Origin of the sequence: Aeromonas sp. s5, assembly GCF_040907865.1 — a bacterium.
Classification (GTDB): domain Bacteria; phylum Pseudomonadota; class Gammaproteobacteria; order Enterobacterales; family Aeromonadaceae; genus Aeromonas; species Aeromonas dhakensis.
The window spans coordinates 1-53,716 of record NZ_JBFOCO010000027.1 but is presented as its reverse complement, the minus strand read 5'-3'; the positions used below and the strand labels follow the sequence as shown (position 1 = coordinate 53,716).

Below are 53,716 nucleotides of genomic sequence, written 5' to 3'. Positions count from 1 at the left end.
CGTCGCGGCACCATTGCGAAATTTGGTCTGAAAGCCGTACTGGCCGGCTCTCTGTCCAACCTGATGTCTGCGACCATCGCAGGCTTCTTCCTGGCGCTGTCCAGCATGTAATGTCAGCCTGACTGACAGCTATAACCACGAACGCCACGGCATCTGCCGTGGCGTTCGTGTATGGAGCGGTGACAACCGTTTTCCTTTCTAAACTAATAATAAAATGAGTCAAATCGGAGGTTATATGAATGAAGTGCTATTGGCGATGGCAGCCGGCTTTATCGTTGGCTTGTTGTTTTCTTTCCTCAAATTGCCGATCCCGGCCCCGCCCGTACTGTCCGGGGTGATGGGGATCGTTGGAGTCTACCTGGGGGGCCTGGCATACTCCTGGATACTTACCCGTTTCTTCTCTTAACGCACTTTCCAGTACCGGATTTGCCAGATGTGAGGTACCTCTGAAAATGGCAAATCCGGCTTGCAAACAAGGGGTATCTCGGCTGAAATAGGCATTGCCAGCAGGGTGCTGGCATTGACTAATGCCCGATGAAATCGGGTGTTGGCGGTCAAATGGAATTGATTGGGAAGTCGGGTCAGACCTTGTCTGCCTTTCTCAAGTCTTCATGGAACCAAGTCCGCACTTTTGTAAGAAAGTGACAGGGCTCTTGCCTTATTTGCAGCCTATTGCCCGTGCAGTTGCGCTGCAATTCCATTCCCGTTTTTCCGGGAGTCGCGTCTTGCCGGTTGCGTTGCGACAGGCAGCACCATGCCCTGGAATTCGGACTACATCGAGACTTTGGAGAACAGAATGACTGATCTGAAACTGGCCGCCCAGCGCGCCCTGAATCTGATGGACCTGACCACCCTGAACGATGACGACACCGATCAGAAGGTGATCGACCTGTGCCGCAAGGCCAAGTCTCCGGCCGGCCTGACTGCCGCCGTCTGCATCTACCCCCGTTTCATCCCCATCGCTCGCAAGACCCTGCGTGAGATCGGCGCTGCCGACGTGCGCATTGCGACCGTGACCAACTTCCCGCACGGCAACGACGACATCGAGATCGCCGTGGCCGAAACCCGCGCCGCCGTGGCCTACGGTGCCGACGAAGTGGACGTGGTGTTCCCGTATCGCGCCTTCATGGCCGGCAATGAACAGGTCGGCTTCGATCTGGTCAAAGCTTGTAAGGAAGCCTGTGGCGCCAACGTAATGCTGAAAGTGATCATCGAGACCGGCGAGCTGAAAGAGGAAGCGCTGATCCGTCGCGCCTCCGAAATCTCCATCGACGCCGGTGCCGACTTCATCAAGACCTCTACCGGCAAGGTGCCGGTCAATGCGACCCCGGAAGCGGCACGCATCATGATGGAAGTGATCAAGGCCAAGAACCCGAAAGTCGGCTTCAAGCCAGCCGGTGGCGTGAAAGACGCCGCCGTGGCGGGCCAGTACCTGGCCATGGCCGAAGAGATCCTGGGCAAGGACTGGGTATCCGCCCGCACCTTCCGCTTTGGTGCATCCAGCCTGCTGGCCAGCCTGCTGGCCACGCTGGGGCATGGCGACAAGCCGGCCAACACCAGCGGTTACTAATAGGTTGATGAGAGGGCGGACCGCTGTCCGCCCTGTTGCGCCCCACCCGTGTGGGGTGCGGGCAAGGATTCAGACTTGTGTAACGCCAGCAATGGCGGAGGGAATGAAAGATGTTTTTGCCTCAAGAAATCATTCGCAAGAAGCGCAACGGTGAAGCGCTCAGTACCCAAGAGATTCAATTCTTCGTTCAGGGCATTACCAACAACACCATCGGCGAGGGCCAGATTGCGGCACTGGCGATGGCGGTCTACTTCAAAGACATGACCATGGATGAGCGGGTTGCCCTGACCTGCGCCATGCGCGATTCCGGCATGGTGCTGACCTGGGACCACCTCAATCTGGGCGGCCCCATCGTCGACAAACACTCCACCGGCGGTGTGGGTGACGTCGTCTCCCTGATGCTTGGCCCCATGGTCGCTGCCTGTGGCGGTTTCGTGCCGATGATCTCCGGCCGTGGCCTGGGCCACACCGGCGGTACCCTGGACAAGCTGGATGCCATTCCCGGCTACCAGACCTCGGTCGACAACGACCGTTTCCTGAAAGTGGTGAAAGAGGCCGGTGTCGCCATCATCGGCCAGACCGGCGATCTCGCCCCGGCCGACAAGCGTATCTATGCAGTACGCGACATCACCGCTACCGTCGAATCCATCGCCATGATCACCGGCTCCATCCTCTCCAAGAAGCTCGCCTCCGGGCTGGAAGCGTTGGTGATGGACGTGAAAGTGGGCTCCGGTGCCTTCATGCCGACCTTTGAAGCATCCGAGGAGCTGGCCAAGAGCATAGTTGCGGTGGCCAACGGTGCCGGCTGCCGTACTTCAGCGCTCTTGACCGACATGAACCAGGTGCTGGCCTCCAGCGCCGGCAACGCGGTGGAAGTGCGCGAAGCGGTGCGCTACCTGACCGGTGAATACCGCAACCCGCGCATCCATGCCGTCACCATGGCGCTGTGCGCCGAGATGCTGATCTCCGCCGGTCTGGCCAGCGACGACAGCGATGCCCGCCGCAAACTGCAGGCGGTGCTGGACAACGGCAAGGCGGCCGAGATCTTCGGTCGCATGGTGACCGGCCTCGGTGGCCCGAGCGACTTCATGGAGCGCTACGATCATCACCTGCCCAAAGCCGCCATTGTGCGCCCCGTCTATGCCGCCAACAGCGGTTTCGTGACCGCCATGGACACCCGCGAACTGGGTCTGGCCGTGGTCGCCATGGGCGGTGGCCGTCGCGCTGCCGGTGACAAGCTTGATTATGCCGTCGGTCTGACCGACTTTATCCGCCTGGGTCAAAGCGTCGAGGCAGACAAGCCGCTCGCCCTGATCCACGCTCAAACTGAAGAGCAATTTGCTCAGGCCGCCAGCATGGTGCAGGCTGCCGTCAAGATCGGTGATACCCAACCGGAGGCGCTGCCCGAGGTTTACCGTCGCATCGGTCTGGCTGATTTGTAACAAGGGGAAGTCCCATGAAACGTACCTTTATTCTGATGATGGACTCTTTCGGCATTGGCGCAGCCGCCGACGCCGACAAGTTCGGCGATGTGGGCGCCAATACCCTTGGCCATATCGCCAAGGCCTGTGCCGCCGGCGAACTGGAGGGGCGTGGCGCCCTCAATCTGCCGAACCTCAGCAAGCTGGGTCTGGGCCACGCGGGTGAACTCGCCAGCGGCACCTTCCCGGCCGGCCTGAACAAGGACGTCGAGGTAGTCGGTGCCTACGGCTTTGCCCAGGAGCTCTCCTCCGGCAAGGACACCCCGTCCGGTCACTGGGAAATTGCCGGCGTGCCCGTGCTGTTCGAGTGGGGCTACTTCAAGGATCACCACAACAGTTTCCCGCAGGAGCTGCTGGATGCCATCGTCGAGAAGGCAGGTCTGCCCGGGTATCTGGGCAACTGCCACGCCTCCGGTACCCAGGTGCTGGATGATCTGGGCGAAGAGCACATGCGCACCGGCAAGCCGATCCTCTACACCTCCGCCGACTCCGTGTTCCAGATCGCCTGCCACGAAGAGACCTACGGCCTCGAGAAGCTCTATGAGCTGTGCCACATCGTGCGCGAGCTGCTGGAGCCCTACAACATCGGCCGCGTCATCGCGCGTCCGTTTGTGGGCAGCGGCAAGGGCAACTTCAAGCGCACCGGCAACCGCCACGACTACTCCGTGCTGCCGCCGGCACCGACCGTGCTGGACTACATGAAGGAAGCGGGCGGCCAGGTGGTTTCCATCGGCAAGATCGCCGACATCTATGCCCAGCAGGGCATCACCAAGCAGGTGAAGGGCACGGGTCTGACCGAGCTGTGGGACAGAACCCTGGAAGAGGTGAAAGCGGCCGGTGACCAGACCATCGTCTTCACCAACTTCGTCGACTTCGACTCCTCCTACGGTCACCGTCGCGACGTGAAGGGCTACGCCGATGCGCTGGAGTACTTCGACTCCCGCCTGCCGGAGCTGTTCGAGCTGATGCAGGATGGCGACGTGGTGGTGCTGACCGCCGACCACGGCTGTGACCCGACCTGGAGCGGCACCGACCACACCCGCGAGTACATCCCGGTGCTGTTCTACGGCAAGCCGGTCAAGGCCGGTTCCGTCGGTCGTCGCGAGACCTTTGCCGACATCGGCCAGAGCATCGCGGCGTACCACGGTCTGCCCAAACTGGCGTACGGTACCAGCTTCCTGTAAGTTACCCGCCCGTCGCCTCGGCGGCGGGCAACCAATAAAGACAATAAAACTCAACCTAGTGTGAAGGAATCAAGAGAATGGCAACTCCTCATATCAATGCGAAAGATGGCGCCTTTGCTGACACCGTGCTGATGCCGGGCGACCCCCTGCGCGCCAAGTACATCGCCGAAACCTTCCTGGAGAACGTCGAACAGGTGTGCGACGTGCGCAACATGTTCGGTTTCACCGGCACCTACAAGGGTCGTCGCATCTCCATCATGGGCCACGGCATGGGCATCCCGTCCTGCTCCATCTATGCAAAAGAGCTGATCACCGATTACGGCGTGAAGACCCTGATCCGCGTTGGCTCCTGCGGTGCCGTGCGTGAAGACGTGAAGCTGCGTGACGTGGTGATCGGCATGGGTGCCTGCACCGACTCCAAGGTGAACCGTCTGCGCTTCAAGGATCACGACTTCGCCGCCATCGCCGACTTCGATCTGGTTGCCAATGCCGTACAGGCCGCCAAGAACAAGGGCGTTGCCGTGCGCGTCGGTAACATCTTCTCCGCCGACCTGTTCTACACCCCGGACCCCTCCATGTTCGACGTCATGGAAAAATACGGCATCCTGGGTGTCGAGATGGAAGCCGCCGGCATCTACGGTGTGGCCGCAGAGTACGGTGCTCGCGCACTGACCATTTGCACCGTCTCCGACCATATCCGTACCGGTGAGCAGACCACCTCTGAAGAGCGTCAGCTGACCTTCAACGACATGATCGAAATCGCGCTGGATTCCGTCCTGCTGGGCGACAACTAATCCCCTTCGCGCATGAATAATGAAAACGGCGGCCCTCGGGCCGCCGTTTTGCATTTCAAGGATGACAGATCAGAGGTCGAGGGCGAAGCGCCCCTTGCCGGCCTGTTTGGCCCGGTACATGGCGCTGTCGGCCCGGTGCAGCAGGTCGTCGATGTGACAATACTGGCCCGAATGGCAGATGGCTCCGCCGATGCTGCCGGCGAGGGGCAGCTGGTGGCCGGCCACGTCGGCCGGTACCGCCATGGCCGCCAGCAGACGTTCGCACAGGGCGGGCAGCTCCAGCTCCGGCTGGCGCAGGGCCGGCAGTATGATGGTGAACTCGTCGCCGGCCAGGCGCGCCACCATGTCACCGGGGCGCACCTCGGCACTCAGCACGCCTGCGAAGCGCTGCAACAGGGCGTCGCCGACATGGTGGCCGAGCTGATCGTTGATCCGCTTGAAGCCATCGAGATCGAGAAACAGCAGACCCAGAGTCTCGGCATTCTGGCGCACCCGCTCCAGCTCACGGGAGAGGCGCAGGGTGAAGGCGCGCCGGTTGGGCAGGCCGGTGAGGGGGTCGTGGGCCGCCTCGTGCTCCAGCTGGTTCTGCAGCGCCTTGAACTCGGTGATGTCGCTGCCGAGGATGTAGACCCCTGGTTCGTCGCCCCGGCTCGGGATCATGGTGATCCTGAGATCCCGTGGGCCTATGGGCAGCTCAAAGCGGTTTTCGAAGCTCACCTGCTCGCCGGCGAGGGCCTGCTCCAGATGGGCGATGGCCCGGCCGTAGGCCGCCTCGCCGATCACCTCCCGCACGCTCATCTCCCGTATCCGCTCGGGATCCAGCCCGAAGTAGCGACAGTAGGCCTGGTTGGCAAACAGGTAGCGCCCCTCGGGCGAGACCATGCTGATGGTGACCGGCAGGCCGTCGGTGATGGCCCGCAACCGGGCCCGCCCGCGCTCGATTTCCGCCAGCACCTGGCGGCGGGCGCTGATGTCGTGCAGGAACAGGGCGAGGCGCACCTTGCCGTCGAACTGGTAGCGCTCGGCGCTCACCTCGACCGGGACCTGGCGACCGCTGCGGGTGCCGATGTCGCACTCCAGGCGGCGCTGTGCGCGCTCGGGATGGGTCAGCAGCGCCAGCAGAGGGTGAGCGCTGCCGAGCAGGGTGGGCAGGGGGCGTCCCAGCATCTCCTCGGGGTGCCAGCCGAGCAGGGTGGTGGAGGCCGGGTTCCAGCCGGTAATGACCAGCGCCTCGTCGAGCTCGAGGAAGGCGTTGCTGGTGTGCTCCAGCATGTGTTGCAGCCGGCGTTGCTCCTGCCACAGGCGTTGCTGCACGGCGCCGCGCTCCTGCATCTCGCGATGCAGTTGCTCCACCGTGCTCGACAGCTCGCGGGTGCGCTCACGCACCTGCTGCTCGAGCCCTTGCTGCAGTTGCAGCAGTTCGGCCTCGACCTGCTTGCGCTCGGTGAGGTCGGCAAATACGGCGATCATGTGGGGGGCCATGGTGCGGCTCTGGCACAGAGTCACGCTGAGCTGGACCCAACACAGGCTGCCGTCGGCGCGGATCATCCGCTTCTCCAGCCGGTAGTCCTGCCGCTGCCCCACGAGCAGGGCGGTGAACAGGGCCAGCTCGCGCGGCAGATCCTCGGGGTGGGTCATGGCGTGCCAGGTTCGCGTCAGCATCTCCTGTTCGCTGTAGCCGAGCAGTCGCTCCAGCCCCGGGTTGGCCCGCAGCCAGCGTCCTTCGACCGACGAGAGGGCCATGCCCACCGAGGACTGGTTGAAGGTGAGGGTGAACAGGTGTTCCTTGTCCTCCAGCACCTGGTTGAGGCTGCGCACCTGATGGCGCCTTTCCAGATCGTGCAGGGTGTTCTCCACCAGGCGGCCGAAGTCGTCGAGATCGCGACAGGCCTCCTGGTCGAGGTGGCGCGCTGCATGATCCACCAGACAGAGGGTGCCGAGCACCACGCCGTCCAGCGCCCGCAGTGGCCGGCCGGCATAGAAGACCACGTGGGGCTCGCCCGTCACCAGCGGGTTGTCGGCAAAGCGCGGGTCGAGTCTGGCATCCTGCACCTGCATGATGTCGGGGCGCAGGATGGCGTGGCCGCAAAAGGAGTGCTCCCGGCTGATCTCGCACAGGGTGACCCCGGTGCGGGCGAGAAACCACTGCCGGTTCACGTCGGTCAACGAGACCATGGCGATGGGCAGCGAGAAATGGCGGGTGATGAGCCGGGTCAGGCGATCCAGCTGGTCGATGGGCTCGCGGTCAAGCAAGCCCAGGATGCGGAGCCGTTCCAGTCGGCTCTCTTCATCCAGAGGAAGAGGGGGGGCAATCATACAGCGCTCCTGCTGGTGGCATTGCCTGGGTTGTATACAAGGCGATGAGGTCGCACCGTCTTATTGCGGTTCGACCGGTTTGCTTTTCTTCTTGTGCTTGCGCACCCGCATGTAGTTGCGGCGCACCCCGTAGGAGATGAGCAGCCCGGCCAGCAGGGCGACCAGCAGCATCAGCCGCTGTTTCTCCTGCACCACCTTGAGCCGGGTGTCCTTGTCCGCCAGCATCTGCTGCTCCTCCAGGGTAATGCGCAGATAGCCCAGCGTCTGCTCCCCATCCAGGATCTCCTGCACGAACTGGATGCGCCCCTTGCCCTGCTCGGGGACCGACTTGTTGTTGTCGCCGATGGGCAGCAGGCTGTCCAGCGGCACTGCATTGTCCGACTGGGCGAGGGGAATGCCGCGGGCATCGTAGAGGGTGACATCGAGGATCTCGGGTTCGGCGGCCAGATCCCGGGCCAGCCGCTCCAGCTCGCTGTTTTTCTCCTCCTTGATCCAGCGTTTCATGTCCCTGGCGGCATAGGCCACCAGTGCCTGGGCCCGGTTGCGCGCCTCGCTGTGCAGCGAGGCCTGGCTCTCGCCCTGCATATGAATGAGCACGGCGAGTACCCAGAGTCCGAGCAGGACACCGGCACCCAGACTGAGCACACGTTTGATGGGGAGATGACGCAAGCGTTGAGCCTTTTGCTGACAAGGAGTGGCGGGATCTTGGCGCTTGCCTGTACAAAAAGCAATACGCTACTCTGGGCCAGTTTTGTTAACCCCATGATCACCAAGGAAGGCGTTATCCCTATGTTGTTGTCCCAATTGCCCGCAGATATTTCAGAGTGGCCCGAGTGCCTGTCCGGCGCCCCCTGGTGGGAGGCGACGCCACAGGCGCTGCTGCCCGCCGCCAGTGCGCTGGATGGCGCCTGGCTGGTGCTGTTCGGTCGGGCCCTTGGCGGCCACCATCTCGGCAGGCTGGCCGGGCTGCTGGCGCGGCACGGGCTGCAGGCGCGGCTCTATCCGCCCGCCATGCAGGCCGGCGTACCCCTGCTGCTGCTGGGCACGGATCGCTTCTCACCCGCTCTGGTACAGACGCTCAAGGGGGAGGAGTGGGATATCGATCTGTGTCATCTGCCGGCCCTGCCCAGCCTGGCCGAGCCCGGTTTGCTGGTGATGGACATGGACTCCACCGCCATCCGCATCGAGTGCATCGACGAGATTGCCCGCTTGGCCGGGGTCGGCGAGCAGGTAGCGGCGGTCACGGCGGCCGCCATGCAGGGCAAGCTGGAGTTTTCCGACAGCCTGCGGGCCAGGGTCGCCCTGCTGGAGGGGGCGCCGGTCACCATTCTCGACGAGGTGGCGGCCAACATGCCCTGGATGCCGGGCCTGCAACTGATGGTCGACACTCTCAAGCTGGCTGGCTGGAAGGTGGCGATCGCCTCCGGTGGTTTCACCCGTTTTGCCGGCCAGTTGCAGCGGGAGCTGGGGCTGGACGCCATCTTCGCCAACGAGCTGGCGGTGGCGGGGCAGCAGCTGACCGGCAAGGTGAGCGGGCGCATCGTCGATGCCACCGTCAAGGCCGAGGTGCTGCAGCAGCTGGCCCGGGAGTACGGCATCGCCACTGGCCAGACCGTGGCTGTCGGCGATGGTGCCAACGATCTCAAGATGATGGGGGTGGCCGGGCTCGGCATCGCCATCCATGCTAAACCGCTGGTGCGGGCCCAGGCGGCGGCCACCCTCAACCACCACGATCTGGAAGGGGTGATCTGCCTGCTCGGTGCCCTTGCCTGCCGCCAGCAGCGCTGGGATAGGCGCTGAGCTCACTAGGGCTGGACTCAACCCCACGTCACGGAGGACGTAGTCTCAAAATGGAACTGCTACAGCAATCCCTGTTTATTCCCTGCGGCGAACATCGGCTGCACGTTCGCCACATTCAGCCGCGGGTCGCGGTACATGGCGAGCCGATCCTGATGGTGCACGGCGCCATCGAGAACGGGCGCATCTTCTATACCGAGTCGGGCAAGGGGCTGGCCTGTTTTCTGGCCCGCCACGGCTATCAGGTCTATGTGGCCGATCTGCGCGGGCGGGGGCTTAGCACGCCGGCCATTGCCGAGCAGGCCGGACATGGCCAGCATGAGCTCATCACCGAGGATCTGCCCGCCTTGCACCGCTGGATTGCCGCCCGTCATGCCGGCTTCAAGTTGCACTGGATGGCCCACTCCTGGGGCGGCGTCATCATGGCGTCGACCCTGGTGCGTTTTCCCGAGCTGGCGGAGCAGGTGGCCAGCCTGGTGTTCTTTGGCACCAAGCGCGGCGTGTCGGTACAAAATCCGGAGCGCTGGCTGAAGGTGGATCTGATCTGGAACCGGCTGGCCCCCTGGCTGGCCAGCCGCAACGGCTTTCTGGCTGCGCGCAGATTGAAGATAGGGGCGGATGACGAGCCGTTGCGCTACCTGCAGGAGACCATCCCCTGGGTCAAGTGTGGCCCCTGGCAGGATCCCTGCGACGGGTTCGCCTATGACGAGGCGGCCGCCCGGGTCAACTGGCCGCCGCTCTGGATGATCTCGGCCAAGGCGGACAAGGTGCTGGGTCACCCGACCGACGTGCGCCGCTTCAGCGCCGAGATGGGCTCGGCCGCACGCCATACCCGGCTCGGCCGGGACAACGGCAACCGGCTCGATTACGACCACATCAACATGCTGACTGCACCTCAGGCGCAGGAGGATCACTTCCCGCAGATCCTCGAATGGCTGCTCAACCCGCAGGCGGCCTGATGGGGGAACCCCCGGGGGGCTGGTAGCCACAAGAATGCGAAAAACAATGGCGGACCCTGGGTCCGCCATTGTTTGCTGCTTGGTGTAGCGCCGTTTCGAGTCGGCCCCCTCTTCTTTACTTGATGGGCGCCGTGATGCCGAGCCGGAACAGAGTTGCCTGGCTGGTATCGGTCAGCTCGCCAACCCCCACCACGCTCCACAGCTCCTCTTCCAGCTTCTTGGCCTTGTGAATGGCGAACTTGGCGATGTAGTCCAGCTCGTTGGCGATGAAGTTGGTATCGGGGCGACCGGTACGGGAGATGCCGACCAGCACCGAGTAGAACTCCCCCTGGCGCAGTGCCTGCTCGATGAAGCTGCGCTTCTCCGCCACGTTCTGGAAGCTGCTGGCGAGCCGGCTGGTGAAGATGGGCAGACCGGTCGCCGTCTGCAGACTGGCGATATAGACCTCCTCCTCCTGGGGCTGATCCTCGCGCTCGATGGCCCGCAGCGGGTTCATGATGAGCTGCTTGAGCAACTCCCCCTGGAACAGCGGGTAGAGGTTGTCCTGATCGCCCTGCTCGGCACAGGCCTTGAGCAGCCGCGACAGGCTGCGCGGCTGCGGCGCATGGCCGACCGAGGCCGGCTTGGGCGCCCCCTTGAGCTTATTGATGTAGACCGGGGTGCAGAAGACGTGGTGGGTATAGATGTTGCGCAGTGCCCGCGCCATACCGCGATAACGGCGCTGCTCCTGGGCCGCTTTGAGCTTGTTCTGGTTGCTCTCGATCAGCAGCTTGAAGAACTGGCGGCCGGTGTGGCGCTCGGGATCCCCCTCAATGCACAGATGCAGCACGGTGCGGGTCAGGTTGATGCTGACCAGCCGGTAGGGGAGGCGTTGCAGATCCATGCTCTTGGAGAGTTCCTGCAGGCGCGGCAGGGCGATGGTGACTATGTCGTCCTTCGCTCCCTCGAACGGCTCTTCCAGCTCGATTTGCATGCCGTGGGCCGAGATGTCGCGGGTCCAGCCGAGCCAGGCCCGGCCATTGTGCTTGATGGCGACGGCAGTCTTGTGGATGTAGCGAGCCTCCTTGCGCAGCTGGACATAGTGCAGCGTCTCGATCTCGAAGGGGGCGGCACTGCTGTCGTGACCGAAGCGTTGCAGCTCGTTGGCGTTGTGCTGGCTGGAAGCGTCGAACTGGAACTCTTCCCGCTGGCTGTCGAGGCCGACTTGCTGCAGCAGACCGACGTAGCTTATCTGCTTGAGCCGCTCCTGCAGCAGCATGTCCTGCAGCTGGGGGCTCTCCTTGCCCTGCTGACTGGCCAGATCGGCCTCGTGCAGGTCGCAGCGTTCCAGACTGAACTTGTAGACCCGCCAGCTGGGGCGACGGGTCCCGACCTGGAAGAAGAGCGACATCAGGCCGCTTTGCAGCAGCTCCTCTCGGGTGGCGGAGAAGAAGTAGAGGTGGCTGCGCACCGAGTGGGTAAAGCAGTAGATCAGGGTCTCTTTCAATTCTCCCTTCGCTGGCAACAGGGCCTGCATGCGGGTGGCCGAGAACAGGCTGGCGAGCATGTCGCGGTTCTTGGCGTCGCGCCAATACTCCAGGATATGCTGGTTGTTCTCGGTACGCAGGGCGATCTCGAGGCTGGGACTGTCGCCCGAGCCGAAGAACAGCGGCATGCCGGTCATGCGCGGCAGGTAGAACTGCTCATACCCCTTGATGATGGCGGCGGAGAGCAGGTAGTCGACGCTGACCCGGTAGCGGCTCTTGTTGCTCTCGATGAAATCGTTCAGAAACTGGTCGAAGGCCGGGTGTTCGCCGGTCTTGATCAGCCTGAGCCAGTATTTCCCCTCCTTGCTCTCTTCCCCGAGGATCTGGTAGCTGACCGAATGGTGCAGGACCGGGTTTGGGTGATCCCGCTCCAGCCCGGTGAAGAACACCTCGACCTGAGCGCCGGTCTGGTAGTTGGGCAGATAGGGCACCGAAACCCGGATCCCGCCCAGAGAGAGATCGGAACTCTTGGCGAACAGCTTGTCGCCATCGGCGAACTTGATCACCACGGGGGAGCTGAAGTGCATCCGCTCCTGGCGCCGGCCATAGTAGCTGGCAAAGGAGATGGGATTGACATCGTACTGGCGAAACGGGCTGACGGGGGGCTGGAGTTGGCCGTCGTTCTTGCCATGCTGGTATTTTTGCCAGTATTGCAGCGCTTCGTAGACCCCCAGGGTGTAGTCATCCTTGTAGAGGTAGCACTGGGACTGGAACAGGCCGATGGCCTCGGCCGGCATGAAATGGGTGATCCCTTCGAACTCGTGCACCAGGCACTCATCGCCCAGCTCGTCGCGCATGTCGATGACCCGGCGGCAGGGGGTGCATTTGCGTTTGAGCTCCATCTTGATCAGAAAACGGCTGTTGCTGTTCTCGTCCTGGGTCAGGCGATTGAAGATGTCATCGAAATCCTTTTCTCTGAGCAGAGGAATAAGTTGTTCAATCAGGTGCTGTTGTTGTTCTGATTCCATGTGTTCCTGCCACGGAAAGTCACTTTTCCGATTCTGGGTTTGATCTGTCGGTCGCAAACAAGTATATCAAGCAGGAATTCATCCTGTCCCCGAGTTATCCATGGCCAAAAACAAAACTGCCTATGTTTGTACCGAATGTGGCGCCGACTTCACACGCTGGCAGGGCCAGTGCAGTGAGTGCAAGGAGTGGAACACCATCAGCGAGGTGCGTCTCGGCTCGGTGACCCCGGGCAAGAGCGCCCGCTACAGCGGCTATGCCGGCGCCGTCGGCAGCCAGGTGCAGACGCTGGCGGAGATCGCCACCACCGAGATCCCCCGTTTCTCTTCCGGCTTCAAGGAGCTGGATCGGGTGCTTGGCGGCGGCGTGGTGCCGGGGTCGGCCATCCTGATCGGTGGCAACCCGGGGGCGGGCAAGTCGACCCTGTTGCTGCAGACCATGTGTGGCCTGGCCGAGCGGATGAAGACCCTGTACGTCACCGGTGAGGAGTCGTTGCAGCAGGTGGCGATGCGGGCATCGCGTCTCGGCCTGCCCACCGACAAGCTGCGCATGCTGTCGGAGACCTCGGTCGAGCAGATCTGCCTGATTGCCCAGCAGGAGCAGCCGCAGATCATGGTCATCGACTCCATTCAGGTGATGCATGTGGCGGATGTGCAGTCGGCGCCGGGGTCCGTCTCCCAAGTGCGGGAAGCGGCCGCCCTGCTGACCCGCTATGCCAAGCAGAATCATGTCGCCATCTTCATGGTGGGCCACGTGACCAAGGATGGCACCCTGGCCGGTCCCAAGGTGCTGGAGCACTGCATCGACTGTTCCGTGCTGCTCGACGGCAGCCACGACTCCCGCTTTCGCACCCTGCGCTCCCACAAGAACCGCTTCGGGGCGGTCAACGAGCTGGGGGTCTTCGCCATGACGGGGCAGGGGATGCGGGAAGTGAGCAACCCTTCCGCCATCTTCCTCAGCCGCGGTGAGGAGCAGGCGCCCGGCTCCATCGTGATGGTGATCTGGGAGGGCACGCGTCCGCTGCTGGTGGAGTTGCAGGCGCTGGTGGACTACTCCCAGCTCTCCAATCCGCGTCGGGTGGCGGTGGGGATGGATCACAACCGGCTCGCCATGCTGCTGGCAGTGCTGCATCGCCACGGCGGGCTGCAGATGGCGGATCAGGATGTCTTCATCAACGTGGTCGGCGGGGTCAAGGTAGAGGAGACCAGTGCGGATCTGGCCCTGTTGCTGGCCATGGTCTCCAGTTTTCGCGATCACTCCCTGCCCAAGGATCTGGTGGTGTTCGGCGAGGTGGGGTTGTCCGGCGAGATCCGGCCCGTGCCGTCCGGCCAGGAGCGGCTGCAGGAGGCGGCCAAGCATGGCTTCCGCCGTGCCATAGTGCCGCACGCCAATGCCCCCAAGCATCCCATCGAGGGCATGGAAGTGGTGCCGGTCAAGAAGCTGGCCGATGCCCTGGAGGCGCTGTAAGCAGAACAGGGTTCGCGGACGGGCAACAAAAAGGAGCGCAACGGGCGCTCCTTTTTATTGGGTGATGGGGGCAGTGATTCAGGGGTGGGGGTGTTCGAGATGCTCGCTCAGCAGCTGTTCCAGCTCCCGGTGCAGCAACTCTTCATCGCCGACGTTGAGTTCGATCATCCGCTTGAGATGGGTGGCGCTGTCGATATCGATATGGTGGCAGTAGAACCCAAGCTTCTTGCTGGCTTCATGGGTCAGCATGACCTGCATCTTGATCTCGATGTCACTGCCGCTCAGCACGAAGCTGAGTGAATACTCTTTGTCGTCATTGCTTTCCCAGTCATCGGGCCGGATCAGCAGGGCGCCTTGCAGGGAAATATCGACCAGCTGGGTCCGCCATTTTTTATCGCCCTGGACGAGATCGGCCATGGTCAAGTAAAGGATCCGTGAAAAACGGCGACGCTCGGACATTCTCATCTCCTGTCAGCAATAGGTACGGGTGCTAGAGGTCATGACATAGAGTGTAATGCACCTTGCACATCAGGATCTTGAACTGGCTCCGAAATTGGATATCAAACCTGCTGGGCGCTGAGTGACTCTACTACCTGCAGTGCCTTGATCAGCCGATCTTCCTGCTTGAAACGATCTTCCAGCACGGGGCCAAGCTGGTTCAAGTCTTCATCCAGCAGCAGCATCTGGGCCTCGTCCGCGTTGCTGTACTTGTCGTTGAACTCCAGCGCAAACTCGGTGCAGGCGCGGATATGGGGGTAGATGCGCTTGGCCAGCTCCAGCTTGTCGCCGCTGGCCTGTTCGAAAGCGGTTACCACATGGTGGTAGATCTCGAAGTGGCCGGCGCTGACGTAGTCGACCAGCTGTTCGCAGAAACTTTGCAGTTCCACATGGCCCGGGAGCGAGCGCTGCTTGCTGTTGCGGGTGGGTTTCAAGCCGGCGAGGCGCATGTACTCGACCAGCAGTGCCTGTCTGGCGTCCAGCCAGTCATCGATAGCTCTGTGCTTTCCTGCCAATGCGCGTTTGGTTTGTTCCAGTTCAGTTAACATACTCCCTCCGTGGGGCATAGGCATGGAGTGCTATCGTGACAGGCCTCCGGCCTTTTTATGGACTGACGACACCTTCCTATAACTAGGGAAAATCCGGTTGACCGTCAATAGGGGCATGGGGATATTGTTACACCGGGTGGTGTTTTGGTTACAAGGCACCATCATTTGCTCTCCTCTTCCCGTCAATTACGATCACGAAGGGGCGAGATATGTGACTATTTCCGCAGATCTTGATGAAAACCCCAGCATTCAAGCCAATCCGGCTGATAAAGCCTTTGCCTGAGTGTTTTTTTTTGAATAGAGTGGCCCGGTGCTAAATGCCCGATCATAAAGGAAATGTTATGAACAAAGCTCAACTTGTCGATGCAATTGCAGCCAAAGCAGATCTGAGCAAAGCTCAGGCCAAAGTTGCTCTGGAAGAGATCATCAATGGTATTACCCAGAGCCTGAAAGAAGGTGATGCTGTGCAGTTGGTGGGTTTTGGTACCTTCAAGGTGAACCATCGCGCTGGCCGTACCGGTCGCAATCCGCAAACTGGTAAAGAGATCCAGATTGCAGCCGCGAATGTGCCGTCCTTTGTGGCAGGCAAGGCGCTCAAAGACGCCGTCAAGTAATCCCCCAAAACCCGGCGCCAGCCGGGTTTTTTATTGCCATCGTCAGCGGAAATTGTTTCAGATACACTCAAGATATGGCGTGCGCTGTAGTGAGGTGGATGATGGAACAGAAAAATGCCATTCGGCAGGTTGCCGTACCTTGGGCTCCGTCCCGCCAACTCCCCCCGGGCCTGGTCGTGGCCGAACTTCATCAGGATATCTGGAGCGATTCCCTCACCATCATGCTGGGCAGGGCTCGCAGCATCGATCTGCCGCCGCAGATCCTGTGTCGGGTCTATTTCCGGCATATCTTCGCGGTGCGGGTCATGGAGGATTGCGATCTGGCCGAGGGCAAGGATAGTCATGCCATCGAGGAGCAGATCCAGCTCATCACCCCGTCCCGGTTTGCCAGCTGGTTCCATCAGGAGTCGGACGGCCTGCACCTGGATGAGGATCTGCAGCACTATCGCATCTCGACCTGGGATTACTGCGCCGATGTGCTGACCTCCAGGGCGCCCGAGCTGCAGTTCGTGGACAAAGGCGATTAGCGAGGCTGAAGAGACAATAAAAAAACCGGCAACACCCAGTGTTGCCGGTTTTTTTATTGGTCGACGTAGGGCGAACTCAGTCGAGCAGCTGGTCCCGATGCAACCCCAGCACGATGAGCAGGCCGATGAAGTAGAAGGCGCTGAGCTTGACGCCCAGGATGGCGAGCAGACCGGCGCAGAGCCGGACGATGGCCTTGTGCAGCCAGGAACCGGTGAAGCGGTACATGGTTACTCCGCCGCCTCGGTGGCGGCGAATTCTGGCACCTTGGCCATGGCATCCAGCACCACCTGGATATCTGCTCCGGGCTTGCAGGCATTTTCGCTCAGGTGACGGCGCCAGGCTCGAGCCCCCTGCATGTTCTGGAACAGCCCCAACATGTGGCGGGTCATGTGGGATAGATAGTTGCCTTTGGCCAGCTCCTGTTCGATATAGGGCAGCATCATCCGCACCACCTCGTGGCGACTCGGCACGGCCTTGTTCTGGCCGAATACTAGATTGTCCACCTGCGCCAGAATGTAGGGGTTCTGATAGGCCTCGCGCCCCATCATGACGCCATCCAGGTGTTGCAGGTGCTCGAGGGTCTGTTCAAGGGAAGTGACACCGCCGTTGATGGCGATGGTGAGATCCGGGTAATCCTGTTTGACCCGGTAGACGCGGGGATAGTCGAGCGGCGGGATCTCGCGGTTTTCCTTGGGGCTCAGACCGCTCAGCCAGGCCTTGCGGGCATGGACGATGAAGGTATCGCAACCGGCGTCGCGCACCTGTTCGATGAAGGCCTGCAGAAATTCGTAGGAGTCCTGATCGTCGATGCCGATGCGGGTCTTCACCGTTACCGGAATATCGACCAGATCGCGCATCGCCTTGACGCAGTCGGCCACCAGTGCGGGCTCACCCATCAGGCAGGCGCCGAAGCGGCCGTTCTGTACCCGATCGGAGGGGCAGCCAACGTTGATGTTTACCTCGTCATAGCCACGCTCCTCGGCCAGCTTGGCGCAGCGTGCAAGATCGGCCGGATTGCTGCCACCCAGTTGCAGGGAGATGGGATGTTCCTGCTCGCTGTATCCCAGGTAATCACCCTTGCCGTGGATGATGGCTCCGGTGGTCACCATCTCGGTATAGAGCAAGGTCTGGCGAGTCATCAGACGATGGAAATAACGGCAATGCCGATCGGTCCAGTCCAGCATGGGGGCGATGGAAAAACGCTGCGCCTGCATAAAAATCATCCGGGTTGGCTAAACAAAGGGGGCGGATTTTACCACAACGTGAGGCAGCCCCAGAAAATGAATTTTGTCACCGCGCCAAAGGGGGCCCTGTGATAGTATCCGGCTAATAAAAAGGGTAATTGCGTGATCATGAATCAAGACCAACTTTTACAACGAGCCGAACGACTCTGTGAACAACGCGGGATCCGCTTCACCCCTACTCGGCGTCAGGTGTTCAGGCTGCTGGCTGCCCATGGCAATGCCATCAGCGCCTATGATTTGTTGGCCCAGTTGCAACAGACAGAGGCCCACGCCAAGCCGCCGACCGTTTATCGGGCGCTCGATTTTCTGCTCGAACAGGGTTTTGCCCACAAGGTGGAGTCGCTCAACGCCTTCATATTCTGCTGTCACTTCGACCATGCCCACCCGATGCAGTTGCTCATCTGTGACCAGTGCGGCGAGGTGGTCGAGCTGCATGATCCGGCGATCGATGGCGCGTTTTCCGAGCAAGCCAAGTTGCATGGCTTTACTATTACCAATAAGACGATTGAGGCACATGGCCAATGTGCTCGCTGTACGCCCACTGTAGGAAGTCAACATGAAGGCTGATTTTGTAAACCCGTTCCTGCTCTCCCTGCTCAATGTGCTCTCCACCATGGCACAGCTTGAGCTCAAGCCGGGCAAACCCAAGCGCAAGATGGACGAGCTGGCGCGCGGTGATGTCTCCGGCCTCATCGGCATGGTCGGCCCGCAGACCCGGGGATCCCTCTCCATCAGTTTCGAGAAGGGGCTGGCACTGGAGATCATGCGCCGCATGCTGGGCGAGGCGCCGGCCACCATCAATGAAGAGGTGACCGACATGGTGGGCGAGATCACCAACATGGTGACCGGCGGTGCCAAGCGCATGCTGGGGGAGAAGGGGTATGAATTCGACATGGCGACTCCCATCATCGTCTCCGGTATCAACCACACCATCACCCATCGTGCCGACGGCACCAAGATCATGATGCCGTTTGAATCAGATTACGGTCGGGCAACCATCGAAATCTGCTTCGAGTAACCCTATGTGGAAAGCGCTGAAATGGTTCTTCATCGGCTGGGCCCTGCTGCTTATCCTCTCTGACATCGAGATCACCACCTCGCTCTACAAGTACGAAGACAACCGGGTGCTCGTGAATTTTCCGCGTTGGCAGGCAGCACAGCCCTGGGGAACCTTTGAGTGGCATGCCGGGCGAGTGGAGACCCACTGGTACGGACTGGCCGGCAAACCCAAACCGGATCCTCTGCTGTAACGGCAGACCCCGCCCAACGAAAGAGGCCAGCTGATACTGGCCTCTTTCGTTATTGGCTGACGGGTCAAGCGGCTTCTGCCGCCAGCGCCTCGCGGGGGCGTTGCAGCATGCCGAGGCCGCAGGTCAGCAAGGTCGGCAGCAACCAGGCTAGCCCCTTGTCGAACAGCGGCAGGAAGGCGAACGCATCCATCTGCATGCCGGCAGCGCCCAGCCCGTCCAGGCAGCTGAACAGAAAAGCCACCAGCAGCACGGCGCGAAACGCCAGCCGTGGTCGACCGAAACGGCCCTGAGCAAAGGTGACCAGCACCAGCGCGATGGCGACCGGATAGATGGCGACCAGGATCGGAATGGAGAGGCTGATGAGCTGGCTCAGCCCGACGTTGGCCACCAGGATGGAGACGCATCCCATCAGCAGTACCCACTTGCGGTATGTCCAGCCGGCCAGACCGTGGAAGTAGTCGGCGCTGGCGCAGAGCAGGCCGACCGCGCTGGTGAAGCAGGCCAGGGTAATGATGGCGGCCAGGATCAACTGACCGGAGTGGCCAAACAGGCTCAGCACATAGGCGTTGACGATGGCGCCGCCATTGTCGACGCTGGTCACCACGCCTGCTGCGCTGTTGCCGAGGTAGAACAGGGAGATGTAGACCGCCGAGAGACCAACCGCCGAGATGAGCCCTGCGATGGTCAGGTACTTGAACTGGCTCGGGTAGTCCTCGATCCCCCTGCGTTGCAGCAGGCCGATGATGAGGGCGCCAAACATCAGGGAGCCGAGGGTATCCATGGTGTTGTACCCCTCCAGCATGCCCTTGATGAGCGGCGTATCCGTATAGTCACCACTGGCCTCTGGCTGGGTGCCTTGCGGGTCAACCAGGACCCCGATCGCCAGGATCAGCAGCATCACCATCAAGACAGGGGTCATGTATTTGCCCACCGCATCCAGCAGCCTGCCTCGGTTCAGCGATACCAGGATCACCAGTGTGAAGAAGAGCAGGCTGTAGAGCAGCAGACCGTGCTGGCCGGCGTCACCCAGCCAGGGCTTGAGCCCCATTTCATAAGCCACCAGGCCGGTACGGGGGGTGGCGAAGGCCGGCCCCATGATGATGTAGATGGCAATGGCCAGCGCCGTGGCTGCCCAGGTCGGCAGATGGCGGGTCATCGCCGTCCAGCCACTGCTGCCCTGTCCGGCGCTGCCTCTGGCAACGGCGACCAGGGTCAGCAGGGGCAGGCCCACCGCCGTCAGCAGAAAACCGACCATGGCGGCCAGCAGATGCTCACCGGCCATGAAGCCGGCCAGCGGTGGAAAAATGATGTTGCCTGCCCCTAGATAGAACGCAAACGTCATAAAACCCAGTCCGAATATGTCGGACAACTTCAGTGATTTCGTCAAACCTGACCTCATCTGCCTTATCAGCTTGTTCTTGTTGATTGCACCCACTGCCTGGCAGATAACCGGATAACAATGCTTCCCTCTCCTGTGCCATCGGAAGATCGTCACAGGAGTACCATCTTGAGCATAAAGAAGAGATATTTGATCTCAATCACACATTAATATCTTGAAACAATTTAGTTGGCCAGAATAAATCACCGATAGAACTGCAGTTGGCGGAAGCGAGAGGGCGGAGCGGGAAAGGGGAGGTCAGCATGGCATAGCCGGCAGGAAACCATGCCGGGCGAGATGGCACACAAACAAAAGAGCCTGCACAAGGCAGGCTCTTTGACATGGGCGGGAGCGAAATCAGGCGGCTTCGGCAGCCAGTTTCTCGCCGGAACGTACCAGCATCCCGAGGCCACAGGCCAGCAGGGTCGGCAGCAACCAGGCCAGGCCCTTGTCGAACAGCGGCAGGAAGGCGAAGGCATCCATCTTCATGCCGGCGGCACCCAGGCCGTCCAGGCAGCCAAACAGGAAGGCAACCATCAACACGCCACGGAACACCAGGCGCGGACGACCGAAGTAACCCTTCAGGAAGGTGACCAGTACCAGCGCAACCGCAACCGGGTAGATGGCGACCAGCACCGGGATGGAGAGGCTGATGAGCTGGCTCAGACCCACGTTGGCCACCACGGCGCAGATGACGCCCAGCAAGACCACCAGCTTCTTGTAGCTCATGCCGGTGAGGTTGTGGAAGAAGTCGGAGCAGGCGGAGATCAGACCCACGGCGGTGGTGAAGCAGGCCAGGGTGATGATGGCGGCCAGGATGAACTGACCCGGCTGGCCGAACAGGCTCAGTACGTAGGCGTTGACGATGGCGCCGCCGTTGCTGACGTCGGTGGCGACGCCGGCAGCCGTATTGCCCAGCTGGAACAGGGAGACATAGACCACGGAGAGACCGATGGCGGAGATGATGCCGGCAATGGCCAGGTACTTGAACTGGCTACGGTAGTCCTGGATGCCTTTCTGGCGCAGCAGGTCGACGATCAGGGCGCCAAACATCAGGGACGCCAGGGTGTCCATGGTGTTGTAGCCTTCCAGGATCCCTTTCACGAAGGGGCCGTTCTGATAGTCGCCGGAAGAGACGGGCATGGAGCCTTGCGGCGCCACGAATACACCGATGGCCAGAGTCAGCAGCAACAGCATCAGCAGCGGAGTCAGGTATTTGCCGATGGCGTCCATCAGCTTGCCCTGATTCAGAGAGACCAGGATGGCCACCCCGAAGAACAGCACTGTGTAGGCAAACAGGCCGGCTTGGCCCATGTCGCCGATGAAGGGTTTGAGGCCCATCTCGTAGGCCACCAGACCGGTACGGGGGGCGGCGAAGGCCGGGCCGATGATGATGTAGATGGCGACGGCCAGTGCGGTGGCCACGCCGGCCGGCAGCAGCTTGGTCATGCCGGCCCAGCCGTTGCCGGCCTTGGCGACGGCAATGATGGTGATGAGGGGCAGACCCACGGCGGTCACCAGGAAGCCCAGCATGGCCAGAGAGAGGTGCTCACCCGCCATGTAGCCGGCCAGCGGCGGGAAGATGATGTTACCGGCGCCCAGATAGAACGCGAAGGTCATGAAGCCCAGTCCGAGCACGTCGGACAATGTGAGTGATTTCGTCAAGTTCAACCTCGTCTGTCTTGTAAACTATTGCTTGTTATAGTTTTTTATTGGTCGGTGACCGGCGTTGTTCAGGGGTAAAAAAAAGGAGCCCCGCTTGTTTTTTCATCGCAACCAGTGGTTTGAGCTGGTCTGGAGCGGGCGCTCGTTTAGGAGTCAGCATAATGGCGTGAAAAAATAGTTCAAGACGAAATTTACATCTTCAAATAGAAGGGCCTGGTCAGTTGGATATATCTGTCGGAATAGGTTCCCTCAGCAGAATGGATCACAATTTCACCCCTATCACACCTGTTTAATCCTCTGCCAAGTAGCAATAAAACACGATTTGCCTCTTTTCCCGCCCTGGTGATAACAGCTGTATAACAAACGGCATGCAGATCATAATCCGCCGAAATGAATAAAATTTCATCGGCCATGACCGTCGGCACGACCAGTGCGACCTGGCCATCGGGAGCCAGCAAGCGGTCGCAGGCGGCCAGCAGAGCATGGCTGTCGAGGGCGCCGGTATGGCGGGCCATCGCCCTGGCCGGATCGCGAAATGACTGGCCCGCCACGAAGTAGGGGGGGTTGGCGACGATGAGATCGTAAGGGTCGGCCTGATACCCCTGAATGGCACTCTCTATGATGGTGACCCGCCGCGGCCAGGGAGAGGCGGCCGCGTTCTCGCGGGCCTGCTGCGCCGCATGCTTATCCAGCTCCACCGCATCGATGCGGCAGTCGGCGTGGCCGCGTTGGGCCAGCATCAGGGCGATGAGGCCGCTGCCGGTGCCAATGTCGAGGATCCGGCGAGCCTTGCCGAGCGGTGCCCAGGCGCCCAGCAGAATGCCGTCGGTGCCCACCTTCATGGCGCAGCGATCGTGCTCGACGTGAAACTGTTTGAAGGTAAAACCGCTGTTTCGTGCCATCCGACTCCCGTCCTGTACCCGCCTCGCAGAAAATGGTCGGCGATTATAGCGGCTAAGGCACAGTCACCATAGGAGCCGACGACATAATCGCCTATAATCTGCCGTTTCCTTAATGACCGAGTATTGCCATGAGCCAGTCCTTTGATGATTTCGACCTGAATCCAGCCCTCAACCGGGCCTTGGCCGAGATGGGTTTCACCCGCCCCACCACCATCCAGCAGATGGTGCTGGAGCCAGCCCTGGACGGCCGCGATATTCTGGCATCCGCCCCGACCGGTACCGGCAAGACCGCCGCCTTCCTGTTGCCGGCCCTGCAGCATCTGCTGGACTTCCCGCGCCGCAAGCCGGGCCCCTGCCGCATGCTGGTGCTGACCCCGACCCGCGAGCTGGCGCTGCAGGTGACCGCTCACGCCAAGGCGCTGGCTGCCCACACCAATCTCAGCATCGAGACCATCATTGGCGGCGTCAGCCACGAAGAGCAGCTGCCGGCCCTGACCAAGACCACCGACATCGTGGTGGCCACCCCGGGTCGTCTGCTCGAGTACATCGAGAAAGAGGAGTTCGAGAGCCACGACATCGAGGTGCTGGTGCTGGATGAAGCGGATCGCATGCTGGACATGGGCTTCATCAAGGACGTGAACCGCATCGTGGAAGAGGCGCGCTATCGCAAGCACACCATGCTCTTCTCTGCCACCCTGGAAGGGGCAGGCCTCGAGAAGTTCGCCAGCGAGATCCTCAAGGAGCCGGTGGAGCTGCACGCCGAGCCGCCGCGCAGCGAGCGTCGCCCCATCACCCAGTGGGTTCACCTGGCCGACGACGCTGCCCACAAGCTGGCCCTGCTGGTGCACATCCTGAAGAACCCGGAAACCCAGAAAGCCATCATCTTCGTCAAGACCCGCGAGCGGCTGGCGGAGCTCTCCGGCCAGCTGCAGGCGGCGGGCGTGCCCTGCGCCTGGATCCGTGGCGAGATGGAGCAGGCCAAGCGCATCGAGTCGATCCGCAAGTTCCATGAAGGGGAGGTGCCCTTCCTTATCGCCACCGACGTGGCCGCCCGCGGCATCGACCTGCCCAATGTCAGCCATGTCATCAACTACGACATGCCTTACGGCGCCGATGTTTACGTTCACCGTATCGGCCGTACCGGCCGCGCCGGCAACCGCGGTTGCGCCATCAGCCTGGTGGAGGCCCACGACATGGCCATGGTGGCCAAGATCGAACGCTACACCGAAGAGCGCCTCAAGCGCCGGGTGATCGACGAGCTGCGTCCCAAGCACAAGGAGGCGCGAGTGCCGGTGAAGAAGAAAAAGCCGAAGGACGACAAGAAGAAGTCTGCCAAGAAGAAAAAGAAGTAAGCCTGCCCGCCACAACGGCCATCCCCGGATGGCCGTTGTGCTTTTTGGCGTTTGATAGGCCGGATGTCGGGCAGAAAAAAGCCGACGCATAAACGTCGGCCAATAAAAAGTGCTTACAACAGAGGATTCACCTATTCAGACTGGAGGATCCTGAAATTGGTTCCCTCGGGTCGTAATTAATTTTCAGCGCGTTTGAACATCAGGGTGTTGGCGTCGGACTCTTCCGGTACGAAGTAGTAGCCGTCGGCGTTGAACCCGGTCAGCTGCTCTACCTTGGTGAGTCTGTGCTTGATGATGTGGCGGGCCATCATGCCGCGCGCCTTCTTGGCGTAGAAGCTGATGATCTTGAACTGTCCGTTCTTCTCGTCCTTGAACACCGGCGTGATGATGCGCCCCTGCAGGGCCTTGGGGCGTACCGACTTGAAGTACTCGTCGGAGGCGAGATTGATCAGCACTTCGTCCCCCTGGGCGGCCAGCGCCTTGTTCAGGTGTTCGGTGATGATGTCGCCCCAGAACTGGTAGAGATCCTTGCCGCGCGCGTTGTCGAGGCGAATGCCCATCTCCAGCCGGTAGGGCATCATCAGATCGAGCGGACGCAGCACCCCGTAGAGACCGGAGAGCATGCGCAGGTGGGCCTGGGCGAAGTCGAGATCTGCCTCGCTGAAATCCTCCACCGCCAGACCCGTGTAGACATCCCCCTTGAAGGCCAGCAGTGCCTGACGGGCGTTGGCCGGGGTGAAATCAGGCTGCCAGTCGGCAAAACGGGCGGCGTTGAGGCCGGCCAGCTTGTCGCTGATCTTCATCAGGCTGGCGATCTGGTCTGGGCTCAACTGGCGGGCGCGGCCGATCAGCTCGGCGGAGTGGTCCAGCAGCTCGGGTTGGGTGAAACGGGAAGTCACCAGCGGCGACTCGTAGTCCAGCGTCTTGGCCGGGGAAACCACAATCAGCATAACGATCCTTTATAGCGGTGACGCACGCCCCTCATTCATCCAGGGTAACGTTGTCGAGTGTGCCTGAACCCAGCTGTTCTCGGCCCGACAGCTTGATCAGCAGTCGCAGGTCGTTGGCCGAGTCGGCATGGGCAAGGGCCTCACTGTAGCCAATTTGGCCGGCACAGAACAGGGCGAACAGCGCCTGATCGAAGGTCTGCATGCCGAGTTCGGTGGACTTGGTCATCACCTCCTTGAGCCGATGCATCTCCCCCTTGCGGATGATGTCGGTGATGAGCGGGGTGTTGAGCAACACCTCGAAGGCGGCAAAACGACGCCGTCCATCCGGGCTGGGCAGCAGTTGCTGGGCCACGATGGCGCGCAGATTGAAGGAGAGATCAAACAGGAACTGACGGTGTTTCTCCTGCGGCACCAGGTGCAGGATGCGGTCCAGCGCCTGGTTGGCATTGTTGGCGTGCAGGGTGGCGAGACAGAGGTGACCGGTCTCGGCAAATTGCAGGGCAAACTCCATGGTCTCCTGGCTGCGGATTTCGCCGATCAGGATCACGTCCGGCGCCTGACGCAGTGAGCTCTTCAGCGCCACGTCGAACGACGCCGTGTCTATGCCCACCTCGCGCTGGGTGATCAGGCTGCGGCCGTGCTGATGCACGAACTCCACCGGATCTTCCACCGTCAGGATGTGGCCGTCCACATGCTGGTTGCGATAGCCGATCATGGCCGCCTGGGTGGTGGATTTGCCGGCGCCGGTGGCACCGACGAACAGTACCAGCCCGCGCTTGGCGAGGGCGATCTCCTGCAATATGGGGGGCAGTGCCAGCTCGTCGAAGGTGGGGATGCGGGTCTCGATACGGCGCAGTACCATGCCGGGCAGCTCCTGCTGCCAGAAGGCGCTGACCCGAAAACGGCCAAGCTCCTCGCGGTGGATGGCGTAGTTGGCCTCCTTGGTGCGCAGGTAGCGTTCGAAGTGCTCCGGGCTCAGGGTCTCCTTCACCAGTGCCAGTGCCCTTGCCTTGTCGAGTGGCGCTTCTGCCAGTGACTGCAGGTGGCCGTTGACCTTGAGGGTCGGCGGCGTGCCGACCGTGATGAACAGATCCGAGCCTTTGCGGGCGACCAGCTCGGTCAGCAGGGCATCCAGATTCATAACGACTCCTTCCCTAGATTCGTCGTGGTTAGATGGTGTTGGGATCGACCGCCTTGGCCTTGGCATCCAGCGCCGCCACCATGCCGCGGCTCACCAGCTGCTTGAGGCTCTGATCCATGGTCTGCATGCCGTGGGTCATCCCGGTCTGGATCACCGAGTAGAGCTGGGCGATCTTGTCCTCCCGGATGAGGTTTCGCACGGCAGGAATACCCATCATGATCTCGTGAGCCGCTACCCGGCCGCCGCCGATGCGCTTGAGCAGGGTCTGGGAGATGACCGCCCGCAACGATTCGGAGAGCATGGAGCGCACCATGTCTTTTTCCGCACCGGGGAAGACGTCGATGATCCGGTCGATGGTCTTAGCCGCCGACGAGGTGTGCAGGGTGCCGAACACCAGGTGACCGGTCTCGGCCGCGGTCATGGCCAGACGAATGGTTTCCAGATCGCGCATCTCGCCCACCAGTATGATGTCCGGGTCTTCCCGCAGCGCCGAGCGCAGGGCGTTGCTGAAGCTCTTGGTGTCGCGGTGCACTTCCCGCTGGTTTACCAGGCAGCGTTTGTTTTCGTGCACGAATTCGATGGGATCCTCGATGGTGAGGATGTGGTGATGGAAGTTCTCGTTGATGTAGTTGACCATGGCCGCCAAGGTAGTGGACTTGCCCGAACCGGTCGGACCGGTCACCAGCACCAGGCCGCGGGGGTATTCGGCAATCTTGCGAAAGATCTCCGGGGCATCAAGATCTTCCAGGCTCAGTACTGTGCTGGGGATGGTCCGAAATACCGCGCCGGAGCCGCGCGCCTGCTGGAAGGCGTTGACCCGGAAGCGGGCCAGGTTCGGCACCTCGAATGAGAAGTCCACCTCGAAGTTCTCTTCCAGTTCCTTGCGCTGGTGGTCGTTCATGATGTCATAGATGAGGGCGTGTACTTCCCGGTGCTCCAGGGCGGGCAAATTGATCTTGCGAACCTCGCCATCAACCCTGATCATCGGGGGAACCCCGGCCGAGAGGTGTAGATCCGAGGCTTTATGTTTTACACTGAAAGCCAATAACTCTGTGATATCCATAGATTTGTCATTCTCCCATCACAAGATCACGAACGAAACATGAGCCAGATTGCCGAGCACCTGCTTCAGGTAAAGGAACGTATTGTACAAGCCGCCAGCCGGGCTGGCCGACGCGGCGATCACATCCAGCTGCTGGCGGTCAGCAAGACCAAACCGCTGGAGGCCGTTTGCGAGGCCTATGCCGCCGGTCAACGCCGCTTCGGCGAATCCTACGCCCAGGAAGCGGCCACCAAGATAGATACCCTGCGTGAGCAAGGGGCCTGTACAGACATAGAGTGGCACTTTATCGGCCCGCTGCAATCGAACAAGTCCAAGCTGGTGGCCGAGCGGTTCGACTGGGTACAGAGCGTGGACAGAGAGAAGCTGATCGAACGCCTCAACAACCAGCGCCCGACCGGGCTCGCGCCGCTAAATGTCTGTCTGCAAATCAATATTAGCGGAGAGAGCAGTAAATCCGGAACGTCGGAACAAGAGATTTTCCGTCTGGCCGAGCTGGTCTCCCGCTGCGAGCGGCTGCGGCTGCGCGGTCTGATGGCCATTCCGGAGCATACCAGCGACGAGGCGGTACTGGCCGCCCAGATGGTGCGCATGCAGACTCTGTTCACCGAGCTTGCGCGACAATACCCGGGCGTGGACACCCTCTCGATGGGGATGACCGAGGATCTCGAACTGGCGATCGGCCACGGCAGCACCATGGTGCGGGTCGGTACCGCCATCTTCGGTGCCCGCGACTATTCATGAGCAGGAGCCCGTGATGCGGTGCATGCGGGCTCTGCCTTTTTCAGATCACAGGAGTGTTTGATGCAGTACAGAACCCTCGCCTTTATCGGGGCTGGCAACATGAGCCGCAGCATCATTGCCGGCCTGGTTCAGGCGGGCTACCCGGCCGAGCGGATCATTGCCGCTAACCCCAGCCGGCCCAAGTTGGATGCGCTGGCCGGCGACTACGGCATTCGCGTCACCCAGGACAACGCTGAGGCGGCCCGGGCGGCCGAAGTGATCGTGCTGGCGGTCAAGCCGCAGCTGATGGCAGCCATGCTGAGCGCGCTGGTGACGGCGCTGGGCACGCTGGAGGGCAAGCTGCTCATCTCCATCGCCGCCGGCATCAAGGTGGCACGGCTGGCCGAAATGGCGGGCGGCCACGGCCGGATCATCCGCACCATGCCGAACACCCCGTCTCTGCTGGGGCTGGGCATGACCGGGCTGTACGCCCCGCCCGGCATCGAGCAGGCCGATCGTGAGCTGGCCGAGCAGATGATGCAGGCGGTGGGCAAAACCCTCTGGGTGGAGCAGGAGTCCGGCATCAACGGCGTCATCGCCGCGGCCGGCAGTGCGCCTGCCTACTTCTTCCTGTTCATGCAGGCCATCGCCGAGGAGGCCGAGGCCATGGGCTTCTCCCCCGAGCAGGCCCGCCTGCTGGTGCAGCAGACCGCCCTTGGCGCGGCAGCCATGGTCGAGCAGAATCCCGAGCTGTCGCTGCAGACCCTGCGCGAGCAGGTGACCAGCAAGGGCGGCACCACCGCCGAGGCGATCAAGACCTTCCAGCAGCAGGGGCTGATGCCGCTGACTGCGCAAGCCATGCAGGCGGCCGTTGCCCGGGCCGGCGAAATGGAAACCCTGTTCTGAACCCGATTTTCGTTACTCTCAGTTGCAACCTGGAGCCCAGATGAACACTGCTTACTTTCTGATTAATACGATTTTTGACCTCTATCTCATGGTGGTGCTGTTGCGCGTCTGGTTGCAGTGGGCCCGTGCCGACTTCTACAACCCCATGAGCCAGATGGTGGTCAAGCTGACCAATCCGCTGGTGGTGCCGCTGCGCCGGGTCATTCCCGGGCTGGGCGGGCTGGATCTGGCCTCGGTGCTGCTGGCGCTGCTGATCGCCTTCGCCAAGCTGGCGCTGCTCAAGAGCATGAACGTGCTGCTGGCCGACTGGCTCACCCTCAGCCTGTTTGCCGCCCTCACCGTGCTGAAGAAGGCCGGCTCCATGATCTTCTGGATCCTGCTGATCCGCGCCATCCTGAGCTGGGTCAGCCAGGGTCGCAACCCCATCGAGTACGTGATGCACCAGCTGACCGAGCCCTTCCTGGCCCCTATCCGTCGCATTCTGCCGGCGCTGGGCGGGCTGGATCTCTCCGTGCTGGTCGCCTTTATCGGGCTGCAGGCCATAAACTATCTGTTGGGGGATCTGTTCGGCCAGCTGTGGTGGATGATTTGATGGCAGCCGTCCTGCGGGAAGGGGATGAGCTGGTATTGCATCTGATGATCCAGCCCAAGGCGAGTCGGGATCAGATCGTCGGATTGCACGGAGAAGAGTTGAAAGTGGCCATCACGGCGCCGCCGGTGGATGGTCAGGCCAACAGCCACTTGATCAAGTATCTGGCCAAGCAGTTCAAGGTGGCCAAGGGGCAGGTTCGCATCGTGCGGGGGGAGCTGGGACGGCACAAGACGGTCGCCATCGAGGCGCCCAGGCAGATCCCCGCCGAGGTCAGTGCCCTGCTGGACAATCAGGGTTAACACGAGAAGGATGACACCATGAAAACAGCCTGGATAAGCTGCCTGCTGGCACTGTTGCTGACCTTGCCCCTGCGGGCCGAACAGATGAAGGAGCTGGGCCCCTGGCAGGTGCACTACAGCGCCTTCAACTCCAGCTTCCTCACCCCCGAGGTGGCCAAGGCCTATGGCCTGGAGCGCAGTCGCTACAACGGCATCGTCAACATCGCGGTGCAGAACAAGCAGGGGGTGGCCCAGGCGGTGGGGATCACCGGCGAGGCCAAGAACCTCACTGGCACCATCCGCAACCTGACCTTCCAGGAGGTCAAGGAGGGCAACGCCATCTACTATCTGGCGGTGCTGCCCTATCGCAACGAGGATACCTACCAGTTCACCCTGAAGATCATGGGGGAGGGGCAGCAGCAGACGCTGACCTTCCAGCAGACCTTCTACGTCGACTGATGCCGGCACCCACCTTGCTCTGAAAAAAAGCCCCGAACGCAGGTTCGGGGCTTTTTATGACGTTATGACGGCGAGTCGGTCGGCGGGGTGAAGTCGTGGATCTCCCCCAGTCGCGGGGTGAAGCGAGGATCCTGATCCCGGTTGTGTTCCACCCACTCCATGGCCTGGCAGAAGCTCTCCCGCTTCGAGAATTCGCTGCGCACCTGATCGATGGCCCGCTCCGCGCTGCGCCGCTCCATCTTGCTGGCCTTGCGGTCGCTGAACTGTTGCTGCTGGGCCAGCATCCATTCGGTGAAGGCCTGGCGGCACTGTGTTTCGCTGGCCGCCTGGGCGGGCAGGGTCAGCAGCAGAGAGATCATCAATACAAAACGCATAACAAACCGGTGATTGAGGGGGTGGTTGCCTGAAAGGGCGGCATTTTATGCCGAAAACTTGAGCATGAACAGGGGGCGATGGCAGAAGATTGGGGCCGGCATGGCCGGCCCCGGGCAGGATCAGTGCTTGACCAGGTAGAGCTGGCGGCTGTAGGCCACGTCTTCCGGATTGTTGATGGGGTAGCCCTTGAGCCAGGGCTTGATCAGCCGGGCGTTGGTGTACTGATAGATGGGGGCGATGGGTGCCTCGTCCTGCAATATGGCCTCGGCCTCATCGAACAAGCGGGCCCGTTCACGGGGATCCTGACTGTTGGCCGCCTTGGCCAGCAGAGCATCGTAGTCGGCGTTGGCGAAGCGGGCCATGTTGCCGCTGTGGTGGGAGCCCCACAGGCCGAGGAAGGCTGATGGATCGTTGTAATCGGCCACCCAGGAGGAGCGGATCACCTCGAACTGGCCGCTCTGACGGCTGTCGAGATAACTCTTCCACTCCTGATTGGTGAGTTCGACCTGCGCCCCCAGCTTCTGTTTCCACAGGTTGGCGATGGCCAGCGCCATCTTCTTGTGCACCTCGGCCGTGTTGTAGAGCAGGGTCAGCTTGAGCGGGTTGGCCGGGCCGTAGCCCGCCTCCTTGAGCAGGGCTATGGCCTTGTCGTCGAGGACCTGCTGGCTGCTGCTGGAGAGCAGGTTGGCCTTGGGTTCGAAGCCGGCGACCACGTCCGGGGTGAAGTGATAGGCCGGTTTCTCACCCGTGCCCAGGATCTTGTTGGCGATGAGGCCCCGATCGATGGTGTAGGAGAGCGCCTTGCGCACCCGCACATCGTTGAGGGGGGCACGCTGGGTGTTGAAGGCGTAGTAGTAGGTGCCGAGCTGATCCGGGGTATAGACCTCACCCGGGATCTGCTGCATCAGCTTGTGATACTGCTCCTTGGGGAAGGACTCGGTGATGTGCAGGTCGCCGGCCAGGTAGCGGTTGGTGGCCGCACTCTCCTGGTTGATGGGTACGAAGGTGACCTTGGTCAGCACGGTATGGGCGCGATCCCAGTAGTAGGGGTTGGGGGTCAGTTCCAGCTTTTCGTTCACCACCCGGTGACTCAGCACGAAGGCCCCGTTGCCGACCAGCTTGCCGGGCTGGGTCCACTGGTTGCCGTATTGCTCCATGCTGGCACGATGCAGCGGCGACAGGCTGGGGTGGGTCAGCAGGCTCAGGAAGTAGGGCACCGGCTGGGAGAGGGTCACCTGCAGGGTGTGCTGGTCTAGGGCCTTCACGCCGAGTTCCTCGGGGGCCAGCTTGCCGGCCACTATGTCGTCCACCTTGTCGAAGCGGGCCAGCTGGGCGAACCAGGCAAAGGTGGCGGCCTCTTTGGGATCGACCAGTTTGCGCCAGCCGTAGACGAAGTCGGCGGCCTGTACGGGATCGCCGTTCGACCAGCGTGCGTCCGGGCGCAGATGGAAGGTGAAACGTTGATTGCCCTGGTTGTCCCAGCTAGCGGCCACCCCGGGCAGTACCTTGCCGTCCGGCCCCTGGGTCAGCAGCCCCTCGTAGAGATCCCGCAGTACCTGCAGTTCGGGCAGGCCGACCAGCTTGAGCGGACTCAGGCTCGCCGGCTCGTCTTTCAGATGACGCACGACGGCCTGCTCGGTGGCGAGCTGGGTGCCGGGCGGAACATCGGCAGCCTGGACACAGGCACTGCCCAGCAGGGCCAGCAGGGGACTCCATCCTTTCATGGTTGATCCTTCAAATAGTGTGAAGCGGGGTGAAAACTCGGCGAGAAGTGATCGCCGACAGACGGGAAATCATGATATCCCGTTTGCTGGTCAGACCGCCAGTATGAGTCCCTTGGATGAGGGGACTCCCCGGCATCTTATTTGACCCGCCATTTGGGCAGAGGAGCAAGCGATGAGAACATGGATCCTGTTGGCCCTGGCCATCAGTCAGGGAGCCTGGGCGCTGGCGCCGTGCGAGCGGCAGAGCCAGGTCGGCAGCTGGTGCGAGGCAAACATCGCCGCGCTGCACCCCACCCAGGGGGGCGTGGGCCAGATCCAGGTCGACAACACCCAGGCCGAGCTGGCGGGCAAGAGCGCAAAACAGCTCGACAAGGTGATGAAAAAGAAAGAGATCCCCATCGTCATCGCGCCCGATGGCGGCTACTGGCTGGTGGACAGACACCATCTGACCAAGGCGCTGTGGCAACTCGGGGTGAAGCAGGTTCGGGTCAAGGTGATCGCCAGGCTGCAGGACAAGGCCAGCTTCTGGAGCCAGATGCAGGGCAATCATTGGGCCTGGCTCAAGGACGAGCAGGGTCGGCCCCTCACGCCGGAACAGTTGCCGAGCCGCATCGACCTGCTACCCGACTACCCCTATCGCACCCTGGCCGGGTTGCTGCAGGATGCGGGCTATTTCGACAAGCGGGAGCAGGTCTACTTTGTCGAGTTCGCCTGGGCCAGCTGGCTTGGCCGGCAGATGGACTGGCTGCCGATCGACAGTGCCAACCTGGCGGATCGCCTCTATCAGGCCAAGCGGCTGGCGTGCAGCAACAAGGCGGCCGATCTGCCCGGCTACCCCGGCAAGCAGTGCCGGGTCAATCCGCCCGACAGCGGCAATTGAGCGACAGGATGAAAGCGGGGGGGCCATGGCCCCCCGCTGCATCATGATCGGGTCTCTCCCCAGCGGGCGGCAGCCTGTTCCAGCAGGGCCACCTCGCCTTGCTGGATCAGTGGCAGCAGGGCCTGCACCTGTTCATCTGGCCACTCCCACCAGGCCAGCGCCTGCAAACGGGCAATCTCGTCCTTCTCAAAGCGCATCCTGATAACCTTGGCCGGCGTACCGGCCACCATGGCATAGGGCGGTACATCCTGATTGACCAGGGCACGTGCCGCTATGATGGCGCCGTCGCCGATGGTGACCCCCGGCATGATCATGGCGTCCATGCCGAGCCAGACATCGTTGCCGATGCGGGTGTCGCCGGCCGGACGATAGCTGCGCCGGAGCGCCTCTACATCTGAAAACGGATAGGTGCTGATGAAGGCCGTGTTGTGGGTCTGGTTGCCACCCATGATGATCTTCACCCCGGCGGCTATTTGCACATAGTCGCCGATGTGGAGCTGATCGATGTGCCAGAGCGGCTCCCAGCCGGTCTCCTGGCTGCGGCTGAAACGGTCGCCGTGCAGATAGCGCACGGCATGCTCTTCAAAGGGGCCGTCCCAGGCGCCGGAGTAGTAGCTGTGCCGTCCCTTGAGATGGATGTTGGGGTTGCTCACTGTCAGATGCAGGTACTCGACCTGCGACCAGTGTTGGCAGGGTTTCATGGCTGTTTCCTCGTTCAAATGGATAGGGGTGGATGACGCGAGGAGCGCAGCTAATAGATCCAGACCAGCAGGCGGGGCACGCACAGGGTCGAGCAGCCCAGCGCCTGAGGTAAACGGGGTCGCAGCATGGGAAGAGGGATCCTGAAAGATGAGCGCCCATAGTAAGCCATGCCGGGGCGGGAGCCAAGCCGTGCACCGCCAGCTGGTCAAAACCTGCACAAAATATCGGGTTGATATTCATTCTCAACTGGGCATGATAAAAGTCCCACCCATCAACCTGGGAGATCGGCATGACCCATCAAATCTGGCAGCGTTACATGCTGGAGGCTGAAAATGCGCTGGGCGCCGGCGCGCTCGGCACCGCCATCTGCCTCTATCAACAGGCCCTCGCCGAGGTGTATGAACTGAGTGACGGCGATCTGGATGAACTGGCCAGCATGCGGGTGGCGACCTGCCACCGGCTGGCAGATTTCTGGCGCGCCATGGAGGAGCCGGCCTACGAGCTGCGCTACCTCAAGCTGGCCTCGGAGCTGGTCACTGCGCTGGTGCCCCAGTGTCCGAACCGGGAGTGTGAATCCCTCATCAGTGAACTGGGCTGCTGCCGAGCGGCGCTGCTCTCTTTCCTCAAGCGCCATCCCAATCCCGACATCGCCCGCCTGATCCAGTTGCAGGATCAGGTGCAGGGCTGCGAGCTGATCGGCCGTTTTCGCCTCAACTGAGGATCATTTACGGCCCTTGAGGCGCTGGGCGATCCGCATCTGCGCCTCTTCCCCCTGCAGGGCGAGGGAGAAGGCGCGCGCCTCCAGATCGATGACGAAGTGCACTGCCTGCCTGAGCTCCTGCTTGAGCAGCGCCTTGCTCTTTTGCAGCGCCTTTGGCGCCTTGGCCGCCAGCTTCAGACCCTGCTCCCTGGCAAAGGGGAGCAGGGCTTCGGCCGTCAGCACCCGGTTGGCCAGCCCGAGTCGCAGCGCCTCGTCGGCATCGATGGCTTCGGCCAGCAGCAACAGCTCCGCCGCCTTCAGGTGACCCACGCTGCGCGGCAGCAGCAGGCTGGAGGCAAACTCCGGCACCAGCCCCAGCTCGACGAAGGGCAGTTGCAGACGGGCATTGTCGGCCAGATAGACCAGATCGCAATGCAGCAGCAGGGTGGTGCCGATGCCGACCGCTGCGCCGCCGACCGCGGCGATCACCGGTTTGGGGAAGTCGGCCAGGGTGTGCAGAAATTGCAGAATGGGGTCGTCGGGATCCAGCCCCGTCTTGCCCATGAAGTCGGCCAGATCATTGCCGGCGGTGAAGCAGTCGGGCTGTCCCTGAATGAGCAGGGCATGGATGGCGTCATCCGCCGTCGCTTGCCGCAATGCCTCGGTGAGCGCACGATACATGACGGTATTGAGGGCGTTGCGCTTGTCGGGGCGATTGAGGGTCAAGGTGAGCAAGCCATCCTGCTGCTCGGCAATGATAATGGGGTCCATGTCTAAATCCTTGTTATTGCTGGCTGTCAAAGGCTTACCGCTGCGGTAAGCTTTGTTGCGTTTAACAACATCATAAAAGGATTTCAACCATGTTTAAACGTGCGTTCTATTCCCTGCTGGCCCTGGGACTGGCCGCTCCCGCCTTGGCCAAGGTCGAGGCCGTCGACTGTTATGTGCGCCTGCTGCCGCCGGGCTCTCCCAATACCGCCGCCTTCCTGGTGCTGAAGAACGATGCCGATCAGCCGGTCAAGCTGGTGGCCGCCGCCTCGCCCGAGGTGGGCCGCGCCGAGCTGCACACCCATCTGCACGAGAACGGCGTGATGAGGATGCGCCAGGTCGAGAGCATCGAGGTGCCGGCCAAGGGGGAAGTGGCGCTCAAGCCCGGCAGCTTCCACATCATGCTGTTCGAGGTGCGCGAGCTCTCCCAGGGCACCCCTTTCCCGCTGACGCTGACCATGGATGATGGCCAGCAGCTGGAGCTGAGCCTGCCGGTGAAGCCGGTTGAACCCATGGCGGGCATGCAGCACTGACATTAATGGACGCTTGTTCAGCTTTTTACACTGTGTATTCCCGTCGCTCTGGGTAAAATGATGGCCTTTCCAGTCCAACAAGAGAGTAACGTGATGAAGAAGACCTTGATTGCCGGTTGTGTGCTGGCCCTGTTCAGCCAGGCTGCCATGGCTGCCGATGACTGGCGTTTTGCCGCCGGTGCCGATGTATGGAATGCTCAGGGCAGCGGCCAGATCAACGGTGTCGGGGCCAACGGCAGCTACGACGAGAACTACAACTGGAGCGGCTACCTGCAACTGGAGCACGGCATCATCCTGCTGCCCAACGCCAAGTTCGAGATCTCCGATTTCGGCACCAGCGGCGGCGCCCTCAACAACGATCTGATGGCCTATGACCTGAGCCTCTACTATCGCCTGTTCAACAACGATCTGTTCCAGATCGACCTGGGTCTGACCGGTCGTCGCTACGATGGCGATTTCAACACCCTGCACTACTCCTATGACAAGGACGTGCTGATGGCCTACACCGGCGCCGAACTGCGCATCCCGGGTACCGGCTTTGCCGCCTTCGGCGATGCCCGCGTGCAGGATGCCGACAACTACGACTACCGTCTGGGTGGCTCCTACAAGTTCGCGACCGTACCGCTCAAGGTGCGTGCCGGCTGGCGTGATGCGAGCATGGACTTCGATCGCGTTGACCAGCGGGTAGACGGCTGGTTCATCGGCGGCGAATTCACCTTCTAAATACTGGCAATCTCTGGTGACGATGCCCTCATCATCCCGATGGCGGCATCCGGCGAGGAACGAACATGGGTCATATCATAGTGACGGGGGCGGGATCCGGCTTGGGCCGCGCCTTGACCATAGGTCTGGTTGAACGGGGCCATCAGGTTTCCATGATGGGGCGTCGTTATCAGAAGCTGCAGGAGCAGGAAGCCTTGCTCGGCAAGGCGGTGATCGGCATTGCCGCCGATCTGGCGCACCACGAGGAAGTGGATGTCGCCTTTGCCGCCGCGGTGGAGTGGGGCGGCCTGCCCGAGCTGGTGCTGCATTGCGCCGGCGTGGGCGAATTCGGCCCGGTCGGCGTCTATACCGCCGAGCAGATCCGCCGGGTGGTGGAGAGCAATCTCATCTCCACCATTCTGGTGGCCCAGCAGACGGTGCGCCTCATCGGCGACAAGGGCGGGGTGCTGGCCAATGTGCTCTCTTCCGCCGCCCAGGTGGGCAAGGCCAACGAGAGTCTCTACTGCGCCTCCAAATGGGGGATGCGCGGCTTTCTAGAATCCTTGCGGGCCGAGCTGAAGGGCTCGCCGCTGCGGCTGGTGAACCTCTATCCGAGCGGGATCCGCAGTGAATTCTGGGACAACTCGGATCACGTAGACAGCAGCGGCTTCATGACCCCGGAAGATGCCGCCGCTTACATGCTGGATGCACTGGAGGCCAGAAGCAGCTGCCACGTGACCGATCTCTTTATCGGTCGCAATCCCTGACAAAAGGCTGCCGTCATCCGGTTGCCATCGTCAGAAGAGAGAAACAAAAAGCGCGCCATCGGCGCGCTTTTTTATACCAGCGAGGGGCGGGATTAACGGCCCAGCTTGGCCTTGAGCATGGCGACGATGTCGCTGATGGCCACTTCCTGCTTTTCGCCGGTGCGGCGGCACTTGTACTCCACCACGCCGCTGTCCATGCCGCGCTCGCCGATGACGATGCCGTGGGGTACGCCCAGCAGCTCCATGTCGGCGAACATCACGCCCGGACGCTCTTTACGGTCGTCGAACAGCACGTCGACACCGGCGGCCTTCAGCTCGGCGTAGAATTGCTCGGCCAGCTCGGCGACGCGCACGGACTTGTGCATGTTCATCGGCACGATGGCCACTTCGAACGGGGCGATGGCGTCCGGCCAGATGATGCCGTACTGGTCGTTGTTCTGCTCGATGGCGGCCGCCACCAGGCGGGAGACCCCGATGCCGTAGCAACCCATCTCCATGGTGACGGACTTGCCGCCTTCGTTCAGCACGCTCGCCTTCATGGCTTCGGAGTACTTGGTACCCAGCTGGAAGATGTGGCCCACTTCGATGCCGCGCTTGAGCAGCAGCTTGCCCTGGCCGCACGGGCTCGGGTCGCCTTCCACCACGTTGCGCAGGTCGGCAACTTCATAGGTGGCGATGTCGCGATCCCAGTTGGCACCGGTCAGGTGGAAGCCGGTCTCGTTGGCGCCGCAGACGAAGTCAGCCAGGTGGGCGGCGCTGCGATCGGCGATGATGCGACCGGCAAAGCCGACCGGGCCGATGGAGCCAGCATCACAGCCGGCGGCGGCCTTGATCTGCTCGTCATTGGCGAAGGTCAGCGGGTTGGCGACACCCGGCAGCTTCTCGGCCTTGATTTCGTTCAGCTCGTGGTCGCCACGCAGCACCAGCGCGATGACCGCCTGGTTGCCGTGCTCGTCCGCTTCGCCCAGCACCAGCAGGGTCTTGGCGATGGCGCTCGGGGCCACGCTCAGGAAGGCGACCACTTCATCGATGGTGTGGACGTTCGGGGTCGCGACCTTGGTCAGGGCTGCGGTGGCAGCGGCGCGCTCGCCAGCCGGCGCCAGCGCCTCGGCCATCTCGATGTTGGCGGCGTAATCGGAGCTGTCGGAGAAGGCGATCAGGTCTTCACCGCTCTCGGCCAGCACCTGGAATTCGTGGGAGCCGGTACCACCGATGGAGCCGGTATCGGCCTGCACCGGACGGAAGTTCAGACCCATGCGGGTGAACGCCTTGCAGTAGGCGGCGTGCATCTTCTCGTAGGTATCGACCAGGGAGGCCTTGTCGATGTGGAAGGAGTAGGCGTCCTTCATCAGGAACTCACGGCCACGCATCACGCCGAAACGGGGGCGAACTTCGTCGCGGAACTTGGTCTGGATCTGGTACAGATTCAGCGGCAGCTGTTTGTAGCTGTTCACTTCGTAACGGATCAGCGCGGTGATCACCTCTTCGTGGGTCGGGCCCAGCACGAAGGGACGGTTGTGACGGTCGGTCAGACGGCACAGCTCGGGACCGTAGTCATCCCAGCGGCCTGACTCCTGCCACAGCTCGGCGGGCTGAACCACCGGCATGGAGACTTCGATGGCACCAGCATTGTTCATCTCTTCGCGAACAATGTTCTCGATTTTTTTCAGAACCCGCAGACCGGACGGCAGCCAGGCATACATGCCGGAGGCCAGTTTGCGGATCATGCCGGCGCGCAGCATCAGCTGATGGCTGATGATCTCGGCGTCGGACGGGGTTTCCTTGAGAGTGGAAAGCAGATATTGGCTGGTACGCATCGCGGTAGACCTTAGCTAAGACGGGCGGCGGGGCCCTGGATAATTTCAAGAGCGGAATTTTAACAGGACGGGCCCTGCGGCCCAAGGGCTAAATTCGTACGATGGGAGAAAGCGGGGGCATCGCCCCCGCTGCGGTCAGACCCGAAATTGCGACAGCAACCGCTGTTGCAGCAGGCTGGCCTGATGGAGAGAGGAGGCGAGTTGCAGACACTCCTGCGCCTCCTGTTCGCCGGTCTGGGCCTGCTGGCTGATGCCGGAGACCTTGTCCGAGGTGTGGCTCAGGGTATGGGAGAGCTGGCCGGTGGCGTCCGCCACCTGCTGTACCATGTCCGCCAGGTGGTCGATGGCGCCTTCCACCTTGAACAGGATCTGCTTGGTGTTGTCGGAATCCGCCATGCCCGACTCCACCGTCTTCAGGTTGCGCTGCATCATCAGGTAGGCGGTTTCGGTCTGCTGCTGGATGCTGTTGATCACCTCGTTGATCTCGGCGCTGGAGGAGGCGGTGCGATTGGCCAGGGTGCGCACTTCGTCGGCCACCACCGCAAAGCCGCGGCCCATCTCGCCGGCCCGGGCGGCCTCGATGGCGGCGTTGAGCGCCAGCAGGTTGGTCTGCTCGGAAATGCCGCTGATGGTGGAGATGATCTGGCCTATCTGACTGGCCTGCTCCTTGAGGGCGTTGATGGCGGTGGCGCATTCGCCCACCTCCATCACCACCCGCTGCATGCCCGCGCTGGCGGAGGAGACATACTGACTGCTCTCGGTGGTGAGCTGGCGCACCTCGTTGGCATTTTGCGCCGCCAGGCTGCAGTTGTCCGAGATGGTGGTGGCCACCTGCACCATCTGCTCGCTGTCATGGTGCAGCGCCTGGGCATGTTCGGCCGTCTGGCGGCTGCTCTGGCTGATGGCCTGAACCCGGTTGACCGAGGTGTGCACGTGCTCGCTGATGTGCTGGTTGTTGTCCATGGTGGAGCTGATCATCTTCTGCAGCTTCTCGATGAAGCGATCCACGCTGCCGGCCAGCGAGCCGATTTCGTCGTCACGCCTGAGGTTGATGCGGGCGTTGAGATCCCCTTCGCCGGCTGCGATGTCCTGCATGCGCCGATTGACCTGCAGCAGGGGCCGTACGATGGCGCGCACCAGCCAGAAGCCGCACAGGGTCACGATCAGCAGGCTGAACAGCAGGCCGCCCAGGATCAGACTCTTGGTATGGTTGATGATGGCGTTGAGCTGACCCACCTGATCCTCGACCGTGGCATCGCCCTTTGCCTCCACGTCGACCAGCAATTTCTTGAGCTGATCGGCGCTCTGCTCATAGCTGATCAGCTGGCGTTGATATTCGCCAAGGGCCGCCATCCACTGCACCATCAATTGCTGAACCTCGGTTTCCAGCGCCCGATACTGGGTTGCCAGTGACTGGCCGGCAAACTCCCCCTCAGCGGGCACGTCAAACAGTCCGCTGGCCAGCATGGCGTCGACCGCCTCCCGGTAGAAGCGGGTCGCCTCCTCCATCTCGTTCTGGATGGCGGGGGTGAGCCCTTCGCTCTGCATCTTCTCCAGCGCATAGAGCTGACGCAGGAAGCCTATATTGGCCTCCATGCCGCCATCGGCCGCGTGCCAGCGGGTTGCCAGGCCGCCATTCCAGCTGATGGCCTGATCCGGTGACTGGGTGAGGCTCTCGACCGCGCCATCACCCACCACCTCGAGCTGGGTCGAGAGGCGGGACATGCGTTCAGAGCTGGCGCGCAGCGCCTGATCGAGGCGGGTAAACGTCTGGTAGAGCGCCAGCAGTTGTTCCTGTTGCTGCTGGTAGACCTGATGCTGCTGGTTCATGGTGTTGATGGCGGCGTCATCGATGAGCTGACCTTCGCCCACCCGGCGCATGGCGTCAGTGGTGGCGGTTCTGGCCTGCTGCAGCTCCTGCTCGTCGAGGGACATGCCTCTGAGCATCTTCTGGATGTAGAGCGACTGGTTGCCGAGCTCGATGGAGCCCTCCATGGCGCCGTCTGCAGTCTGCCAGGCGGCACCCAGCACATAGGAGAGCAGATCCGCCAGCCGCTGGCTGCCATACCAGCCGACGACGCCCATGCCCAGCGTGCAGCTGAGCAGAATGGCCAGCCCCAGGTTCGATGTGGTGACGATTTTCATGATTAAGGACCTTCCTTGGCTCCAAACAAACCCAACTTAGTGTTTTATCAGTGGCAACAAAATGCCATGCCAGATGGAAAATAAAGTTGTTGCCCGGCTCGGATCCAAGCATGGCTTGGAACGCGCGAGTGTGCTGAAAATCCGCTGCGGTCCAGCCGCCCTATGCTGGATACTTATCCAGTTATTCTTTATGCTATGAGCCAATTTACAGATAGCTGGTTTGGCGAGGAGAGAGCCGTGATTGGTCGCTTGAGAGGCGTAGTCATTGAGAAACAACCCCCCGAGGTATTGCTGGAGGTCGGGGGCGTGGGCTATGAGGTGCACATGCCCATGAGCTGCTTCTATGATCTGCCCGAGATCGGCAAGGAAGCGGTCATTCACACCCACTTCGTGGTGCGGGAAGACGCCCAACTGCTGTACGGCTTCAATCACAAGCAGGAGCGGGCGCTGTTTCGCGAGCTGATCAAGACCAACGGGGTCGGCCCCAAGCTGGCGCTGGCCATCCTCTCCGGCATGACCGCCACCCAGTTCGTGCTGAGTGTCGAGCGCGAGGAGATAAGCTCCCTGGTCAAGTTGCCAGGGGTTGGCAAGAAGACCGCCGAGCGACTGGTGGTGGAGATGAAGGACAGGCTCAAGGGGTGGGTCAGCCACGATCTCTTCTCGCCGGCCGAGATCACCCTGCCCGCGAAGGAGAGTGCCCTGCGGGCGCCAGATTCGAGCGAAGAGGCCGCCAGTGCGCTGGTGGCGCTCGGCTACAAGCCGCAGCAGGCCAGCCAGATCGTCAGCAAGGTCGCGGTGGATGGCATGTCGGTGGAAGATATCATCCGTGAAGCGCTGCGCAGCCTGGTGTGAGGTAAAGAATGATTGAAGCGGATCGCCTCATTTCCGCCGCTGGCGGGCGTGAGGAAGAAGTCATCGATCGGGCCATCCGGCCCAAGCTGCTGGCCGATTACACCGGCCAGGATCCGGTCTGCGAACAGATGGAGATCTTCATCGCGGCTGCGCGCCAGCGCGGCGAGGCGCTCGATCACCTGCTGATCTTCGGCCCGCCCGGGCTTGGCAAGACGACGCTGGCCAACATAGTGGCCAACGAGATGGGGGTCAACATCAAGACCACCTCCGGTCCCGTGCTGGAGAAGGCCGGCGATCTGGCGGCGCTGCTCACCAACCTCGAGCCGAACGACGTGCTGTTCATCGACGAGATCCACCGCCTCAGCCCTGTGGTGGAGGAGGTGCTCTACCCGGCGATGGAGGATTACCAGCTCGACATCATGATCGGGGAGGGGCCGGCGGCTCGCTCCATCAAGCTCGACCTGCCCCCCTTCACCCTGATCGGCGCGACGACCCGGGCCGGCTCTCTCACCAGCCCGCTGCGGGATCGCTTCGGTATCGTGCAGCGCCTCGAGTTCTACAACGTCAGGGATCTGACCGACATCGTTGCCCGCAGCGCCCGTTGCCTCGGGCTCGACATGACGGAAGACGGTGCGCTGGAGGTGGCGCGTCGCTCGCGCGGTACGCCGCGAATTGCTAACCGTTTGTTGCGCCGGGTGCGGGATTTTGCCCAGGTGAAATCCGACGGCCGGATTGACGGACCCATAGCGGCCCGAGCCATGGACATGCTGGACGTGGATAACGAAGGGTTCGACTTCATGGACCGCAAGCTATTGTTGGCTGTCATAGACAAGTTTCTGGGGGGGCCGGTGGGGCTCGACAACCTGGCTGCGGCCATCGGCGAGGAGAAGGACACCATCGAAGATGTGCTCGAACCCTATCTGATCCAGCAGGGCTTCCTGCAACGTACACCCAGAGGGCGGATCGCGACACCAAGAGCTTATGCGCATTTTGGCCTGCAAAGGCCAGATGAAGGGTAAAAACAGCTGATTGAACAAAAAACCGCCTTCAAGGGCGGTTTTTTGTTATCCGGGCAAAAAAAAGCCCACTGCGGATGCGGTGGGCAAAGACAATTCAGGATGGATGTTCACAGACAGTGAGTGCGTCTGGAGACAGACCGGTAAAAAACAGAGTGAGCCGTCGCGAGGCCTCAGAGTCGGTTCATTTGATAGAGCTGAACGAACGAAAGCTTGTAGTAACGGATGGTTTTAGCAACAAACTTTTTCATCTTTAATTCCAATAGACAGGTTCGAAATGTTCATCGAATACGTACCGGGAACCCAGATTGACCGGCCTGTATCCAAGGGTATGCCCTCACTGCGAGGCGCATTGTAGGAGCTCTGTCTGACTCGGACAAACAAGAAAAATTACCCATCTCAGATTAGATTAACTAATCATTTGATGGTCTTGTCGAATTAGCATGGATATGCGTTTTTATTGGTTTTTAATTAGTTTTATTCTGGCTGGAGACAAGCGAGGGAAACATGATGAAAACACCCTTGAGAGTTGTTTTTTAACAGAAGCATTACTTATTTGCTTAAAGATTAAAGTTGATTTAAATCAATGATTTGCGATTTTTATTTTTTTGTGACCCAGCTCTCTAAAATAATTGGAAAGGGTCGTGAAAATGCCTTTGAAAGGCATGTATTGATGGTGGTTTTACATTGATTTCAATCAAATAAAGGTGATATAAAACTCAGGTCATTATGGGCAGGAATAAAGCAAGCTTGATTGTTTTGTAATTGTTAAACATTAGCTTTTTTTGTTTCCTATTATTGCCTTGTTGTTAATGTGGTGGCAGTCGAATCCGGTCGTCAGTGCAAAACTGGAACATGACCGATAATTCGGGGACTTCCAACGGAAGCTTTGTCTTAAAACTTAAAATAGCCGTGCCAATAATCGGTGAGGAAACATCATGATTGCTGAGCATGTGGTAGACCTATCGCGGTTCCAATTCGCTGCGACGGCCCTTTATCACTTCCTGTTTGTGCCCTTGACGCTCGGAATGGCCTTCATTCTGGCGATCATGGAGTCTGTCTATGTGATGACCAACAACCCTGTCTACCGGGACATGACCAAGTTCTGGGGCAAGTTGTTTGGTATCAACTTTGCCCTCGGGGTCACCACAGGGCTGACCATGGAGTTCCAGTTTGGTACCAACTGGGCCTACTACTCCCACTATGTCGGCGATATCTTCGGGGCCCCGCTGGCCATTGAAGGTCTGATGGCATTCTTCCTGGAATCCACCTTCGTCGGTATGTTCTTCTTCGGCTGGGATCGGCTCTCCAAGCGTCAGCACCTGGCTGCGACCTGGTTGATGGCGCTCGGGACCAACCTCTCCGCGCTCTGGATCCTGGTTGCCAACGGCTGGATGCAGAACCCGGTCGGTGCCGAGTTCAACTTCGAAACCATGCGCATGGAGATGGTGAGCTTCGCCGATCTGGTGTTCAACCCGGTTGCCCAGGTGAAGTTCGTCCACACAGTGGCGGCAGGCTATACCACAGGCGCCATGTTCGTGCTGGGCATCTCTTCCTATTACCTGCTCAAGCATCGTGACGTGGCCTTCGCCCGTCGCTCCTTCGCCATTGCGGCCGCATTCGGCATGGCGTCCATCCTCTCCGTGCTGATCCTCGGTGACGAGTCCGGCTACGAGACAGGTGAAGTGCAGAAGGTGAAACTGGCGGCCATCGAGGCCGAGTGGAACACCGAACCTGCGCCAGCTTCCTTTACCCTGTTCGGCATCCCGAACCAGGAAGAGATGCGCACCGACTACGCCATCAAGATCCCTTATGCCCTTGGCATCATCGCCACCCGTTCGCTGGACGGCCAGGTGACCGGTCTCAAGGATCTGAAGAGCGAGCACGAGCTGCGCGTGCGCAACGGCATGACCGCCTACGACCTGCTGACCAAGCTGCAGTCCGGCGACAAGTCTGACGATACCCGCGCCCGCTTCGACGAAGTGAAGCAGGACCTGGGTTACGGTCTGCTGCTCAAGCGCTATACCTCCAACGTGACCGATGCCACCGACGAGCAGATCAAGGCCGCCGTGGATGACTCCATCCCGCAAGTGCTGCCGCTGTTCTTCGCCTTCCGCATCATGGTTGCCTGCGGCATGCTGATGCTGGTGCTGATTGGCCTGGCCTTCTATGACAGTACCCGTCACAAGATCGGCGAGCGCAAGTGGTTGCTCAAGGCGCTGCTGTACGGCATCCCGCTGCCCTGGATCGCCATCGAGTGTGGCTGGTTCGTCGCGGAATACGGTCGTCAGCCCTGGACCATCGCCGAAGTGTTGCCGACCTCGGTCTCGGCCTCCAACGTGCCGGCCTCCGAGATCTGGTTCTCCCTTATCGGGATCTGCCTGTTCTACACCGTACTGCTGATCATCGAGATGTACCTGATGTTCAAGTACGCGCGTCTGGGCCCAAGCAGCCTGAAGACCGGCAAGTACCACTTCGAACAGAGCAAGGCATAAGGAGAGCAACCCATGTTTGATTACGAAATGTTGCGCCTGGTCTGGTGGGTGCTGGTCGGCGTCCTGCTGATTGGCTTCGCCATCACCGACGGCTTCGATATGGGGGTGGGCGCACTGCTCCCCTTCGTCGGCAAGAAAGATGTTGAGCGTCGGGTGATGCTCAACACCATGGGCCCGCACTGGGAAGGGAACCAGGTCTGGCTGGTGACCGCCGGTGGTGCCCTGTTTGCAGCCTGGCCCATGGTGTATGCGGCAGCCTTTTCCGGCTTCTATATCGCCATGATCCTGACCCTGATGGCACTGTTCTTCCGCCCGGTCGGTTTCAAGTACCGCTCCCTGCGTGAAGATGCCAAGTGGCGCAGCAACTGGGACTGGGCATTGTTCGTCGGTAGCGCGGTACCGCCCATCGTGTTTGGCGTGGCGTTTGGCAACCTGCTGCAGGGCGTGCCGTTCGACTTCAACCAGTTCATGATGCTGACCTATCACGGCAACTTCTTCGGTCTGCTCAATCCGTTCGGCCTGCTGGCCGGTCTGGTGAGCCTGTTCATGCTGGTCACCCAGGGTGCTACCTGGCTGATGATGAAGACCGACGGTGAAGTGCTGGCCCGCTCCCGCACCGCCGCCATGATCTGCTCGCTGGTGACCCTGGTGCTGTTCGCACTGGCCGGTTTCTGGGTCAGCGGCATGGAAGGCTATGTGGTGGTCAAGGCCGCCGCGACCGATGCCGTCTCCAATCCGATGAACAAGGAAGTGGTGCGTCAGGCCGGTGCCTGGATGAACAACTACAGCCTCTATCCCTGGATGGTTGCGGCACCCGTGCTGGGTCTGGCGATGAGCCTGCTGACGTCGCTGTTTGCCAAGCTGAACAAGGGCTGGCTGGCGTTCACCTGCTCCTCCCTGGCCATTGCCGGCGTGATCCTGACTGCCGGCTTCTCCATGTTCCCGTTCGTGATGCCCTCAAGCCTTGAGCCGTCATTGAGCCTGACCATGTGGGATGCCACCGCTTCTCTCAACACCCTGCGGGTGATGACGGTAGCGGCCGCCATCTTCGTACCGATTGTGCTGGGTTATACCCTGTGGACCTACATCAAGATGTTCGGCCGGGTGACCAGCAAGCACATCGAAGACAACCAACAATCGCTCTACTAAGAAGGTGCCCTGATATGTGGTATTTCACCTGGATCCTGGGTCTGCTGCTGGCTTGTGCATTCGGCATCATCAATGCGCTGTGGCTGGAACACACCGAGAACATGGATCGCCAGATCGATGAGAACAAGTGATCGACTCGCCCGGTTGGCCGCTCCCCTGGAGCGCCAACCCTGGCAGGGGTTGATGCTGGTAGCGGCGGCTCTGTTGGCCGTCGCTATTTTACAGGCCCCCAATCTGGTGGCCGCCAACACCAGCGAACACGGCCTCTGGCTGGCGCCCTGGCTGATGTGGGCGGTCTGTTGCGGGGTCATGCACGGGCTGGGATTCCATCCCCGCAGCCTCGTCGGTCGCGTGCTGTTTTTCCCCTGGCTCGCCTTGCCCAGTTTGTTGTACGGGCTCTGGCTGACTCAAGGCTATTTCCTTTCATAAAAAACGGGGGGAGGCAGGATTTCCCTGCTTCCCCCTGCTTCTTTCCTATTCAGCCCTGCGCTATGATAGCCCCCCATCTGACTGTCGTATGGATCACAGATTGTTATGGGGGAAGTCTCTGAGTTTCCGGTGCGTGTCTACTACGAAGACACCGATGCCGGGGGCATCGTCTACAACGCCAATTATCTCAAGTTTATGGAACGTGCTCGCACCGAGTTCCTGCGTACTGGCGGCATCGAACAGGATGTCCTGCTGGGCGCCGGGTACGCGTTTGTGGTGAGTCGAACAGAGATCGATTTCCGCTCGGCGGCCCGTTTTAATGAGCTTTTGACTGTATTGACGCAAGTGACCGAAGTGAAACGCGCCTCCATGCGCTTCTCACAACGGATACTGGCGGCTGATGGACGACTGATCACCCAGGCCATGGTACAGATAGCCTGTGTCAGTCATCCGCATATGAAACCTGTTGCAATACCTGAAAATGTGAAGGGAGTGCTGTTAAGTGCACGCTGAAATTTCGTTTATTGGCCTGTTTTGGCAAGCCAGCCTGTTGGTAAAACTGGTCATGATGACCCTGATGGGCATGTCGGTCGTCTCCTGGGCGCTGATCATCCAGCGCTCCAAGGCCATCAAGGCAGCCAATATCGCATCGGAGCAGTTTGAAGACAGATTCTGGTCCGGGGTCGACCTCAACCGTCTCTACCAGGAGTCCTCTTCCCGCCGCGACGACATCGAAGGCATGGAAGACATCTTCTACTCCGGCTTCAAGGAGTATGCCCGTCTGCTCAAGGCCGGCGCCCGTGGTCAGGATGCGGTGATGGACGGTACCTACCGTGCCATGCGCGTCTCCCTCTCCCGCGCGGTGGACGATCTCGAGTCCAACCTGCCGATCCTGGCGACCATCGGCTCCATCAGCCCCTATATCGGTCTGTTTGGTACCGTCTGGGGGATCATGAACGCCTTTATCGCCCTGGGTCAGGTGCAGCAGGCTACCCTGCAGATGGTGGCCCCCGGTATCGCGGAGGCGCTGATCGCCACCGCCATGGGTCTGTTTGCCGCCATCCCGGCCGTTATCTTCTACAACCGCTTCTCCAACAAGGTCGAGCGGCTGGAGAACGCCTACGCCAACTTCATGGACGAGTTCACCACCATTCTGAACCGTCAAATTGCTCAGCAGCAGGGTGATCAGTAATGCAAACCTATCAGCGGATCCGGCGCAAGAAGGTGGCCGAGATCAACGTGGTTCCCTATATCGACGTCATGCTGGTGCTGCTTATCATCTTCATGGCGGTGACGCCCGTGATCACGCAAGGGGTCAAGGTTGACCTGCCGCAGGCGGAGTCCGAGCAGCTGCCGGAGGATGCCAAGCCGCCCTTCATCGTCAGCGTCAATACCGAAGGCGAGTACGTCATCAAGGCCGGTGAGGCCGAAGACGAACCCGTCCCGAGCGGGACGCCCGAGGCGATGCAGCAGTACATCACCGAGAAGGCCATGGGTTACCTGGCCATCAACCAGAACGCCCCCGTGGTAGTGGCCGGTGACAAGTCGGTGCGCTACGAAGAGGTGATCCTGCTGATGGTGGCCCTCAAGAAAGCCGGTGTGCCTCAGGTCGGCCTGATGACAGATCCGGTGAACTGACGGAGATGGATGTGAAGCGTGGTATTTCCGGTTATCTCATCGCGTCGCTTCTGCTGCACCTGATCATCGGCATCATCCTGTTTGTCGGGCTCGACTTCAGCAAGCCGAAGCGACCCGAGTCGAAGGGGCAGATCGTCAATGCCGTCATGCTCGACGAGAACTTCCTCAACGAGCAGGCCAAGCAGATCCAGCAGCAGAAGGCTCAGCCCAAGCCGCAGAAGGTAGAGAAAGAGAAGGATAAGGAAGACACGGACATTGCCAAGCGCGAGCTGGCCCAGCAGCAGGAACGGTTGCGGATTGCAGAGGCCAAGCGCAAGGAGGCCGAGGAGGCCACCCGCAAGGCCGAAGTAGAGAAGCAGAAGAAGCAGGCCGAGCAGAAGCAGGCGGAAGAGAAGGCCCAAAAAGCCGAGGAAGCCCGCAAGCTCGAAGAGCAGAAGGCCAAGAAGGCGGAGGCCGAGCGCAAGGCCGCGGAAGAAGAGAGTAAGGCGCTGGCGCTGAAGAAGAAAAAGGAACAAGAGAAGAAAGAGGCCGAAGAGAAGGCCAAGGCTGAGGAGGCCAAGGCCAAGAAAGCGGAAGCCGAGAAGAAAGCCAAAGCCGAAGCCGAGAAAAAAGCGAAGGCAGAAGCGGACAAGAAAGCCAAGGCGGAGGCCGAGCAGAAGGCCAAGGCTGAAGCCGAGAAGAAAGCCAAGGAAGAGGCGGCCAAGAAGGCAAAAGCTGACGCAGAGAAGAAAGCCAAGGCAGAGGCCGACAAGCAGGCCAAGATCGCGGCTGAACGCAAGCGCAAAGCGGCCGAGGAGGCCAAGCTGCAAAAAGAGATGGAAGACATGATGCAGCAGCAGCTGGCGGCTGAGGCCAATGCCCGCAGTCAGGCGGCATCGGCGGCGGCCAAGGGTGAAGTCGACAAATATGCGGCGCTTATCAAGGCGACTGTTGAGCGATATATGATTTTGGATCCCACCATGCGGGGCAAAACATGTACTATCGGCGTACGTCTTGCGAGCACTGGCTTTGTCATCTCGGTAGATAACGGCCAGGGTGACCCGGCGGTATGTCGTTCCGGCAAAGCAGCCGTACTGAAGGCCAATCAGTTGCCGGTACCCAAGGATCCTGCGGCATTCGAGATGATGAAGGATCTGCGCCTTCAGTTAGCGCCAACGATTTAAGAAAGTCTTTCTACTTTGATTGGCAAGGGTTGTTGATCAGAGAACTGAGTCTCAAATTGGAACTGAGAGTTTAAGCCATGATAAGAAAAGTGTTTTTTGCTTTGGTTGGCTGTTTGTTGCTGGGTCAGAGCGCCCAGGCGGCCTTGGACATCGTCATCACCGGCGGTATCGACAGTGCACGGCCGATTGCCGTCGCCCCCTTCAAGTGGGAAGGCAATGGCCAGCTGCCGCAGGACATCGCGGAAGTGGTCTCCAACGACCTGATGCGCAGTGGCAAGTTCAGACCGCTGGCCCGTGGCCAGATGCCGCAGACCCCGAGCTCCAGCGGTGAAATCAACTTCGCACCCTGGGCCTCCCAAGGGGTCGAAGCCGTGGTGGTCGGTTCCATCGCCGCCGTCGGCGACGGTACCTACAAGGTCAACTTCGAGCTGGTCGACGTGCTCAAGGGCCAGCTGGCCAAGACCCAGGGCGGCGAGAGCAACGGCTACATCCTGGACAGCCGGATGGCGACCATCCCGGGTGCCCAGATGCGCCAGTTTGCCCACCGCATCTCCGACATCGTCTACGAGCGGCTGACCGGCGAGCGCGGGGCCTTCCTGACCCGTCTGGCGTACGTCTCCGTGCAGCAGGGTACCCAGTTCCCGTATCAGCTGCGGATCTCCGACTACGACGGTTACAACGAGAAGACCCTGCTGCGTTCCCGCGAGCCGCTGATGTCCCCAGCCTGGTCGCCGGATGGCAGCAAGCTGGCCTACGTGAGCTTCGAGAACCAGAAATCCGAAATCTACGTGCAGGACATCTACACCCAGCAGCGCAGCCTGATCACCAGCTTCCGCGGCATCAACGGGGCGCCGGAGTGGTCTCCGGATGGTCGTCGTCTGGCTATCGTTCTCTCCAAGGATGGGTCACCGAATCTCTATGTCGTTGATGTTGCTAGCAAGCAGCTGACCCGCGTCACAACCAGCCGGGTAATCGACACCGAACCCTCCTGGATGCCGGACGGTCAAAATTTGCTGTTCACCTCTGAACGTGGTGGCAAACCCCAGATTTATAGCGTAAATTTGGCGACTGGCATGACTCGCCGGATGACTTGGGAAGGTGAATCCAACCAGGGTGCGTCCATTACTCCTGATGGCAAAATCATGGTGATGGTGACCCGGGTTCAGGGGCAATACCGTATCGCCCGTCAGGATATGGAAAACAATGCCCTGCTGGTCCTTACCCAGAGCGCGCTGGATGAGTCGCCAAGTGTGGCTCCCAATGGCAGCATGATCATTTATGCCACCATCTATCAGGGTCGTAAGAGTCTCGCGTTGGTGTCGACTGATGGTCGCTTCAAGGCTGTGCTTCCGACCAGTAGCGGTGAAATTCGTGCACCAGCTTGGTCGCCCTTCTTGAATTGATAAAAATCCAATTGTTTTTTGTTTTGTTATAAAGGTTTAAGGAAATAGCATGCAACTCAATAAACTGCTCAAGGGTTTGGCCATCGCACTGCCACTGTTCACCCTGGCCGCTTGTAGCTCCTCTTCTGATTCCGATGCCGCAGGCGCCGAATCAGGCATGACCGACGGCATGGGCGGTGTACAAACCGGTGGCGCGAACGGCATGTTGTCCCCGGAAGAGCAGATGCGTCAGAAGTTCGAAGCGCTGCAGCGTGACAACGTGATCTACTTCCCGTTCGACGGTTACGACATCCAGGGTCAATACGCCGACCTGCTGGATGCCCACGCCAGCTACCTGCGTGAGCGCCCGAGCGTCAAAGTACTGATCGAAGGTCACGCCGACGAGCGCGGTACTCCGGAGTACAACATCGCGCTGGGCGAGCGTCGTGCCAAGGCTGTTGCCAAGTATCTGCAAACCCTGGGTGTGCAGGCTGAGCAGCTCTCCATCGTCAGCTATGGCGAAGAGAAGCCGCTGGATATGTCTCACACCGAGGATGCCTTTGCCAAGAACCGCCGTGCGGTCCTGGTTTACTAAGGTTTGAATCGAACGAAGTTCGTTTATATGCAAGCGGCCATTTCGATGGCCGTTTTATTTGCACTAAACGCCAAGGTTTGATCCGAATGAAATCTGTATAAGCGAGCGACGATGGCGCTGGCCGTTTTATTTGCACTAAACGCTAAGGTTTGATCCGAATGAAATCTGTGTACAAGCAAGCTGCTGTTGCGCTGGCCGTATTGGTTGTTCTGAATGCGCAAGCGGCGGCACCGGTGAGCGATCTGAGCGGTAACTCGGGTGGTGGGGTTGTCCTAAGCGGCAACAACGGCGCCATCGTGCCCACCGGCAGCCTGGAAGACAGGGTTGCCCTGCTGGAGCGCACGCTCAACGCCCGTCTGCGCCTGCAGGCCGATTTGCAGCAACAGGTGGATGCCCTGCAAGGGGAGGTCTCCGAGCTGCGTGGTCAGCTGGAGCAGCAGACCTACCAGATGGAACAGTCGCAGGAGCGTCAGCGCCAGCTCTATCAGGAGCTCGACAAGGTGGCCAACAGCCAGCCTGCTGCTACACCAGCAGCCCCGGCAGCCGCCGCTGCGAGCGCGACGCCGGCCGCCACGGCCAACTACTCCACCAACCAGAACGAGAATCAGGCCTATGATGCGGCCGTGAACATGGTGCTCAAGGAGAAGAACTACGACAAGGCAATTCCGGCCTTCGAAGGGTTCATCAAGCAGTTCCCGAGCTCCAGCTATGTTCCCAACGCCCATTACTGGCTGGGTCAGCTGCTGTTCAACAAGGGGGATCGGACCGGCGCTGCCGCCCAGTTCACCACTGTGGCTACCAAGTTCAGCAAGTCTCCCAAGCGAGCCGACGCCCTGTTGAAGCTGGGGATGCTGGCACAACTGGATGGCAAGAAGGCGGAAGCCAAGAACTTCTATGAGCAGGTGATCAAGGGCTATCCCAACACCTCGCCGGCCCAGCTGGCCAAGCAGAGTTTGAGCAAGCTGTAACTTTGCCGCATGTCACTGTTTTCGTAACAGTCTTGTAAATACAGCCTCGCTTTGTATGCGCAGTGAACAAACAGATGGAATTTAAGATTTTTCTGTTGCGCCAGGATGATAAATCCGTAATATAGGCCGCCGTCAGAGCCGGTGCAGCATTGCAGTTGGTCCTGGTCGTGGTGAGGGTCGTTAGCTCAGTCGGTAGAGCAGTTGACTTTTAATCAATTGGTCGCTGGTTCGAATCCAGCACGACCCACCATTTCTCCACCAGGTGGAGACAGAATTCCCAGGTCGTTTAGCTCAGCTGGGAGAGCACCTCCCTTACAAGGAGGGGGTCACTGGTTCGATCCCAGTAACGACCACCAGTTTTAAGCTGTTTGCCAAGGCAGGCAGTGAAAGAGGCAAGTCAGGTGTGGGTCGTTAGCTCAGTCGGTAGAGCAGTTGACTCTTAATCAATTGGTCGTAGGTTCGATCCCTACACGACCCACCAATTTGCCCAGATGAATTCCCAGGTCGTTTAGCTCAGCTGGGAGAGCACCTCCCTTACAAGGAGGGGGTCACTGGTTCGATCCCAGTAACGACCACCAGTTTGTAAAAAATGATTTAGATGGGTCGTTAGCTCAGTCGGTAGAGCAGTTGACTTTTAATCAATTGGTCGCTGGTTCGAATCCAGCACGACCCACCATCATTTCAGAATCCCAGGTCGTTTAGCTCAGCTGGGAGAGCACCTCCCTTACAAGGAGGGGGTCACTGGTTCGATCCCAGTAACGACCACCA

Annotated in this window: 59 protein-coding genes and 6 tRNA genes (1 of these 65 cut by a window edge); 46 read left to right on the top strand and 19 right to left on the bottom strand. The window is 60.7% G+C overall.

Annotated elements, in window-relative coordinates; all coding sequences use genetic code 11:
- The 6 genes from AB5Y94_RS16280 to deoD form a co-directional block, all read left to right on the top strand.
- Positions 1 to 111, top strand: partial view of a NupC/NupG family nucleoside CNT transporter gene (locus tag AB5Y94_RS16280; RefSeq protein WP_010636138.1) — the final stretch only. It extends 1,164 nt beyond the left edge of the window; only the last 111 of its 1,275 coding nucleotides appear in the window; its start codon lies beyond the left edge, outside the window; the stop codon is at positions 109 to 111.
- 124 nt (positions 112 to 235) lie between these two features.
- Positions 236 to 406, top strand: a complete 171-nt coding sequence (locus AB5Y94_RS16275) for a XapX domain-containing protein (RefSeq protein ID WP_005305103.1) — start codon at positions 236 to 238, stop codon at positions 404 to 406.
- A gap of 390 nt (positions 407 to 796) precedes the next feature.
- Entirely contained in the window at positions 797 to 1,570 is a 774-nt protein-coding gene (deoC, locus tag AB5Y94_RS16270; protein ID WP_368206166.1) for a deoxyribose-phosphate aldolase, read from the top strand.
- Between the two features lie 110 nt (positions 1,571 to 1,680).
- Positions 1,681 to 3,012 (top strand): thymidine phosphorylase, encoded by a 1,332-nt coding sequence (deoA, locus tag AB5Y94_RS16265; RefSeq protein WP_010636140.1) that lies wholly within the window; start codon positions 1,681 to 1,683, stop codon positions 3,010 to 3,012.
- A gap of 14 nt (positions 3,013 to 3,026) precedes the next feature.
- Positions 3,027 to 4,235 (top strand): phosphopentomutase, encoded by a 1,209-nt coding sequence (locus AB5Y94_RS16260; protein ID WP_010636141.1) that lies wholly within the window; start codon positions 3,027 to 3,029, stop codon positions 4,233 to 4,235.
- A gap of 77 nt (positions 4,236 to 4,312) precedes the next feature.
- Positions 4,313 to 5,029 (top strand): purine-nucleoside phosphorylase, encoded by a 717-nt coding sequence (deoD, locus tag AB5Y94_RS16255; protein ID WP_005305092.1) that lies wholly within the window; start codon positions 4,313 to 4,315, stop codon positions 5,027 to 5,029.
- A gap of 69 nt (positions 5,030 to 5,098) precedes the next feature.
- On the opposite strand, the gene AB5Y94_RS16250 is transcribed toward deoD, so the two are convergent.
- Both AB5Y94_RS16250 and AB5Y94_RS16245 read right to left on the bottom strand, forming a co-directional pair.
- Positions 5,099 to 7,345, bottom strand: coding sequence for a PAS domain S-box protein (locus AB5Y94_RS16250; protein ID WP_368206165.1), 2,247 nt, complete (start codon positions 7,343 to 7,345; stop codon positions 5,099 to 5,101).
- Between the two features lie 60 nt (positions 7,346 to 7,405).
- Positions 7,406 to 8,014: an AhpA/YtjB family protein gene (locus AB5Y94_RS16245; RefSeq protein ID WP_005305087.1), complete on the bottom strand. Its 609-nt coding sequence runs from the start codon at positions 8,012 to 8,014 to the stop codon at positions 7,406 to 7,408.
- A gap of 120 nt (positions 8,015 to 8,134) precedes the next feature.
- Here AB5Y94_RS16245 and serB point away from each other — a divergent pair, with 120 nt between their 5' ends.
- Entirely contained in the window at positions 8,135 to 9,145 is a 1,011-nt protein-coding gene (gene serB, locus AB5Y94_RS16240) for a phosphoserine phosphatase SerB (protein WP_368206164.1), read from the top strand.
- Positions 9,146 to 9,195: 50 nt separating this feature from the next.
- Positions 9,196 to 10,101 (top strand): alpha/beta fold hydrolase, encoded by a 906-nt coding sequence (locus AB5Y94_RS16235; protein ID WP_368206163.1) that lies wholly within the window; start codon positions 9,196 to 9,198, stop codon positions 10,099 to 10,101.
- A 115-nt stretch (positions 10,102 to 10,216) separates the two neighbouring features.
- Here AB5Y94_RS16235 and AB5Y94_RS16230 read toward each other — a convergent pair whose 3' ends face one another.
- Positions 10,217 to 12,595 (bottom strand): PilZ domain-containing protein, encoded by a 2,379-nt coding sequence (locus AB5Y94_RS16230; protein WP_368206162.1) that lies wholly within the window; start codon positions 12,593 to 12,595, stop codon positions 10,217 to 10,219.
- 100 nt (positions 12,596 to 12,695) lie between these two features.
- On the opposite strand from AB5Y94_RS16230, the gene radA reads away from it, so the two are divergent.
- Positions 12,696 to 14,060, top strand: coding sequence for a DNA repair protein RadA (gene radA / locus AB5Y94_RS16225; RefSeq protein WP_005305075.1), 1,365 nt, complete (start codon positions 12,696 to 12,698; stop codon positions 14,058 to 14,060).
- 78 nt (positions 14,061 to 14,138) lie between these two features.
- On the opposite strand, the gene AB5Y94_RS16220 is transcribed toward radA, so the two are convergent.
- Both AB5Y94_RS16220 and AB5Y94_RS16215 read right to left on the bottom strand, forming a co-directional pair.
- Positions 14,139 to 14,519: a PilZ domain-containing protein gene (locus AB5Y94_RS16220; protein ID WP_005305070.1), complete on the bottom strand. Its 381-nt coding sequence runs from the start codon at positions 14,517 to 14,519 to the stop codon at positions 14,139 to 14,141.
- Positions 14,520 to 14,620: 101 nt separating this feature from the next.
- On the bottom strand, positions 14,621 to 15,106 hold the full coding sequence (locus tag AB5Y94_RS16215; protein WP_005305066.1) for an Rsd/AlgQ family anti-sigma factor: 486 nt from the start codon (positions 15,104 to 15,106) through the stop codon (positions 14,621 to 14,623).
- Between the two features lie 115 nt (positions 15,107 to 15,221).
- Between AB5Y94_RS16215 and AB5Y94_RS16210 the strand changes: the two genes are divergently transcribed.
- From AB5Y94_RS16210 to AB5Y94_RS16200, 3 genes are all read left to right on the top strand, one after another.
- The gene (locus AB5Y94_RS16210) at positions 15,222 to 15,389 is read left to right on the top strand and encodes a hypothetical protein (protein ID WP_368206160.1); all 168 of its coding nucleotides are present in this window, start codon (positions 15,222 to 15,224) and stop codon (positions 15,387 to 15,389) included.
- A gap of 58 nt (positions 15,390 to 15,447) precedes the next feature.
- Positions 15,448 to 15,720, top strand: a complete 273-nt coding sequence (gene hupA, locus AB5Y94_RS16205) for a nucleoid-associated protein HU-alpha (protein WP_005305063.1) — start codon at positions 15,448 to 15,450, stop codon at positions 15,718 to 15,720.
- A gap of 101 nt (positions 15,721 to 15,821) precedes the next feature.
- Positions 15,822 to 16,247 carry a hypothetical protein gene (locus tag AB5Y94_RS16200; RefSeq protein WP_010636148.1) on the top strand — a complete coding sequence of 142 codons (426 nt, stop codon included), beginning with the start codon at positions 15,822 to 15,824 and terminating at the stop codon, positions 16,245 to 16,247.
- A 76-nt stretch (positions 16,248 to 16,323) separates the two neighbouring features.
- On the opposite strand, the gene AB5Y94_RS16195 is transcribed toward AB5Y94_RS16200, so the two are convergent.
- The gene (locus AB5Y94_RS16195; protein WP_214454713.1) at positions 16,324 to 16,473 is read right to left on the bottom strand and encodes a hypothetical protein; all 150 of its coding nucleotides are present in this window, start codon (positions 16,471 to 16,473) and stop codon (positions 16,324 to 16,326) included.
- A gap of 2 nt (positions 16,474 to 16,475) precedes the next feature.
- Positions 16,476 to 17,462 (bottom strand): tRNA dihydrouridine(20/20a) synthase DusA, encoded by a 987-nt coding sequence (gene dusA / locus AB5Y94_RS16190; RefSeq protein WP_005305046.1) that lies wholly within the window; start codon positions 17,460 to 17,462, stop codon positions 16,476 to 16,478.
- A 138-nt stretch (positions 17,463 to 17,600) separates the two neighbouring features.
- On the opposite strand from dusA, the gene zur reads away from it, so the two are divergent.
- From zur to AB5Y94_RS16175, 3 genes are read left to right on the top strand one after another with little or no spacing between them, the layout of a single operon-like run.
- Positions 17,601 to 18,059 carry a zinc uptake transcriptional repressor Zur gene (gene zur, locus AB5Y94_RS16185; RefSeq protein WP_005305041.1) on the top strand — a complete coding sequence of 153 codons (459 nt, stop codon included), beginning with the start codon at positions 17,601 to 17,603 and terminating at the stop codon, positions 18,057 to 18,059.
- Positions 18,049 to 18,510, top strand: coding sequence for a chemotaxis protein CheX (locus AB5Y94_RS16180; protein ID WP_019838909.1), 462 nt, complete (start codon positions 18,049 to 18,051; stop codon positions 18,508 to 18,510). The genes zur and AB5Y94_RS16180 overlap by 11 nt, the downstream gene beginning before the upstream one ends.
- A 4-nt stretch (positions 18,511 to 18,514) precedes the next feature.
- The gene (locus tag AB5Y94_RS16175) at positions 18,515 to 18,742 is read left to right on the top strand and encodes a hypothetical protein (RefSeq protein ID WP_005305036.1); all 228 of its coding nucleotides are present in this window, start codon (positions 18,515 to 18,517) and stop codon (positions 18,740 to 18,742) included.
- 64 nt (positions 18,743 to 18,806) lie between these two features.
- Here the strand turns inward: AB5Y94_RS16175 and brnQ (AB5Y94_RS16170) are convergent, their stop codons facing one another.
- From brnQ (AB5Y94_RS16170) to AB5Y94_RS16160, 3 genes are all read right to left on the bottom strand, one after another.
- Positions 18,807 to 20,084, bottom strand: a complete 1,278-nt coding sequence (gene brnQ, locus AB5Y94_RS16170) for a branched-chain amino acid transport system II carrier protein (RefSeq protein ID WP_368206159.1) — start codon at positions 20,082 to 20,084, stop codon at positions 18,807 to 18,809.
- 393 nt (positions 20,085 to 20,477) lie between these two features.
- Positions 20,478 to 21,785 carry a branched-chain amino acid transport system II carrier protein gene (brnQ, locus tag AB5Y94_RS16165; RefSeq protein ID WP_005305030.1) on the bottom strand — a complete coding sequence of 436 codons (1,308 nt, stop codon included), beginning with the start codon at positions 21,783 to 21,785 and terminating at the stop codon, positions 20,478 to 20,480.
- Positions 21,786 to 21,976: 191 nt separating this feature from the next.
- Entirely contained in the window at positions 21,977 to 22,687 is a 711-nt protein-coding gene (locus AB5Y94_RS16160) for a tRNA1(Val) (adenine(37)-N6)-methyltransferase (protein WP_368206158.1), read from the bottom strand.
- Between the two features lie 128 nt (positions 22,688 to 22,815).
- On the opposite strand from AB5Y94_RS16160, the gene srmB reads away from it, so the two are divergent.
- Positions 22,816 to 24,039: an ATP-dependent RNA helicase SrmB gene (gene srmB, locus AB5Y94_RS16155; RefSeq protein ID WP_010636177.1), complete on the top strand. Its 1,224-nt coding sequence runs from the start codon at positions 22,816 to 22,818 to the stop codon at positions 24,037 to 24,039.
- 176 nt (positions 24,040 to 24,215) lie between these two features.
- Here the strand turns inward: srmB and yaaA are convergent, their stop codons facing one another.
- Genes yaaA through tapT form a run of 3 tightly spaced genes read right to left on the bottom strand, consistent with a single transcriptional unit; the run spans position 24,216 to position 27,193 of the window.
- Positions 24,216 to 24,989 carry a peroxide stress protein YaaA gene (gene yaaA, locus AB5Y94_RS16150; protein ID WP_017783834.1) on the bottom strand — a complete coding sequence of 258 codons (774 nt, stop codon included), beginning with the start codon at positions 24,987 to 24,989 and terminating at the stop codon, positions 24,216 to 24,218.
- 31 nt (positions 24,990 to 25,020) lie between these two features.
- Complete coding sequence (tapU, locus tag AB5Y94_RS16145) at positions 25,021 to 26,130, bottom strand: type IVa pilus ATPase TapU (protein ID WP_010636179.1); 1,110 nt, start codon at positions 26,128 to 26,130, stop codon at positions 25,021 to 25,023.
- A gap of 28 nt (positions 26,131 to 26,158) precedes the next feature.
- Positions 26,159 to 27,193: a type IVa pilus ATPase TapT gene (gene tapT / locus AB5Y94_RS16140; RefSeq protein WP_005305010.1), complete on the bottom strand. Its 1,035-nt coding sequence runs from the start codon at positions 27,191 to 27,193 to the stop codon at positions 26,159 to 26,161.
- Between the two features lie 39 nt (positions 27,194 to 27,232).
- Between tapT and AB5Y94_RS16135 the strand changes: the two genes are divergently transcribed.
- Genes AB5Y94_RS16135 through AB5Y94_RS16115 form a run of 5 tightly spaced genes read left to right on the top strand, consistent with a single transcriptional unit; the run spans position 27,233 to position 30,148 of the window.
- The gene (locus AB5Y94_RS16135) at positions 27,233 to 27,934 is read left to right on the top strand and encodes a YggS family pyridoxal phosphate-dependent enzyme (protein ID WP_010636180.1); all 702 of its coding nucleotides are present in this window, start codon (positions 27,233 to 27,235) and stop codon (positions 27,932 to 27,934) included.
- A gap of 60 nt (positions 27,935 to 27,994) precedes the next feature.
- Positions 27,995 to 28,819 carry a pyrroline-5-carboxylate reductase gene (gene proC / locus AB5Y94_RS16130; RefSeq protein WP_019838902.1) on the top strand — a complete coding sequence of 275 codons (825 nt, stop codon included), beginning with the start codon at positions 27,995 to 27,997 and terminating at the stop codon, positions 28,817 to 28,819.
- Positions 28,820 to 28,859: 40 nt separating this feature from the next.
- Positions 28,860 to 29,411 (top strand): YggT family protein, encoded by a 552-nt coding sequence (locus AB5Y94_RS16125; protein WP_017780458.1) that lies wholly within the window; start codon positions 28,860 to 28,862, stop codon positions 29,409 to 29,411.
- Complete coding sequence (yggU, locus tag AB5Y94_RS16120; protein ID WP_005304998.1) at positions 29,411 to 29,710, top strand: DUF167 family protein YggU; 300 nt, start codon at positions 29,411 to 29,413, stop codon at positions 29,708 to 29,710. The genes AB5Y94_RS16125 and yggU overlap by 1 nt, the downstream gene beginning before the upstream one ends.
- An 18-nt stretch (positions 29,711 to 29,728) precedes the next feature.
- Positions 29,729 to 30,148, top strand: a complete 420-nt coding sequence (locus AB5Y94_RS16115; protein WP_005304995.1) for a DUF4426 domain-containing protein — start codon at positions 29,729 to 29,731, stop codon at positions 30,146 to 30,148.
- Positions 30,149 to 30,210: 62 nt separating this feature from the next.
- On the opposite strand, the gene AB5Y94_RS16110 is transcribed toward AB5Y94_RS16115, so the two are convergent.
- Both AB5Y94_RS16110 and AB5Y94_RS16105 read right to left on the bottom strand, forming a co-directional pair.
- Complete coding sequence (locus AB5Y94_RS16110; protein ID WP_005304992.1) at positions 30,211 to 30,522, bottom strand: hypothetical protein; 312 nt, start codon at positions 30,520 to 30,522, stop codon at positions 30,211 to 30,213.
- 120 nt (positions 30,523 to 30,642) lie between these two features.
- Positions 30,643 to 32,247, bottom strand: coding sequence for an ABC transporter substrate-binding protein (locus tag AB5Y94_RS16105; RefSeq protein WP_368206157.1), 1,605 nt, complete (start codon positions 32,245 to 32,247; stop codon positions 30,643 to 30,645).
- Between the two features lie 172 nt (positions 32,248 to 32,419).
- Between AB5Y94_RS16105 and AB5Y94_RS16100 the strand changes: the two genes are divergently transcribed.
- Entirely contained in the window at positions 32,420 to 33,127 is a 708-nt protein-coding gene (locus AB5Y94_RS16100) for a ParB-like protein (protein ID WP_368206156.1), read from the top strand.
- Positions 33,128 to 33,168: 41 nt separating this feature from the next.
- Here AB5Y94_RS16100 and AB5Y94_RS16095 read toward each other — a convergent pair whose 3' ends face one another.
- Entirely contained in the window at positions 33,169 to 33,828 is a 660-nt protein-coding gene (locus AB5Y94_RS16095) for a CatB-related O-acetyltransferase (protein ID WP_274438225.1), read from the bottom strand.
- A 290-nt stretch (positions 33,829 to 34,118) separates the two neighbouring features.
- Between AB5Y94_RS16095 and AB5Y94_RS16090 the strand changes: the two genes are divergently transcribed.
- Positions 34,119 to 34,547, top strand: a complete 429-nt coding sequence (locus AB5Y94_RS16090; RefSeq protein WP_005304979.1) for a DUF2753 family protein — start codon at positions 34,119 to 34,121, stop codon at positions 34,545 to 34,547.
- Positions 34,548 to 34,550: 3 nt separating this feature from the next.
- On the opposite strand, the gene AB5Y94_RS16085 is transcribed toward AB5Y94_RS16090, so the two are convergent.
- Positions 34,551 to 35,300 carry an enoyl-CoA hydratase-related protein gene (locus tag AB5Y94_RS16085; RefSeq protein ID WP_368206155.1) on the bottom strand — a complete coding sequence of 250 codons (750 nt, stop codon included), beginning with the start codon at positions 35,298 to 35,300 and terminating at the stop codon, positions 34,551 to 34,553.
- Positions 35,301 to 35,389: 89 nt separating this feature from the next.
- Here AB5Y94_RS16085 and AB5Y94_RS16080 point away from each other — a divergent pair, with 89 nt between their 5' ends.
- The 3 genes from AB5Y94_RS16080 (at position 35,390) to AB5Y94_RS16070 (ending at position 37,299) form a co-directional block, all read left to right on the top strand.
- Positions 35,390 to 35,830, top strand: coding sequence for a copper chaperone PCu(A)C (locus AB5Y94_RS16080; protein ID WP_368206154.1), 441 nt, complete (start codon positions 35,390 to 35,392; stop codon positions 35,828 to 35,830).
- A 93-nt stretch (positions 35,831 to 35,923) separates the two neighbouring features.
- On the top strand, positions 35,924 to 36,553 hold the full coding sequence (locus AB5Y94_RS16075) for a TIGR04219 family outer membrane beta-barrel protein (protein ID WP_368206153.1): 630 nt from the start codon (positions 35,924 to 35,926) through the stop codon (positions 36,551 to 36,553).
- Positions 36,554 to 36,618: 65 nt separating this feature from the next.
- Positions 36,619 to 37,299: an SDR family oxidoreductase gene (locus tag AB5Y94_RS16070; protein ID WP_005304962.1), complete on the top strand. Its 681-nt coding sequence runs from the start codon at positions 36,619 to 36,621 to the stop codon at positions 37,297 to 37,299.
- Between the two features lie 92 nt (positions 37,300 to 37,391).
- Here the strand turns inward: AB5Y94_RS16070 and AB5Y94_RS16065 are convergent, their stop codons facing one another.
- Together AB5Y94_RS16065 and AB5Y94_RS16060 are read right to left on the bottom strand one after the other, a co-directional pair.
- On the bottom strand, positions 37,392 to 39,116 hold the full coding sequence (locus tag AB5Y94_RS16065) for a proline--tRNA ligase (RefSeq protein WP_368206152.1): 1,725 nt from the start codon (positions 39,114 to 39,116) through the stop codon (positions 37,392 to 37,394).
- 135 nt (positions 39,117 to 39,251) lie between these two features.
- Positions 39,252 to 41,261, bottom strand: a complete 2,010-nt coding sequence (locus AB5Y94_RS16060) for a methyl-accepting chemotaxis protein (RefSeq protein ID WP_368206151.1) — start codon at positions 41,259 to 41,261, stop codon at positions 39,252 to 39,254.
- 237 nt (positions 41,262 to 41,498) lie between these two features.
- Between AB5Y94_RS16060 and ruvA the strand changes: the two genes are divergently transcribed.
- The 20 genes from ruvA (at position 41,499) to AB5Y94_RS15960 (ending at position 53,716) form a co-directional block, all read left to right on the top strand.
- Positions 41,499 to 42,113, top strand: coding sequence for a Holliday junction branch migration protein RuvA (gene ruvA, locus AB5Y94_RS16055; RefSeq protein WP_005304953.1), 615 nt, complete (start codon positions 41,499 to 41,501; stop codon positions 42,111 to 42,113).
- An 8-nt stretch (positions 42,114 to 42,121) separates the two neighbouring features.
- Complete coding sequence (ruvB, locus tag AB5Y94_RS16050; protein ID WP_005304949.1) at positions 42,122 to 43,132, top strand: Holliday junction branch migration DNA helicase RuvB; 1,011 nt, start codon at positions 42,122 to 42,124, stop codon at positions 43,130 to 43,132.
- A 440-nt stretch (positions 43,133 to 43,572) separates the two neighbouring features.
- On the top strand, positions 43,573 to 43,719 hold the full coding sequence (locus AB5Y94_RS16045; RefSeq protein WP_156028177.1) for a hypothetical protein: 147 nt from the start codon (positions 43,573 to 43,575) through the stop codon (positions 43,717 to 43,719).
- Between the two features lie 348 nt (positions 43,720 to 44,067).
- The gene (cydA, locus tag AB5Y94_RS16040) at positions 44,068 to 45,624 is read left to right on the top strand and encodes a cytochrome ubiquinol oxidase subunit I (RefSeq protein WP_005304948.1); all 1,557 of its coding nucleotides are present in this window, start codon (positions 44,068 to 44,070) and stop codon (positions 45,622 to 45,624) included.
- Positions 45,625 to 45,636: 12 nt separating this feature from the next.
- A complete protein-coding gene (gene cydB, locus AB5Y94_RS16035) occupies positions 45,637 to 46,773 on the top strand; it encodes a cytochrome d ubiquinol oxidase subunit II (protein WP_005304945.1) in 1,137 nt (378 codons plus the stop codon).
- Positions 46,774 to 46,787: 14 nt separating this feature from the next.
- Entirely contained in the window at positions 46,788 to 46,904 is a 117-nt protein-coding gene (gene cydX / locus AB5Y94_RS16030; RefSeq protein ID WP_005304933.1) for a cytochrome bd-I oxidase subunit CydX, read from the top strand.
- Positions 46,891 to 47,202, top strand: coding sequence for a cyd operon YbgE family protein (locus tag AB5Y94_RS16025; protein WP_041203624.1), 312 nt, complete (start codon positions 46,891 to 46,893; stop codon positions 47,200 to 47,202). Before cydX ends, AB5Y94_RS16025 begins: the two co-directional genes overlap by 14 nt.
- A gap of 105 nt (positions 47,203 to 47,307) precedes the next feature.
- Positions 47,308 to 47,715 (top strand): tol-pal system-associated acyl-CoA thioesterase, encoded by a 408-nt coding sequence (gene ybgC, locus AB5Y94_RS16020; protein WP_206865843.1) that lies wholly within the window; start codon positions 47,308 to 47,310, stop codon positions 47,713 to 47,715.
- Positions 47,705 to 48,394: a protein TolQ gene (gene tolQ / locus AB5Y94_RS16015; protein WP_005304921.1), complete on the top strand. Its 690-nt coding sequence runs from the start codon at positions 47,705 to 47,707 to the stop codon at positions 48,392 to 48,394. The genes ybgC and tolQ overlap by 11 nt, the downstream gene beginning before the upstream one ends.
- Positions 48,394 to 48,840, top strand: a complete 447-nt coding sequence (tolR, locus tag AB5Y94_RS16010) for a protein TolR (RefSeq protein WP_005304918.1) — start codon at positions 48,394 to 48,396, stop codon at positions 48,838 to 48,840. Before tolQ ends, tolR begins: the two co-directional genes overlap by 1 nt.
- A 5-nt stretch (positions 48,841 to 48,845) precedes the next feature.
- Positions 48,846 to 50,003 carry a cell envelope integrity protein TolA gene (gene tolA / locus AB5Y94_RS16005; protein ID WP_208201201.1) on the top strand — a complete coding sequence of 386 codons (1,158 nt, stop codon included), beginning with the start codon at positions 48,846 to 48,848 and terminating at the stop codon, positions 50,001 to 50,003.
- Between the two features lie 77 nt (positions 50,004 to 50,080).
- Entirely contained in the window at positions 50,081 to 51,406 is a 1,326-nt protein-coding gene (gene tolB / locus AB5Y94_RS16000) for a Tol-Pal system beta propeller repeat protein TolB (RefSeq protein ID WP_010636193.1), read from the top strand.
- Between the two features lie 49 nt (positions 51,407 to 51,455).
- Entirely contained in the window at positions 51,456 to 51,980 is a 525-nt protein-coding gene (gene pal / locus AB5Y94_RS15995; RefSeq protein WP_005304908.1) for a peptidoglycan-associated lipoprotein Pal, read from the top strand.
- Positions 51,981 to 52,138: 158 nt separating this feature from the next.
- Positions 52,139 to 52,948 (top strand): tol-pal system protein YbgF, encoded by an 810-nt coding sequence (ybgF, locus tag AB5Y94_RS15990; protein WP_368206150.1) that lies wholly within the window; start codon positions 52,139 to 52,141, stop codon positions 52,946 to 52,948.
- 174 nt (positions 52,949 to 53,122) lie between these two features.
- Positions 53,123 to 53,198, top strand: a tRNA-Lys gene (locus AB5Y94_RS15985).
- A 30-nt stretch (positions 53,199 to 53,228) separates the two neighbouring features.
- Positions 53,229 to 53,304: transfer RNA gene (locus AB5Y94_RS15980), tRNA-Val, on the top strand.
- Positions 53,305 to 53,353: 49 nt separating this feature from the next.
- Positions 53,354 to 53,429, top strand: a tRNA-Lys gene (locus tag AB5Y94_RS15975).
- 21 nt (positions 53,430 to 53,450) lie between these two features.
- Positions 53,451 to 53,526 (top strand) — tRNA-Val (locus tag AB5Y94_RS15970).
- A 22-nt stretch (positions 53,527 to 53,548) separates the two neighbouring features.
- Positions 53,549 to 53,624, top strand: a tRNA-Lys gene (locus AB5Y94_RS15965).
- A gap of 16 nt (positions 53,625 to 53,640) precedes the next feature.
- Positions 53,641 to 53,716: transfer RNA gene (locus AB5Y94_RS15960), tRNA-Val, on the top strand.

Bases quoted from the DNA above. Each gene is read 5' to 3' on its own strand.
- AB5Y94_RS16275 (WP_005305103.1), top strand. From the start codon at position 236: ATGAATGAAGTGCTATTGGCGATGGCAGCCGGCTTTATCGTTGGCTTG.
- deoC (WP_368206166.1), top strand. From the start codon at position 797: ATGACTGATCTGAAACTGGCCGCCCAGCGCGCCCTGAATCTGATGGAC.
- deoA (WP_010636140.1), top strand. From the start codon at position 1,681: ATGTTTTTGCCTCAAGAAATCATTCGCAAGAAGCGCAACGGTGAAGCG.
- AB5Y94_RS16260 (WP_010636141.1), top strand. From the start codon at position 3,027: ATGAAACGTACCTTTATTCTGATGATGGACTCTTTCGGCATTGGCGCA.
- deoD (WP_005305092.1), top strand. From the start codon at position 4,313: ATGGCAACTCCTCATATCAATGCGAAAGATGGCGCCTTTGCTGACACC.
- AB5Y94_RS16250 (WP_368206165.1), bottom strand. From the start codon at position 7,345: ATGATTGCCCCCCCTCTTCCTCTGGATGAAGAGAGCCGACTGGAACGG.
- serB (WP_368206164.1), top strand. From the start codon at position 8,135: ATGTTGTTGTCCCAATTGCCCGCAGATATTTCAGAGTGGCCCGAGTGC.
- AB5Y94_RS16235 (WP_368206163.1), top strand. From the start codon at position 9,196: ATGGAACTGCTACAGCAATCCCTGTTTATTCCCTGCGGCGAACATCGG.
- AB5Y94_RS16230 (WP_368206162.1), bottom strand. From the start codon at position 12,595: ATGGAATCAGAACAACAACAGCACCTGATTGAACAACTTATTCCTCTG.
- radA (WP_005305075.1), top strand. From the start codon at position 12,696: ATGGCCAAAAACAAAACTGCCTATGTTTGTACCGAATGTGGCGCCGAC.
- AB5Y94_RS16220 (WP_005305070.1), bottom strand. From the start codon at position 14,519: ATGTCCGAGCGTCGCCGTTTTTCACGGATCCTTTACTTGACCATGGCC.
- AB5Y94_RS16215 (WP_005305066.1), bottom strand. From the start codon at position 15,106: ATGTTAACTGAACTGGAACAAACCAAACGCGCATTGGCAGGAAAGCAC.
- AB5Y94_RS16210 (WP_368206160.1), top strand. From the start codon at position 15,222: ATGGGGATATTGTTACACCGGGTGGTGTTTTGGTTACAAGGCACCATC.
- hupA (WP_005305063.1), top strand. From the start codon at position 15,448: ATGAACAAAGCTCAACTTGTCGATGCAATTGCAGCCAAAGCAGATCTG.
- AB5Y94_RS16200 (WP_010636148.1), top strand. From the start codon at position 15,822: ATGGAACAGAAAAATGCCATTCGGCAGGTTGCCGTACCTTGGGCTCCG.
- AB5Y94_RS16195 (WP_214454713.1), bottom strand. From the start codon at position 16,473: ATGTACCGCTTCACCGGTTCCTGGCTGCACAAGGCCATCGTCCGGCTC.
- dusA (WP_005305046.1), bottom strand. From the start codon at position 17,462: ATGCAGGCGCAGCGTTTTTCCATCGCCCCCATGCTGGACTGGACCGAT.
- zur (WP_005305041.1), top strand. From the start codon at position 17,601: ATGAATCAAGACCAACTTTTACAACGAGCCGAACGACTCTGTGAACAA.
- AB5Y94_RS16180 (WP_019838909.1), top strand. From the start codon at position 18,049: ATGAAGGCTGATTTTGTAAACCCGTTCCTGCTCTCCCTGCTCAATGTG.
- AB5Y94_RS16175 (WP_005305036.1), top strand. From the start codon at position 18,515: ATGTGGAAAGCGCTGAAATGGTTCTTCATCGGCTGGGCCCTGCTGCTT.
- brnQ (WP_368206159.1), bottom strand. From the start codon at position 20,084: ATGACGTTTGCGTTCTATCTAGGGGCAGGCAACATCATTTTTCCACCG.
- AB5Y94_RS16160 (WP_368206158.1), bottom strand. From the start codon at position 22,687: ATGGCACGAAACAGCGGTTTTACCTTCAAACAGTTTCACGTCGAGCAC.
- srmB (WP_010636177.1), top strand. From the start codon at position 22,816: ATGAGCCAGTCCTTTGATGATTTCGACCTGAATCCAGCCCTCAACCGG.
- yaaA (WP_017783834.1), bottom strand. From the start codon at position 24,989: ATGCTGATTGTGGTTTCCCCGGCCAAGACGCTGGACTACGAGTCGCCG.
- tapU (WP_010636179.1), bottom strand. From the start codon at position 26,130: ATGAATCTGGATGCCCTGCTGACCGAGCTGGTCGCCCGCAAAGGCTCG.
- tapT (WP_005305010.1), bottom strand. From the start codon at position 27,193: ATGGATATCACAGAGTTATTGGCTTTCAGTGTAAAACATAAAGCCTCG.
- AB5Y94_RS16135 (WP_010636180.1), top strand. From the start codon at position 27,233: ATGAGCCAGATTGCCGAGCACCTGCTTCAGGTAAAGGAACGTATTGTA.
- proC (WP_019838902.1), top strand. From the start codon at position 27,995: ATGCAGTACAGAACCCTCGCCTTTATCGGGGCTGGCAACATGAGCCGC.
- AB5Y94_RS16125 (WP_017780458.1), top strand. From the start codon at position 28,860: ATGAACACTGCTTACTTTCTGATTAATACGATTTTTGACCTCTATCTC.
- yggU (WP_005304998.1), top strand. From the start codon at position 29,411: ATGGCAGCCGTCCTGCGGGAAGGGGATGAGCTGGTATTGCATCTGATG.
- AB5Y94_RS16115 (WP_005304995.1), top strand. From the start codon at position 29,729: ATGAAAACAGCCTGGATAAGCTGCCTGCTGGCACTGTTGCTGACCTTG.
- AB5Y94_RS16110 (WP_005304992.1), bottom strand. From the start codon at position 30,522: ATGCGTTTTGTATTGATGATCTCTCTGCTGCTGACCCTGCCCGCCCAG.
- AB5Y94_RS16105 (WP_368206157.1), bottom strand. From the start codon at position 32,247: ATGAAAGGATGGAGTCCCCTGCTGGCCCTGCTGGGCAGTGCCTGTGTC.
- AB5Y94_RS16100 (WP_368206156.1), top strand. From the start codon at position 32,420: ATGAGAACATGGATCCTGTTGGCCCTGGCCATCAGTCAGGGAGCCTGG.
- AB5Y94_RS16095 (WP_274438225.1), bottom strand. From the start codon at position 33,828: ATGAAACCCTGCCAACACTGGTCGCAGGTCGAGTACCTGCATCTGACA.
- AB5Y94_RS16090 (WP_005304979.1), top strand. From the start codon at position 34,119: ATGACCCATCAAATCTGGCAGCGTTACATGCTGGAGGCTGAAAATGCG.
- AB5Y94_RS16085 (WP_368206155.1), bottom strand. From the start codon at position 35,300: ATGGACCCCATTATCATTGCCGAGCAGCAGGATGGCTTGCTCACCTTG.
- AB5Y94_RS16080 (WP_368206154.1), top strand. From the start codon at position 35,390: ATGTTTAAACGTGCGTTCTATTCCCTGCTGGCCCTGGGACTGGCCGCT.
- AB5Y94_RS16075 (WP_368206153.1), top strand. From the start codon at position 35,924: ATGAAGAAGACCTTGATTGCCGGTTGTGTGCTGGCCCTGTTCAGCCAG.
- AB5Y94_RS16070 (WP_005304962.1), top strand. From the start codon at position 36,619: ATGGGTCATATCATAGTGACGGGGGCGGGATCCGGCTTGGGCCGCGCC.
- AB5Y94_RS16065 (WP_368206152.1), bottom strand. From the start codon at position 39,116: ATGCGTACCAGCCAATATCTGCTTTCCACTCTCAAGGAAACCCCGTCC.
- AB5Y94_RS16060 (WP_368206151.1), bottom strand. From the start codon at position 41,261: ATGAAAATCGTCACCACATCGAACCTGGGGCTGGCCATTCTGCTCAGC.
- ruvB (WP_005304949.1), top strand. From the start codon at position 42,122: ATGATTGAAGCGGATCGCCTCATTTCCGCCGCTGGCGGGCGTGAGGAA.
- AB5Y94_RS16045 (WP_156028177.1), top strand. From the start codon at position 43,573: ATGGATATGCGTTTTTATTGGTTTTTAATTAGTTTTATTCTGGCTGGA.
- cydA (WP_005304948.1), top strand. From the start codon at position 44,068: ATGATTGCTGAGCATGTGGTAGACCTATCGCGGTTCCAATTCGCTGCG.
- cydB (WP_005304945.1), top strand. From the start codon at position 45,637: ATGTTTGATTACGAAATGTTGCGCCTGGTCTGGTGGGTGCTGGTCGGC.
- cydX (WP_005304933.1), top strand. From the start codon at position 46,788: ATGTGGTATTTCACCTGGATCCTGGGTCTGCTGCTGGCTTGTGCATTC.
- AB5Y94_RS16025 (WP_041203624.1), top strand. From the start codon at position 46,891: ATGAGAACAAGTGATCGACTCGCCCGGTTGGCCGCTCCCCTGGAGCGC.
- ybgC (WP_206865843.1), top strand. From the start codon at position 47,308: ATGGGGGAAGTCTCTGAGTTTCCGGTGCGTGTCTACTACGAAGACACC.
- tolR (WP_005304918.1), top strand. From the start codon at position 48,394: ATGCAAACCTATCAGCGGATCCGGCGCAAGAAGGTGGCCGAGATCAAC.
- tolA (WP_208201201.1), top strand. From the start codon at position 48,846: ATGGATGTGAAGCGTGGTATTTCCGGTTATCTCATCGCGTCGCTTCTG.
- tolB (WP_010636193.1), top strand. From the start codon at position 50,081: ATGATAAGAAAAGTGTTTTTTGCTTTGGTTGGCTGTTTGTTGCTGGGT.
- pal (WP_005304908.1), top strand. From the start codon at position 51,456: ATGCAACTCAATAAACTGCTCAAGGGTTTGGCCATCGCACTGCCACTG.
- ybgF (WP_368206150.1), top strand. From the start codon at position 52,139: ATGAAATCTGTGTACAAGCAAGCTGCTGTTGCGCTGGCCGTATTGGTT.